Origin of the sequence: Gordonia metallireducens, assembly GCF_021245825.1 — a bacterium.
Taxonomy (GTDB): Bacteria; Actinomycetota; Actinomycetes; order Mycobacteriales; family Mycobacteriaceae; genus Gordonia; species Gordonia namibiensis.
Genome location: NZ_JAJQJP010000038.1, coordinates 1 through 57671, shown reverse-complemented (window position 1 = coordinate 57671; position 57671 = coordinate 1). Strand labels below are relative to the sequence as shown.

Here is a 57671-nt window from a genome sequence, read left to right as displayed (position 1 = left end):
GACTCAGCGAGGTCGCCGACCTCGCCGAGGCCGCGGCCGACCCCAACGCCGAGCTGGCCGAACTGGTCAGCGCCGAACTCGGATCGGACTGGGCGCGCACCGTCGCACCGGCGTTCGACGACGCCAAGGTCGTCCTCATCGACGACCGGTGGGCAACCGCCCGTGAGGATCTCGTCCGTCTCTGGCTGACCGACGAGGACGAGCTCGACGCCGGCTTCGAGAAGCTCGTCGGCGGGTTCGCCGGCGCAGGGGACACCGTCGCCGAGCACGCCACCTGGTGGCAGGGCAAGGCCCTCGCGAACGGGAACGCCGTGCACGGCCGCGTGTTCGGTGCGATCGCGCACGCCGCCGAGAACCCCGAGAAGGGGATCTACAGCCGTGAGATCGCCGTCGTCACCGGCGCTTCCAAGGGCTCGATCGCCGCAGGTGTGGTGGCCGGACTCCTCGCCGGCGGGGCGACCGTCATCGCGACCACCTCGCGCCTGAACTCCGAGCGCCTCGCGTTCTACAAGAAGCTCTACCGCGAGAACGCCCGCGCCGGCGCCGCGCTGTGGATCGCCCCGGCGAACATGGCGTCGTACACCGACGTCGACGACCTGGTCGAGTGGGTGGCCACGGAGCAGACCGAGAACCTCGGCGGCACAACGGCGGTGGTGAAGCCGGCCATGAAACCGACGATGCTGTTCCCGTTCGCCGCGCCGCGGGTGGCCGGTGACCTCACCGACGCCGGCGCTCGCGCCGAGCTGGAGATGAAGGTCCTGCTCTGGTCGGTCGAGAGACTGATCGCCGGTCTGGCGGAGGTCCACTCCGACCACGACATCGCGGCCCGCCTGCACGTCGTCCTGCCGGGTTCCCCCAACCGCGGCATGTTCGGTGGCGACGGCGCCTACGGCGAGAGCAAGGCCGCCCTCGACGCGCTCGTGACCCGCTGGTCGGCCGAGGAGTCGTGGGGTTCGAAGACCACGCTGGCCCACGCCCTCATCGGCTGGGTGCGCGGCACCGGACTGATGGGCCACAACGACGGCATGGTCGATGCGGTCGAGGCCGCGGGTGTCCGCACCTGGAGCACCGAGGAGATGGCCGCCAACCTGCTGACGCTCTGTACCCCCGAGCAGCGTGTGTCCGCGGCGACCGCTCCGGTCCTGGCCGACTTCACCGGCGGGCTCGACGCCTCGACCGACCTCAAGGCGCTCGCGGCCACCGCCGCAGCGGCTGCCGAGGCCGCCGAGGAGGCCGACGAGGCATCGGAGACGACCACCGTGGCCGCACTCCCGGCGCCCGCCCGCGCACCGCGCAGCATGCGTCCGGAATGGCCGTCGATCGACGCGCGTCCCGAGGACCTGGTGGTCATCGTGGGTGCCGGCGAGCTCGGCCCCTACGGTTCGGCGCGTACCCGCTTCGAGATGGAGGTCGACGAGAAGCTCTCGGCGGCAGGCGTTCTCGAGCTGGCCTGGAACACCGGTCTGATCCATTGGGATTCGGCCCCGAAGCCGGGCTGGTACGACACCGAGTCCGGTGATCCGGTGCCGGAGAGCGAGATCGCCGAGCGCTACCACGACGAGGTCGTGTCGCGGTGCGGCATCCGTCGCTACGCCGACGACGGCGCGATGGTCGACAACACCTCGCCGCTGCTCACCTCGGTGTTCCTCGACGAGGACCTGACCTTCACGGTCAACTCCGAGGCCGAGGCCCGTGCCTTCGCAAGTGCCAACCCCGAGAAGACGCGGGTGACGCAGAACCCCGACGGCGACTGGCAGGTCACGCGCCTGGCCGGCACGGAGATCCGTGTGCCGCGCAAGCTCTCGCTGACCCGCACCGTCGGCGGCCAGATCCCGACCGGCTTCGACCCGACCCGCTGGGGTGTCAGCCCCGACATGGTCGAGGCGATCGACCGGGTCGCACTGTGGAACCTGGTCGCGACCGTCGACGCGTTCCTGTCGTCCGGCTTCACGCCGAGCGAACTGATGCGTTGGGTGCATCCGGGCCTCGTCGCCAACACCCAGGGCACCGGTATGGGTGGCATGGCCTCGATGCGAGACCTGTACATCAACACCCTGCTCGGTGAGGCCAACGCCAACGACATCCTGCAGGAGGCCCTGCCGAACATCGTTGCCGCACACGTCGTCCAGTCGTACGTGGGCTCCTACGGTGCGATGATCCACCCGGTCGCGGCCTGCGCCACGGCAGCGGTGTCGGTCGAGGAGGGCGTCGACAAGATCCGTCTCGGCAAGGCGCTCTTCGCGGTGGCCGGCGGCTTCGACGACCTCGGCATCGAGGGCATCGTCGGCTTCGGCGCGATGTCGGCGACCGCGGACTCGGCGAAGATGACCGCACGCGGCATCGACGACCGCCGGTTCTCGCGGGCCAACGACCGTCGACGCGGCGGGTTCGTCGAGTCGGCCGGCGGTGGCACGATCCTCCTCGCCCGCGGCGACGTCGCGGCGGAGATGGGTCTGCCGGTCCTCGGTGTGGTGGCGTGGGCGCAGAGCTTCGGCGACGGCGTGCACACCTCGATCCCGGCTCCGGGTCTCGGCGCCCTGGGCGCAGCCCGCGGTGCGCTGTACTCGCCGCTGGCCAACGCTCTGAACTCGCTCGGTGTCACCGCCGACGACGTCGCGCTGGTGTCCAAGCACGACACGTCGACGAAGGCCAACGACCCCAACGAGTCCGAGCTGCACGAGCGCCTCGCGGAGGCGATCGGACGCAACACGGGCGCCCCGCTGTTCGTGGTGTCGCAGAAGTCGCTCACCGGTCACGCCAAGGGTGGTGCCGCGGCCTTCCAGCTGATCGGCCTGTGCCAGATGCTCCGCGACGGCGTCATCCCGCCGAACCGCAGCCTCGACTGCGTCGACGAAAAGATGAAGGAGTACCCGCACCTGGTGTGGCCGCGCGAGACGCTGCAGCTGGGGGAGCGGTTCCCGCTCAAGGCCGGCCTGCTGACCAGCCTCGGCTTCGGTCACGTCTCCGGTCTCATCGCGGTCGTCCACCCGGAGGCCTTCATCGCCTCCCTGGCGCCCGAGGAGCGAGCGACCTACCGCAAGCGTGCCGACGAGCGTGCGCGTCTGGGCAGCCAGCGCTTCCTGCAGTCGATCTGCGGTGGCGAACCGGCCTACCAGCGTCCGCCGAACCGTCGCTTCGACGAGTCGGTCGACGAGCACGACGCCGAGGCGGGCATGCTCCTCGATCCGTCGGTGCGCCTCGACGAAGCGGACGTGTACGGCTCCGCGCCGGTTCCGGGAACCCGGTGACGGCAGCGGATTCGAGCGGTGAGGCGAAACCGGAAGAGATGAGCGTTCTCGGAGTGGGCATCGACATCGTGTCGATCCCGGAGTTCGCCGAGCAGCTCCGGCAGCCGGGTACGACGTTCGCCGACCGGTTCACGGTCGGCGAACGGCGGGACTCGGCTGCCGGAACCGGCGACGACGCACGGCATCTCGCTGCGCGCTGGGCGGCGAAAGAAGCCGTCGTGAAAGCGTGGTCGGTGAGCCGGTTCTCGCGTTCCCCGCTGCTGCCGCTGATCCGGCACAGCGACATCGAGGTCGTCACCGACAGCTGGGGCAGGCCGGCGATCCGGTTGTCCGGTGAGATCGGTGACCACCTGCGCGACACCGTCGTCCACGTGTCCCTGACGCACGATGGGGACACCGCGGCGGCAGTCGCGATCCTCGAGGGCCGATAACCCCTCAGGGCCCTTGAATCGCCACGACTCTCAGACCGTCGTCGACTCCTCGAGCAGCAGATAGCCCGCGAGCATCCGCTTGAGTTCGGCGACGGTCTCGTCGTGGTCGTGGCCGTCCTGCACCGAGAAACTGAGCAACGAGTACGCGGTGTGCACCAGCACCTGCGACATCATCTCGCGCCGTTCACGTTGAGAAGGCGTGAGTGGCGCGAGAATCCGTGCGACCTGTTCGGCGAGGACACGTTCGTTCTCCGACGCCGTCGCACGCGTGGCGGGCGTCGACTGCACCGCCAGCCACACCGCACGACGTGACGGATCGGTGCGCCACAGAGCCGCGAGATGGTCGAGGAACTTCTCGAGCAGGCTGGGCCATTCGAGGGACGGCACCTCGGTGGCGAACGCGGTCAGCTCCTCGCGGACGTCGACGGTGTCCTGGCGGTCGAGTTCGCAGACGATGACGTACTTGTTCGCGAAGTACTGGTACAGCGTCCCGATCGGGACCTCGGCGCGCGCCGCGATCTCCTCACACGTCAGCGATTCGAAACCGACGTCGATCAACAGCTCGCGGGCCGCCTCGAGCATCGCCTGGAACTTGCGCTTGCTTCGTTCCTGCGTGGGCCGCTTGCGCGGCATCAGCGGTTCGGCGGACTCGGCCATCGGCGGGAGATCTCAGACGGACAGGTCGCGGCGCAGCTTGGCCACGTGACCGGTGGCGCGGACGTTGTACTGCGCGAGCGCGATGGTCCCGTCGGTGTCGACGAGGAACGTGGAGCGGATGACGCCGGTGACGGTCTTGCCGTACATCTTCTTCTCGCCGAAGGCGCCCCACTCGGTGAGCACCTTCTTCTCGGGGTCGCTCAGCAGCGGGAAGGTGAGCCCTTCCTTCTCGACGAACTTGGCCAGTTTGGCCGGCTTGTCGGGTGAGATGCCCAGCACCGTCAGGCCGGCGTCGTTCAGCTCGGCGAGATTGTCGCGAAAATCACACGCCTGCTTGGTGCAGCCGGGCGTCGACGCCGCCGGGTAGAAGTAGACGATGACCTTCTGGCCGGCGTAGTCGGACAATGACACCGGATTCTCGTTCGCGTCGGGCAGGGTGAACGCTGGTGCGCGATCACCGACGGACAAACGCTGTGCCTCCACCGAGGGAGTGACCTCTGCCATGAGAGCAAGGCTAGTGCATGGTCACCTGCCGCGAGGCGAGGATGTCGTAGCATCGAACCGCCGCCGTCTGGCGGTGATCTGACAGTCGATGACTACGCGTGAGCAGTGACGACGCGTAACCAGAGCGAGAAGCGCCGGAAGGATGCAACGTGGCCGGAGACACCGAACGTATCGAGCAGGAGATCGCCAAGGCCCGTGAGGACCTTGCCAGCACGCTCGACGCGCTCGCCGAACGTGCCAACCCGCAGCGCCTCGCCGACGACGCGAAGTCCAAGGCACTGGCGACGCTGCAGAAACCTCCGGTCATGTACTCCATCGCCGGCGTGGGGGCACTCGTGCTGGTCCTCGTGGTTCGCAAGATCACCAGCTGACCCACGCCGCTGCCGGCACCGGCGGGACGCAACGGCTCACAAACCCGCGCAAACCCGCTCCGACCAGGCGATTTCACAACTGGCGATGGTGTCGGGTAATGTTCCTTCTCGCCGCCGGGAGGTACTCCGGAGGCGACAAAGGCAAGCGCCATTAGCTCAATTGGCAGAGCAGCTGACTCTTAATCAGCGGGTTCGGGGTTCGAGTCCCTGATGGCGCACAACAGCTCACAAGACGTCTCGCAAAAAGCGAGGCGTCTTGTGGCATATCAGGGTTTGTGACGAAGAGGCATTCAGGCCGGTGTGCGGGCGGTGCAGCGGACACGCCGCCGAACGGACGACACACAGCGGAACTCACAGACCGAGTTCTCGTACACTGGTGCGAGATTCGGGGAGGCATTCGGCCGACCAGTCATCAGAGTCGGTCGGGACAGGTGGGAGAGAGATGGGGATCGGTCGTTCTTCACGACGGATGTCACTGATCATCAGTGGTGTGTTGCTCGCGATCATCGCGCTCGTGACGTCGTGCTCGCAGGCGCCGTCGTACTCCGACAACGTGACGAGCTCGAGTCTGTTCGACGATCTGCTCAAGCCCGCGGTCGACATCACCGAGCTGAACGATCAGCCGCTGAGCGACAACACGGTCGGCGTGCAGCCGGGTGCCCCCATCAAGGTCACGACGAGCGAGGGCACGCTGAGCCGGGTCCTCATCACCAAGTCGGACGGGACCCCACTCAAGGGCACCTTCTCCGACAACGACACCGTCTGGGTCAGCAACGAGGCGCTCGGCTACAACCGCACCTACACGCTGGAGACCGACGCGGTCGGCATCGGCGGCGCGGTCACCAAGAAGGTCACCTTCACGACCAGCAGCCCCAACAACCTGACGCAGGCCTACCTGACCCCCAACCCGGGTGAGACCGTCGGCGTCGGACAGCCGATCGCGGTGAAGTTCGACGAGCCGATCCCGAACCGTCGGGCCGCGCAGAAGGCCATCCGGGTCGTCACCGATCCGCCGGTCGAGGGCGCGTTCTACTGGATCAGCGACAGCGAGGTCCGGTGGCGTCCCAAGGAGTACTGGAAGCCCGGCACCAAGGTCCGGGTCGCCGTCAACACCTACGGCATCGACCTCGGCGACGGTCTCTTCGGCCAGGAGAATGTCCGCACCAACTTCACGGTCGGCCGCCGGATGGTGATCACCGCCGACGACAACACCAAGCAGGTGGTCTTCGAGCGTGACGGCAAGGTCATCAAGACCATGCCGACGTCGATGGGCAAGCCGGGCGACGAGACCGACAACGGCATCTACCTGATCGCCGACAAGCATGACCACATCATCATGGACTCGTCGACGTACGGCGTCCCGATCAACTCGTCCAACGGTTACCGCACACCTGTCGATTACGCGACGCGGATGTCTTACAGCGGTATCTTCTTCCATTCGGCGCCGTGGTCGGTATGGGCACAGGGCAACACCAACACCAGCCACGGCTGCCTCAACCTCAGCCCGGAGAACGCGCTCTGGGTCATGAATAACACGCTGCGAGGCGACCCGGTGGTCGTCAAGAACACCACGGGCGGCACGCTCTCCGGCACCGACGGCCTCGGTGACTGGAACATCCCGTGGTCGGAGTGGCGCAAGGGCAACGCGGACAACTCCTGATCCATGAACCGTCCGTCCGAGAGTCGAAGATCTGGTTCTCGTACGGACTCGTCCCGGATCGGCGGGCTGCGCTGGTTCGTCCCGGTCTGCGCGATCGTGGTCGCCGGCACCGCACTCGGGGGCTCCGCCGCGGTGGTGCACGCAGCACCGTCGGTCGTGTTGCCGAGTTCGGGGTGTGAGACGGATCTGCCGCCGAAACCGAAGAAGGGTCCGGTCGACCCGCGAGACCTGATCCCCCGGCTGCCCGACCGCTTCAGCATCCCGCTGCCGTATCCGCGGATCCTGCCGGTGCCCGAACCGGCTCCGGAGAAGCCGGTGGTCCGCATCCCGTCGGAGAAGCCGCCGAAGGACCCGTGCTCGGACCCGTGCCCGGACATCACCGACCCGCCCAAGACGAAACCCGACGCCGGCGGTCCCGCGTTGAGCATCGAGTTCCCGAAGATCACCTTCGATCCGGCTCCCAAGAACATCCCTGTTCCGGTGCCAAACCCGAACCCGCCGGAGCTTCCACCGCCACCTGCGGCCGTCGCCCCGGGTGTCGACGCCGGACCGGTGGCATCCAAGCCGACGCGTCCGCGGGTGTCGGGCGTCGACCTCGTCAGCACACTCACCGGCAAGGGGTCGACGAGCCGCACCGACAAGCGCTGGCAGATCCACGGCACCGACCTCGGGATCATGTGGGAGTCCTCGCCCGGGAAGGTCGCGGTCGTCTTCGGCGACACCTTCGGCAAGGGGTTCCGCCCGCCGGGAGCCAACGGTCGGGATTGGCGTTCCAACGTGCTCGGGTTCTCGAGCGATGCGAAGCTGTCCGACGGCATGAGCATCGACACGATGATCCAGGACAGCCGTTGCCACGCCGCGGAGTTGTTGAGCGCACGCCGCGTCGACCACTACGAGATCACCGTCATCCCGACCTCCGGTTTCGCGATCGGGGACCGGCAGTTCATGACGTACATGTCGGTGCGGACCTGGGGCAAGATCCCCGGCGCGTGGCTGACCAACCACGGTGGGCTCGCGTACTCCGACGACGGCGGGTCGACGTGGACCAAGGACCCGTACGCCCGGTGGGACAACATCTTCGGCGTCAGCCAGTTCCAGGTGTCGTCGATGGTGCCGCACGGCGAGTACGTCTACATGTTCGGCACACCCAACTCCCGGATCGGATCGGTGGGCCTCGCCCGCGTCCACCGCGGCCACGTGCTGAACAAGACCGCCTACCAGTACTGGCGCGACGGTCGATGGGTGCCGGCCCGCGACGGCAACGTCGCGTCGGTGCTCTTCGCCGGCCCGGTCGGTGAGGTGTCGGCCCGCTACGACGAGAAGTCGAAACGCTGGCAGCTGACCTACCTCGACGCCCTCCGCGGCGGGATCGTGATCCGCAAGGCCCGCGAACCTCAAGGACTCTGGTCCGAGCCCAGCGAGCTCGTCCACTCGTCGAAGTACAACCAGCTCTACGGCGGCTTCATGCACCCCTGGTCCAGCGGTGAGGACCTGTACTTCACCATGTCGACCTGGACCGACTACAACGTCTCACTGATGCGGGCGCGCGTTCGCTGAGGCTGTACCCCCTGCTGTCTGAGGTGCGTTGAGCTGGGCGGCTTTGCCCCCCCGCTGCCTGAGGTGCGTTGAGCTGGGCGGCTTTGCCCCCTGCTGCCTGAGGTGCGAGGAGCGCAAGCGACGAGCCACGAAGGCCTCGTAACCGTCGGTCGCCAAGCCCTTCGTGGCTCGCTGCGCTCGCACCTCAGGGAGCGAAGGGTGGCTCGCTGCGCTCGCACCTCAGGGAGCGAAGGGTGGCTCGCTGCGCTCGCACCTCGGGGAGCGAAGGGCGGCTCGATGCGCTCGCGCCTCAGGATCAGTGGTGGCGTCATCTCACCTCGAACGTCCTCGACGTCCCGCTGATCGGACGGATGCGTCCGCTGCCGTCGCGGCTGTTCCCGAGGTACCTCACCCGGTATGTTCCCGACGTCCCCGCGCCAGGACGCCAACTGATCGTGACGCGGGAGGTGTCGAGGCTGCCCGGGGGACGCGCCCACCGGAACTCGGTGGACCAGTCGTTGTCGTCGGCGACCGTCCGCCACGTGCCTCCTTCGCGTCGCTGGACCTCCAGATATGTTCCGCCGTGGCGGAAGTCGTTGTTGGGGTGTGCGCCGACGAACTCGACCCTCACGGTCTGCCCGACACCGTAGGAGTCGCGCGGCTGCCGGAGGACGTCTCCGTACGTGTGCCCGGCGACGGGGCGGTCGGCGGGCACCGGCGGGAGCAGATCGGGCTGTAGTCCGGATTTGTCGACCGGAGCCGGACCGCGACCCAGGCTGCGCCCGGAAGCCATCGCGCCGGCGAGCTTCGCGAATTCCTGCATGTACGCGGGCAGTGTGTAACGGCCGTACTGGGTTTCGCCGCCCTCGTACTGCTGCAGGTCGTATTCCTCCGGGGTGGTGACGTACTGGGTGTAGCTGTTCGAATAGCCCTGCACCAGTACGTTGTCGATGTCGACGCGCAATTCGTCGGCGACCACCCGACGCAGTCGGAGTCCCGCGACGACGGTGACCTCGGCCGGTACCGCGACGAGCACGAGCTCGCCGATCCGCATGATCTGCAGCGGGACCACTGACGGAATCCACCCGGACGGCGGCATGAGCCCGAGCGGGAAGAGGATCAGCTTGGGCGCCTGCATGTCCCGCATCCACGGGGCGATCGGCGGCTTCTTGTCGCCGCCGAGGGCGGCGAACAGCGGGTTGCTCATACCCTCGACGAGGAGGGGGAGCGGCTGTTCGTAGTTGTCCTCACTGCTGGTCGCCGCAGCGGCGGCACCCATCATCGCCGGCGTCGTCGACGCGGGTTTCCCATCGGGCGTGAAGGTTCCGGCCACCCGCACCGCGGACATGTCCACGTACCGCGTGACGGAGTCGACTCCACCGCGCGTCATCGGACGGGTGGCGTCGAAGGCGCGTCGCCCGGCGACATACTGACGCTCACCGATGAGTTCACAGTTGCGCTTGTTGTCGGTGGTCGGACCACTCGGCTCGAACCACTTGAGGGAGAGGTTGGGGGTCATGTCGCCGGCGTTGGTCTGCGGGAAGGCGGCGACGAAGCCCGGTTGGGTGCGCTCCCAGAGATAGCTGGCGTACCCCTTGTTGTCGCCGGCGATCAGGACGTTGTGGTCGGCGAGTGACGTCCCGTGGGTCGAGAACCAGGTGATGGCCCCGACATCCCTGCCGCCGGCGTGCCGTAGGCGGAGGACGGTGACCTGCGGATCGATCGCGTTGGGGAACAGCTTCTTCTCCGACGACGGGTTGGCGTCGAAGGCGACCCTGGAGCGGTTCGCGCTGGCGTTGTGCAGTTCCTCGCGGCCGATGGTGATCGTGCCGGGTGCCAGGTTCTCGTGCGCCCGCACGATGGCGGCGAACATGCCGTCGACCTCGGCGTCGTAGGAATTCTTCTTGAAGCCGAACGCGGCGAGCGAATACGCGTAGTCCCAGGCGGTTCCGCCGCAGGACGCGTGCGAGTGCTGCGCGTTGAGGTTGACGTTCGACTCCGTGTACAGCGAGCCGAAACGCCTGCGCAGCTTCTCCATCAGTCCCATGTGGTGCGAGGAGAACAGGCACGCGATGTCGGCCGTCAAGAAGACCACGCGCTTGCCGGTCGCCCGGTCGACGACGATGTAGGCACGCGCCCAGCATCGTTGCAGCAATCCGGCCGCGACCTGCTCGGGGTTGGAGTAGCCCATCATGCCCTGTCCGGCAACGGCTCCCGTGACATCACCGATGCCGCAACCGACGAGGTAGTCCGTCGAGTCGCCGGGCGCGGCCGATGCCCGGCCGGCCTGGCTCGTGCCGAGCGCCAGCCCGGCACCTGCCGCGGTCACCGCCGCACCGGCGATCAGTTGTCTCCGTGTCACGTCCACGTGGTGTGTCCCTTTCAGACTTTCTCTGGGGTGTTCTCGGGGCGATCGGTGTCCTCGGCGTCGACGATGTGCGTCGACAGGGTGGTCACCACGGCGTCGGCTATGAGGTCGCAGACGGCGCGGTCCCCGATGTTGAGGTACGACAGGGTGATTCCGTCGGTGGCCGCGAGGACGAGCGGTGCCAGTTCGGTGGTCGGTCGGTTCCAGCCGGTGCCGGTGGCCGCGGCGACACCGTCGAGTGCTTCGGCGATCGCCGCGTAGTAGCGGAGGTACATCTGGGCGCCGAGGTCGCTGAGTCCGTCTGTCTGCCTTGCGTATTGGTTGAGCGAGATCATCGCCTGCTCGCGGTCGGGGTCGGCCTCGACCCCGTCGATGTAGGCGGAGAGCGCGGTCCGCAGGATCGTCACCACACCGGTTCGTCCGTGCGAGATGTTCTGGGTGCCCTCGCCGAGCGCGGCTCCCACCGCGGTCAGTTCCTTCTCGGTTCCGCGTTCGACGAGTGCGGCGAGGAGTTCGTCGCGGGTGGCGAACACGTAATGGAAGGTCGACAGGGTCACCCCGGCCTCCGCGCAGATCGCGCGCGTGGTCGCGCCGTCGACCCCGTGTCGGGCTATCACCCGAAATGCGGACTCCAACAACAGTTCTCGACGTTCTTCGACGGGCATCCTGGATCTCATGGTCGTGCCGCTCACCTCAGATCGCCGAGGATCTCGCCCGCGGCACGACGCCCCGAGCGCACCGCGCCGTCCATGTAGCCGGTCCAGTGGTCCGAGGTCTCCGTGCCGGCCCAGTGGATGGGGCCGACGGGCTCGCGAAGGGCGGTGCCGTACCTGGTGAGAGTTCCCGGCCTGCTGACGGCGACGGGACCGCCGCGCGACCACGGTTCGAGGTCCCACTTGAACACGCCGTGGTCGATGAAGTCCCGCGCCTCGGGTCCGAAGTACTCGACGAAGTTGGCGATGCACTCCTTGACCAGCGTCGACTCGGGGGCGTGGTCGAGGCGGCGCATGGCGTCGGCCGAGATGAAGCCCATCAGGATGTGGTTGCCCTCGGCGTAGCTCTCGAAGGTGACGTCGATGGGTCGTCCGGCGCCGTACACCTGCCCGGACAGGCCGTTGTCGCGCCAGAACGGCCGCTTGTAGAGCGCTGCGAACTTGCTGACCGCACCCATGCGGTAGCCGCGATGGATGCCGGTGCGCGCGGCGGGAAGCCCTGGCCGGTAGTCGATCTGGCCGGCGATGGCGGGGGACATGGCGACGATGACGCGGCGTGCGCGGTGGGTCCCGGCGTCGCTGGTGACGGTCGCGATGCCGTCGGCGTACGAGATCGCCCGGACGGGCGCGTTGTAGACCATGTCGGCGGAGAGCTCACGCGCCATCCGGAGTGGGATGAGTGCGGCGCCGCCCTCGAAGAGCCGCTCCTGCGCCCCGTCGTCGGTGCTCAGGAGGCGGATGAGGGTTCCGGGGTTCTGTTCGTCGCCCGACGCCGCGATGTAGTTGAGGTAGTAGAGGGCGGACACCTCGTCGGGGCGGACGGACAGCGGCGCCGACATCGCTATCTGGACGAGGTCGCGCGCAGTCGGGGAGTCGGCGATCTGGTGGGTGTACTGCCCCCACGTGATCGAGTCCAGGTAGGCGGCGTTGGGATGCTTCCACGGCTCGCCGACGGGGAAGCCCGCCAGGGCGTCGGCTTGGGCACGTACCAGCGCGGCACCCGCCTGCCCGAGGTCGGCGACGGCGGGTATCGGCAGGGCCGCGGGTACGCGAGTGGTGCCGGTCCGGCCGACGAAGATGCTGTCGCCGGCGTTGTAGGTGCGCAGCGTCCGTACGTCGTACTCGCGGGCGAGCCCGGCGATGTGACCCTGTGTGGGACCGATGAATTCGGCTCCGGCGTCGAGTGTCGCGCCCAGCTTGGGCGAGGTGATGTTGTGGACGCGGCCACCCGCGCGCTCGCGGGCTTCGAGCACCGTCACCGATGCGCCCGCCGCCTTGAGTGCCTTCGCCGCCGCCAGCCCGGACAGTCCTCCTCCGACGATCACGACATCGACGATCCCCGACGGTGCGGCCGACGCCCGTCCTGCACCGATGAGCGAAGCCCCTGCAGCGGCTCCCGCCGCGGCAAGTGTCCCGCCCAGGAAGTGCCTGCGTGAAAGGTGTGTGCCCATGTGATCCGCCGTTCTCGTGGTGATGCGAGGCTATCGACCACATGTTCAGGTCAGATGACCTGAAGTATCGAGAGAGTAACAGGGGAGTGTGAGGCGCAACACCCCCTCCGACGACGCAAATCGCCACTCGGGTACTCAAACGCCGGCTGGAAGTGGCGCTCGAGTGCCCGGGTGGCGATCCTGAGGAAGCTGGGGGCGCGGTAGAGAATCGCGGCTCGCACTCGGTGCGGCCGCGGTGGGTGGGACCGGAGATCAGTCCTTGTTGCCGGGGATACCGACGATGAACCCGATCCCGATGATGATGCACGAGATCAGCGCGACGACGAACATGACCCAATAGGCTGGCATGGGTGTCACGTTACTGCGGGAACCATACGCCCGCAGCCACTTCGGGATCATTGAGGTCCTTGGACCCGCAGGGCTTGAGGCCCAAGGAATTAGGTGCGGTGGGCGGTGGTTCCCGGGCCCACGCGGCGTCGGGAAACAGATCAGTCCGCGGCGTCGGCCTTGGCCATGGCGCCGGCGAATGCGGAGACGTCGATCTCCTCGGACATGACGGTCTTGGTGCCGTTGTAGACGTCGCGGTCGATGTCGTCGTCGGCGTTGGCGACGAGCATGGCGACGAAGGTGTCGCCGTTGACGTTCAGGAATGTGCGGAAGATGCCGGCGAACCAGTCGACGGCGATGAGCAGGCCGACGGCCTCGAGGGGGAGGTCGAGCGAGGTGGCGAGGAAGGTCGCGACCACCGGGAAGCCTCCGGGCACGGTGATGGTGCCCATGTTCAGCAGGATCGCGAGGGCCATGCCGAGTGCGATGTCGCCGAGTGTGAGATCCACTCCGCCCGCCTGGGCCAGGAACATCACGACGATCATGTAGTTGAGGACGGCCCCGTACGACCCCATCGTGAGGCCGATCGACAGCGTGAAGTTCGCGACCTTCTGACTGACGCCCACCTTCTCGACGGTGTTCTTGAGGACGGTCGGGAAGGTGACCGCGGAACTGGTGGTGGTGATCGCGATGGCGGTCTGTTCGACGAGTTTGCCGGGCAGCTTCCACGGGTTCAGGCGGGTACGCGCCGTGACCACGACGACGAACAGCACGAACAGGATCGCGACACCGAGCGCAGTGGTGCCCAGATACTTCAGTGCGGTGGTGATGACGGAGAACCCGACGTCGCCGGCCAGCGGGGCCAGCAGGCAGAAGACCCCGATCGGCGCGATGTACATGACCAGCCGGATCATGGTGAGCACGATCTGCTGGATCTGATCGATGAAGGTGAGGACCCGGTCGTCGCCGGTCTTGTTGATCTGCATCCGCAGTGCGACGCCGAACAGCAGGGCGAAGATGATGATCGGCACCATCGTGGCCGTCGACATCGCTTCGAAGACGTTCTTGGACACGAAGTTCAGGAGTGTGTCCTGCCAGCCGGTCGTCTCGGCGGCCTCCTCCTCGAGAGTGGGGTCGACGGCGCCGTCGAAGACCATTCCGTTGCCCGGTTCGAGCAGCACGCTGAGTCCCCACGCGAGGACCGCGGCCACCACGGAGAACCCGATCATCCACTTGAACGTGCGGAACGCGATCTTGCCTGTCCCGGCTCCCGACATCGACGCCGTCGCCACGATCACCGACGCGAGAACCAAAGGCACGACGGACATCTGGATGAGGCGGATGAACATGTCGCCGATGAACTTCAGGTTCGCCGACCATTCGCCGACGATGAGACCGAAGACCAGTCCGGCGATCGCGCCGATGCCGATCTGCAGTGCGGGATGCTTCAGCGCCTTCAAGGCGTCCTCCTGGGGTCGGATACGCCGCGAACCCTAGGCGGCACGGACTACCCGCAGATGTCACAGATTTGACGTTGAGATTTCGTCGCAGGTGACGCTGTGGATCCGTATGACGTTGTGCCCGGAATCCGGGCACAACGTCATACGCTCTGCTGCGCGTGGATATGCCGCGGCGAGGACCATCGAGGCGGACACCCGAAGGCGGACGTCACCGACCGGCGAGGTCAGACCCCGGTTTCCAGCATCCGTTGACCGGGGTGGGCGCGTTGCCATGCGGCGATCGCGGCGTCCCACTGGTCGCCGTCGAGGGTGGTGACCGACGCCGGGAACAGGGCGTCCTCTTCCTTCGAGATGTGGCGGTGCAGGGCGAACACCTCGCGTCGAAAGCGGTCCTGGTCTTCCGGGGCCGACAGATCCATCGAATCCAGGAAGGCGCCGAGTACGAGATGCTCGTCGACGAGTGGGTCGATGTACTCGGCGAAGAGGTCGTGGTCGCAGTCGAGCAGTTGAGCGAACAGACCGTCCTCCTCGCCATGCCAATGCGACCGTAGTTCGACGGTGAGTCGGCCGGCGAGATCACGGGCTCGGTCCACGTCACCCGCATCGAGTGCGCGGACCGCGTCGCCGCCCAGGTTCACGACCCGTTCGTGCTCGGCGGTGTAATCCCGTAGGAGGGGCATGTCGCGGCAACCGCAGTACTGACACACTCTGTCACCTCTCTGTCCACCCGCCCTCCGTCCCACGGTAGGAGGAATGACGGGGTCCTGCACCCGAGTCCGTCCATGGTGTCTCCTCACGGCCCGGGAAGGTCGGGAACGACGCGTGCGCGGGACGTCGACACACCCTCACCACCCGCACCAGAAACCCGCTGGCCACCGACCCGTATCCTGGATGGGTAAATTCCCGCACCGACCAGGAGAGATCATGCTCGCCCGAATTGACCTGCGCGGTAGCACGCCGACGCTCGCCGAATTGCGTCGTGCGCTGCCCCGCGGGGGCACCGACGTCAATGCCGTACTCGACACGGTGACGCCGGTGGTGCATGCGGTGGCCGAGACCGGCACGCCCGCGGCGCTGGATTTCGGGGAGAAGTTCGACGGTGTGCGGCCGGCCTCGGTGCGGGTCCCCGCGCAGGTCATCGCCGACGCGCTCGCCGGTCTGGACGATCAGGTCGCCGATGCGCTGCGCGAGTCGATCAACCGCGCGCGCAAGGTCCACTCCGATCAGCGTCGCGAGACCACCCGCACCCAGGTCGTCGACGGTGGCGTCGTCAGCGAGAAGTGGATCCCGGTCCGTCGCGTGGGCCTCTATGTGCCGGGCGGCAACGCGGTCTACCCGTCGTCGGTGATCATGAACGTCGTCCCCGCCCAGGAAGCCGGCGTCGGTTCGCTGGTCGTCGCGTCGCCTCCCCAGAAGGACTTCGGCGGCTGGCCGCACCCGACCATCCTCGCCGCCTGCGCGCTACTCGGCGTCGACGAGGTGTGGGCAGTCGGCGGCGCCCAGGGCGTCGCGCTGCTCGCCTACGGCGGCACCGATACGGATGCGGCCGACCAGCCGGGCGCCGTCCTCGACCCCGTCGACCTCATCACCGGTCCGGGCAACATCTACGTCACCGCCGCCAAGCGCCTGTGCCGCAGCGTCGTGGGCATCGACTCCGAGGCCGGCCCCACCGAGATCGCGATCCTCGCCGACGACTCGGCCGACCCGGGCATCATCGCCTCCGACCTCATCAGCCAGGCCGAACACGACGTCCTCGCCGCGTCGGTGCTCGTCACCGACAGCATCGAACTCGCCGACGCCGTCGACGCAGCACTCGAGCAGCAGGTCGCCGCGACCAAGCACCGCGAGCGCGTGACCACCGCGCTGTCGGGGGAGCAGTCCGGCATCGTCCTCGTCGACGACGTCGAAGCCGGACTCGCCGTCGTCGACGCGTATGCCGCCGAACACCTCGAGATCCAGACGCGCGACGCGGCGGCGGTCGCCGACCGCGTGCACAACGCCGGTGCGATCTTCGTCGGCCCGTACGCGCCGGTCAGTCTCGGCGACTACTGTGCGGGCTCGAATCACGTTCTGCCGACCTCGGGTTCGGCGCGCTTCGCATCGGGCCTGTCGGTGCAGACCTTCCTCAAGGGCGTCCACGTCATCGACTACGACGAGGCCGCGTTGCGTGAGGTCGCCGACAAGGTCGTCACCCTCGCCGACGCCGAGGACCTGCCCGGTCACGGCGACGCGGTGAAGCAGCGTTTCGCCGGAAGCGTGCGCCCGTGACCGCATCGGACGCGACTGTGAGGGGCGGGACGGGCAATCCGGTCCCCGGATCACACATCAGCGTCGACGACCTGCCGCTGCGGGAGAATCTGCGCGGCAAATCCGCTTATGGCGCACCGCAACTCAAGGTGCCGGTCATCCTCAACACCAACGAGAACCCGCACCCGCCGTCGCAGGCGCTGATCGACGACGTCGCCGAGTCGGCGCGCGAGGCCGCCGCGGAACTGCACCGCTATCCGGACCGTGATGCGGTCGCGTTGCGCACCGACCTCGCCGCCTACCTGACGCGCGCCACCGGCGTGCAGCTCGGCGTCGAGAACCTATGGGCGGCAAACGGTTCCAACGAGATCCTGCAGCAGTTGCTGCAGGCGTTCGGTGGTCCCGGGCGGTCCGCGCTCGGTTTCGTGCCGTCGTACTCGATGCACCCGATCATCTCCGACGGCACCGACACCACCTGGCTGGTCGCGGCACGGTCGCCCGACTTCGGTCTCGACATCGACTACGCCGTCGCCGAGGTGACCAATCGCGAACCCGACGTGGTCTTCGTGACCTCGCCGAACAACCCGACCGGAGGCTCGCTACCGCTCGCCGATCTCCGACGCATCGTCGAGGCGGCGCCCGGCATCGTGATCGTCGACGAGGCCTACGCCGAGTTCTCCGCAGCGCCGAGCGCGACCGAGCTCATCGACGAGTTCCCGACCAAGGTCGTCGTCAGCCGCACCATGTCCAAGGCCTTCGCCTTCGCCGGTGGCCGCCTCGGCTACCTGGCCGCCGCCCCCGCAGTCGTCGACGCCATCCAGCTCGTCCGCCTGCCGTACCACCTGTCGACGCTGACGCAGGCCGCCGCGCGCGCCGCCCTGCGCCACAGCGACGACACCCTCGCCGGCGTCGCCGCGATCATCGCCGAACGCGAACGCGTGGAGGCCGCGCTCACCGGGTTCGGCTACCGAGTCGTCGACTCCGACGCCAACTTCGTGCTGTTCGGCGGTTTCCGGGATGCCCCGGCGTCGTGGCAGCGTTACCTCGATGCCGGTGTCCTCATCCGGGACGTCGGGATCACCGGCCACCTGCGGGTGACCATCGGACTCGCCCACGAGAACGATGCGTTCCTCGACGTCAGCCGCACGCTCGCAACAACAGATCTGGAGAACTCTCAGTGAGCACCCCCGCGCCTCGCATCGCGAAGGTCGAACGCACCACCAGGGAATCGTCGATCTCGGTCGAACTCAACCTCGACGGGACCGGTATCACCGACATCTCCACCGGTATCGCGTTCTACGACCACATGCTGACGGCGTTCGGTCAGCACGGCAGCTTCGACCTCACCGTCAAGGCCGAGGGCGACATCGAGGTCGAGGGACACCACACCATCGAGGACACCGCCATCGTCCTCGGCCAGGCGCTCGGTCAGGCCCTCGGCGACAAGCGGGGCATCCGCCGCTTCGGCGACGCCTGGATCCCCATGGACGAGACCCTCGCGCAGGCCGTCGTCGACGTCTCCGGTCGCCCGTACTGCGTGCACACCGGCGAACCGGAACACCTGCTCACCGCCGTGATCGGCGGGTATCCGGGGGTGCCGTACTCGACGATCATCAACCGGCACGTGTTCGAGTCGATCGCGCTCAACGCCCGCATCGCCCTACACGTGCGGGTGCTCTACGGCCGCGACCAGCACCACATCACCGAGGCCGAGTTCAAGGCCGTGGCGCGCGCACTGCGCACCGCCACCGAATACGACGCCCGCGTCAGCGGCGTCCCGTCGACGAAGGGAGCCCTGTGAGCGCAACCGACGTCACGATCCTCGACTACGGTTCGGGCAATCTACGCTCGGCGCAGCGGGCGCTCGAACGCACCGGCGCCCAGGTGACGGTGACCTCCGACTTCAACACCGCGCTGGAGGCGACCGGCCTGGTCGTCCCCGGTGTGGGTGCGTTCGCCGCGTGTATGGAAGGCCTCCGTGCGGTGAAGGGCGACCGGATCATCGGCCGTCGTCTCGCCGGCGGGCGTCCGGTCCTGGGCATCTGCGTCGGCATGCAGATCCTCTTCGAACGCGGCGTGGAGTTCGGGGTCGAGGCCGACGGCTGCGGTGAGTGGCCCGGCAGCGTCACCCAGCTGCCCGCGCCGGTCCTGCCGCACATGGGCTGGAACACCGTGGAGGCCCCGGAGGGGTCGTTGCTGTTCGACGGCCTCGACGCCGACACCCGCTTCTACTTCGTGCACTCCTACGCCGCACAGAACTGGGAGATGGACAACGTCGGTTCGCCGCTCACGGCGCCGAAGCTGACCTGGGCCGAGCACGGCGGACGCTTCCTGGCCGCCGTGGAGAACGGACCGCTCTCGGCCACGCAGTTCCACCCGGAGAAATCCGGGGACGCCGGCGCCCAACTCCTGGAGAACTGGGTGAAGGGCCTCTCATGACCGACGGCACACCGGCCGGCGACGCAGACGGGAACCTCTCCGACACCCCGTCTGCGGGCGGCGGTTTCTCGATCGCCAAGCTCGCGTTCTACGCTCTCGGCGCCGGTGTGCTGGTCCTGGCGGTGTGCATACCGCTGATCCTCCTGCTGGCGAACTGGTCACCGGTCGCCGGCCTGATCGCCGCGCTGGCCGCAGTGGTCGCGATGATCGCGGCCATCGGTACCGTGGCAAACCGCATGGTCAACCGCGCGCGGGCGGACCTGATCGCCGCCCGCGACGGACACCCGCCCGCCTGACCCCGCCCGACACACAACAGCCCGACCCGAGAACAGACAGGAACACTCCACCCATGGGTAGCACCCTCGAACTCCTTCCCGCCGTCGACGTCGCCGACGGGCAGGCGGTCCGCCTCGTCCAGGGCGCGGCCGGCACCGAGACCTCCTACGGCTCGCCGCGCGATGCGGCGCTGGCGTGGCAGAACGACGGTGCGGAGTGGATCCATCTCGTCGACCTCGACGCGGCCTTCGGTCGCGGCGACAACCGTGAGCTCCTCGCCGGTGTCGTCGGCGAACTCGACGTGAAGGTCGAGCTGTCAGGCGGTATCCGCGACGACGAATCTCTCGCCGCCGCACTCGCGACCGGTTGCACCCGCGTCAACCTGGGCACCGCCGCCCTCGAGAACCCGGAATGGTGCGCCCGTGCGATAGCCGAGCACGGTGACCGCATCGCCGTCGGCCTCGACGTCATCCGCGACGGCGACTCCTACCGGCTGCGCGGCCGCGGCTGGGTCACCGACGGCGGAGACCTGTGGGAGGTCCTCGAGCGCCTCAACCGCGACGGCTGCTCGCGCTACGTCGTGACCGACGTGTCCAAGGACGGCACCCTCAAGGGCCCGAACCTCGAACTGCTCGCCGAGGTCGCCGCGGCCACCGACGCCCCGATCGTCGCCTCCGGCGGTGTCTCGGCCATCGACGACCTCGTCGCCATCGCCGGTCTCGTCGACCAGGGTGTCGAGGGCGCGATCGTCGGCAAGGCCCTCTACGCCGGCCGCTTCACCCTGCCCGAGGCACTCACGGCCGTCGCCGGGGTCTGATGAGCGCAACCGAGAGTTCGCTCGACCTCCCGCGGTTGCTCGACACCGCGGGATCGGTCCTCGACGCCGCCGTCGACACCTTCGTCGAGGGTCTGGGTGCGCCGAGTGCGGTGCACAAGGGCGGTACGGACTTCGCCACCCAGGTGGACCTCGACCTCGAACGGCGGATCTCGGCCGAGCTCGAGGACCGGACACAGATCCCGGTCCACGGTGAGGAATTCGGCGGCGCCGATCCGGTCGACGGCCCGGTGTGGGTGCTCGACCCGGTCGACGGCACCTTCAACTACTCGGCGGGCATGCCGCTCACCGGCATCCTGCTCGGCCTCGTCGTCGACGGCGAGGCGACACTCGGCCTCACGTGGCTGCCGCTGCTGAACCGGAAGTACGCCGCCCACGCCGACGGTCCGCTGATGATCAACGGCGAGGTCGCCGATCCGCTGCCGGACATGCCGCTGGAGGAGGCCGCGATCGCCTTCGGTCCGTTCAACGCGGCCGGGCGCGGTCGCTATGCGGGCGATCGTCGCGCAGATCTGTTGCGCGCGTTGAGTTCCCGCGTCGCCCGCATCCGGATGACGGGGAGCACGGGCGTCGACATGGCGTTCACCGCCTCGGGCGTCTTCGGCGGGGCCGTCGCGTTCGGCCGGCATCCGTGGGACAACGCGGCGGGTGCCGCGCTCGTCCGGGCGGCCGGCGGGGTCGCCACCGACATCGCGGGCGAGCGCTGGACGGTCGCCTCCCCGTCACTCGTCGCGGGTACGCCGACCGTGCACGCGGGTCTGATGGCAGTGATCGAGGAAACGGTCGGGGAGTGGTCGGAATGAGCACCCCGGCAACCGATGAGACAGGCGCATCCCATGAAGAACGAGCACGCGAAGGAGACACGACGATGACGCTGGCGACCCGGGTCATCCCGTGCCTCGACGTCGACGACGGTCGGGTCGTGAAGGGCGTCAACTTCGAGAACCTCCGCGACGCGGGGGATCCCGTGGAGCTGGCCGAGCGCTATGACCGCGAGGGTGCCGACGAACTGACCTTCCTCGACGTCACCGCGTCGAGTTCGGGACGCTCCACGATGATCGAGGTCGTCAAGCGGACCGCCGACCAGGTGTTCATCCCGCTGACCGTGGGCGGCGGCATCCGCACCGTCGAGGACGTCGACATGATGCTGCGCGCGGGCGCGGACAAGGTCAGCGTCAACACCGCCGCGATCGCACGCCCCGAGGTCCTCGGCGAGATGAGCCGACGATTCGGCTCGCAGTGCATCGTCCTGTCGGTCGACGCGCGGACCGTGCCGGAGGGCTCGGAGCCGACGCCGTCCGGCTGGGAGGTCACCACGCACGGCGGTCGCAAGGGCACCGGCATCGACGCCGTCGAGTGGGCCCGGCGCGGCCAGGATCTCGGAGTGGGCGAGATCCTGCTGAACTCGATGGACGCCGACGGCACCAAGCAGGGCTTCGACCTGCGCATGCTCAAGGCGGTACGCGCGGCCGTGCAGGTCCCCGTCATCGCCAGCGGCGGTGCGGGCAAGGTCGAGGACTTCGCACCCGCCGTCCAGGCAGGTGCCGACGCAGTGCTCGCCGCCTCGGTCTTCCACTTCGGCGAACTCACCATCCACGAGGTGAAGGCGGCCATGGCCGAGGCCGGGATCACCGTCCGATGACACAGGTAGGAGAACGCTGATGGCACTCGATCCGGAGCTCGCCGCACGTCTCAAGCGCAACGCCGACGGACTGTTCAGCGCGGTCGCGCAGGAACGCTCCACCGGCGACGTGCTCATGGTCGCGTGGATGGACGACGCCGCTCTCGAGCGGACCCTCGCCACGCGCAAGGCGACCTACTACTCGCGCTCGCGCCAGGAGTACTGGGTCAAGGGCGAGACGAGCGGCCACACCCAGTACGTGCACGACGCACGCCTCGACTGCGACGGCGACACCGTGTTGCTCGTCGTCGACCAGGTCGGTGCGGCCTGCCACACCGGGAACCACTCGTGCTTTGACACCGAATCGCTGGCCTTCGGTGTCGACGCGCCTCCGGCGCCAAGCGGCGTAGAAGCCCGGCCGGTCGACTCCGCACAGTAGATTTCCATCGTGATCACACCCGAAAGGCGGTGACGCTGCATGCCCCTCATCCAGATCTCGCAGACCCCCGGACTCTCCGACCGCGTCAAGCGCGAGACCATCGCGGCGGTGACCGAGGCGTACGCCAAGGCGACCGGCAAGAACCCGGATTCGGTCTGGGTGACGATCACCGAGGTGCCGCGCACCCAGTGGGGCGTCGGCGGCGAGCCTCTCGGATGAGCGGCGTGAACGCGGCGGCCGGGGCGCACACGACGTCCCTCGCGGAATTCCTCGACCTCGCCTGTGACCATCGCGTGGTGCCGGTGACCCGCAAGGTGCTCGCCGACTCGGAGACCCCGCTGTCGGCGTACCGCAAGCTCGCCGGCGACCGACCCGGGACCTTCCTGCTCGAGTCCGCGGAGAACGGCCGGTCCTGGTCGCGCTGGTCCTTCATCGGGGCCGGGGCCCCCTCGGCACTGACCGTCGTCGACGGCCAGGCGCACTGGTGGGGCTCGGTGCCGGTGGGCGCTCCCGAGGGTGGCGACGCCCTCGAGGTGCTGGCCGAGTCGCTGCGCGTGCTCAAGACCGATCCGCTGCCGGGCATGCCGCCGCTGACCGGCGGATTCGTCGGCTTCATGGCCTACGACATGGTCCGACGCCTCGAACGACTCCCGGAGACCACGGTCGACGACCTCGGCCTGCCGGACCTGATGATGGTGCTGGCCACCGACCTCGCGGCCGTCGACCACCACGAGGGCACGATCACGCTGATCGCCAACGCGGTCAACTGGGACGGTTCCGACGAGCGCGTCGAGGAGGCCTACGCCGACGCCGTGGCCCGTCTGGACCGGATGACCGAGGCGCTCGCCGCACCCGCGTCGTCGACCGTCTCGACCTTCGACCGGCCCAAGCCGGACTTCACCGCGCAGCGCACGCTCGAGGAGTACAGCGAGATCGTCACGAGTCTCGTCGGCGAGATCGAGGCGGGCGAGGCCTTCCAGGTCGTTCCTTCGATGCGATTCGAGATGGACACCGACGCCGATCCGCTCGACGTCTACCGCGTGCTCCGCGCCTCCAATCCCAGCCCGTACATGTACCTGCTGCGGATGCCGGGAACCGAGGCCGACAGCGACACCGCGGCCCCCGACGCGATCGCCCGCAAGCCGTTCACGATCGTTGGCAGCAGCCCGGAGGCCCTGGTCACCGTCGCCGACCGCATCGCCACCACGCACCCCATCGCGGGTACGCGCTGGCGTGGCGCCACTGAGGAAGAGGATCAGCTGCTCGGCAAGGGCCTTCTCGAGGACGAGAAGGAGAACGCCGAACACCTCATGCTCGTCGACCTCGGCCGCAACGATCTCGGCCGCGTGTGCGTCCCCGGCACCGTGAAGGTCAGCGACTACCGCCACATCGAGCGGTACAGCCACGTCATGCACCTGGTGTCGACGGTGTCGGGCACCCTGCGCGAGGACAAGCATGCGCTCGACGCGGTGACCGCCTGCTTCCCGGCCGGCACCCTCACCGGCGCACCCAAGGTGCGCGCGATGGAGCTCATCGACGAACACGAGAAGACACGGCGCGGCCTCTACGGCGGCATCGTCGGCTACCTCGATTTCGCCGGCAACGCCGACACCGCGATCGCCATCCGCACCGCGCTCCTCGCGCGTGGCCAGGCCTACGTGCAGGCCGGTGGCGGCGTGGTCGCCGACAGCGAGCCCGAATACGAGTACAACGAGGCGCGCAACAAGGCGACCGCGGTGCTCAACGCCGTCGCCGCCGCGTCGACGATGAACAGGGTCGGGGAGACCCCGTCAGGAGACAACGCGTGACACCCGCGGAGCACGAGGCATCCCAGACCAAGCCGAAGTCCTCGCGACGGCCGCAGATGATCGCGGCGGTCCTGATGCTGGCCACCGCTGCCGCATTCTGGGGTGCGAGCCGACTGACCTGGGCGACCGTCTCCGCCGAAGACGGCCTCTCACCTCAGCGCGCCTTCGACGTCAAGGGTGCGGACTGGAGTCCGTGGCTCACGCCGCTCGCCCTGGTCTACCTCGCCGGCATCGCCGCGGTGCTGTCGGTGCGCGGTTGGGGGCTGCGCCTGGTCGCGCTGCTTGTCGCCGCCGGTGGCGTGCTCGCCGCTTTCCCGGCGATCTCCCTGATCGCCGGCGGCGCCGACTCCGAGTACGCCGCCGACGCCGGGGACATCCCGGACCGGTACATCGTCCTCTACACCGACACCCAATGGCTGCCCGCCGCACTGGTCCTGCTGGGCACGGTGTGTGCCGTCGCCGCCGCGGTTGTGCTGCTCCGGGTCGCCAAAGGTGCGACGATGTCGTCGAAGTACAAGACTCCCGCAGCCCGGCGCGAGGAGCTCGAGACCGAGATCTTCGCCGACTACGAGCGGCGGAAGAAGGCGGCCGCGGCCGACGCCACGAACGCCGGGGACACCCCGGCCGCCGGCGGCGCCGCGACCGGCGGAAAGGACGGGCGGTCCGCCGACGACCCGGACGCCAACGAGCGCATGATGTGGGACGCGCTCGACACGGGCATCGACCCCACCGATTCGTCCGATCCGGACGACCGCTGACCCTCCGGGCGAGCAGTGACCCGGCCCGACGTCTCGCCGAGACGCGCACGACAGGCTGAGATATGCGCCATAGTCCAGGACCGTTCCCGTTTCGGGGAGAATCGGCCAACCCGGCGACAGGTCGCCGGGACTGTCGGTCTACCCTGAGACCACACGACGAGCGGAAGGGAGCGGAGTCGCTGTGAGCATGCCCAACGTTCTCGAGTCGATCATCGAGGGAGTCAAAGCCGACGTCGCCGCACGTGAAGCGGTGACCGATTTCGCTGCCGTCAAGGCCGCCTCGGCGAAGGCTCCCGCTCCCCGGGACGCCATGGCCGCACTCCGTCAACCCGGTATCGGTGTGATCGCCGAGGTGAAGCGCGCGAGCCCGTCGAAGGGGGAGCTGGCCGCGATCGGCGACCCTGCCGACCTGGCCAAGGCCTACGAAGACGGCGGCGCCCGCATCATCAGCGTGCTGACCGAGGAGCGTCGCTTCCACGGCTCGCTCGCCGACCTCGACGCCGTTCGCGCCGCGGTCGACATCCCGGTCCTGCGCAAGGACTTCATCGTCGGTCCGTACCAGATCCACGAGGCCCGCGCCCACGGCGCCGACGTCATCCTGCTGATCGTCGCAGCCCTCGAACAGAACGTCCTCGCCTCCTTGCTCGACCGCACCGAGAGCCTCGGCATGACCGCCCTCGTGGAGGTCCACACCGAAGAAGAGGCCGACCGTGCCCTCGAGGCCGGCGCCTCGGTCGTCGGCGTGAACGCCCGCAATCTCAAGACCCTCCAGGTCGAGCGGGACACCTTCTCGCGGATCGCCCCCGGCCTGCCGACCGAGATCATCCGCATCGCGGAGTCGGGCGTGCGCGGCACCGCCGACCTGCTGGCCTATGCCGGCGCAGGCGCCGACGCCGTCCTGGTGGGTGAGGGACTCGTGACAAGTGGTGACCCCCGCGCCGCCGTGCGTGAGCTGGTCACCGCGGGTACCCACCCGTCGTGCCCGAAACCAGTTCGCTGACATACGTCTTCGGGCCGTGTTCGGTCCATGTCGTCGTCGGCCCGATCGACTGTGAGATGTAGTGACCGCCCAACCTGATTCGGCCCATCCCGACTCCTCCGCGACCGTGCTCCCGCCGGCCAGCACCGGCCTGACGACGCGTACGTCGATCGAACCCGACGAGGGCGGCCACTTCGGCGTCTACGGCGGACGGCATGTGCCCGAAGCACTGATGGCGGTCATCGACGAGGTCACCACGACCTTCAACAAGATCCGCAACGACGACGACTTCCTGAACGAACTCGACCGTCTGCAGCGTGACTACGCCGGCCGGCCGTCACCGCTGTACGAGGCGAAGCGCCTCGCCGAGCACGCCGGGGGAGCACGGATCTTCCTCAAGCGTGAGGACCTCAACCACACCGGTTCACACAAGATCAACAACGTACTCGGACAGGCGCTTCTGGCCCAGCGCATGGGCAAGAACCGCATCATCGCAGAGACCGGCGCCGGTCAGCACGGCGTGGCCACCGCCACCGCATGTGCGCTCCTGGGCCTCGAGTGCGTGATCTACATGGGTCGCGTCGACACCGACCGCCAGGCGCTCAACGTGGCCCGGATGCGTCTGCTCGGCGCCGAGGTCATCGCCGTCGACAACGGTTCGGCCACCCTGAAGGACGCCATCAACGAGGCCATGCGTGACTGGGTCACCAACGCGCACAACACCTATTACTGCTTCGGCACCGCCGCCGGCCCGCACCCGTTCCCGGTGATGGTCCGCGATCTCCAGCGCGTCGTCGGTCTCGAGGCCCGTGCCCAGATCCTCGACAAGGCCGGACGCCTGCCCGACGCGGTGACCGCCTGTGTCGGTGGCGGTTCCAACGCCATCGGTATCTTCCACCCCTTCATCGACGACGAGGGCGTCCGTCTCGTCGGTTTCGAGGCGGCCGGCGACGGCGTCGAAACCGGCCGTCACGCTGCGACTTTCACCGGCGGGACGCCGGGCGCGTTCCAGGGCGCCTACTCATACCTGCTGCAGGACGAGGACGGGCAGACGACCGAATCCCATTCGATCTCCGCCGGTCTCGACTACCCGGGCGTCGGACCCGAGCACGCCTACCTCAAGGACACCGGCCGGGCCGAGTACCGACCGATCACCGACACCGAGGCGATGGATGCGCTCGCGCTGCTGAGCCGTCGCGAGGGGATCATCCCCGCCATCGAATCCGCGCACGCGGTCGCCGGTGCACTCAAGCTCGGCAAGGAACTCGGCGAGGGTGCGATCATCGTCGTCAGCCTCTCCGGGCGCGGCGACAAGGACGTCGACACCGCTGCGCGTTGGTTCGGTCTCTTCGACCCGCCGCCGTCGCAGGACGAGGCAAAGGCCACCGACGGACAGCCGGGAGAGCAGGCATGAGCGCAGACACGATCTCGTCGAAGACCGGACCGGTTTTCGAGAAGTGCCGCGAGGAGAACCGCAGCGCCCTCATCGGATACCTCCCCGTGGGCTATCCGACGCTGGACGATTCGCTGACCTCGTTCCGGACGATGGTCGACGCCGGTTGCGACATCATCGAGGTGGGCGTGCCCTACTCCGATCCGGTGATGGACGGTCCGACGATCCAGGAGGCCGCCGACCTCGCCCTCACCAACGGCGTGCGGGTGCGCGACGTCTTCACCGCGGTCGAGGCGATCAGCTCGGCCGGCGGCACCGCAGTCGTCATGAGCTACTGGAACCCGGTGCTGCAGTACGGCGTCGAGAACTTCGCGCGGGACCTCGCCAACGCCGGCGGCGCCGGACTCATCACGCCGAACCTGATCCCCGAAGAGGGCGCCCAGTGGCACGCCGCCTCCGATGAGTACGAACTCGACCGCATCTACCTCGTCGCACCGTCGTCGACGACCGAGCGCATCGCGCTGACCGTCGACGCGTCCCGTGGATTCGTCTATGCAGCGTCCACGATGGGTGTCACCGGTGCGCGCGACGCGGTGTCGGACATGGCTCCCGAGCTGTGCGCCCGCGTCCGCGAGTACTCCGACATCCCGATCGGCGTCGGACTCGGTGTCCGCAACCGTGAGCAGGCCGCCCAGATCGCGTCCTACTCCGACGGCGTCATCGTCGGCTCGGCGCTGGTGACCGCCGCCAAGGCCGGTCAGGACCGCCTGGCCTCGCTCGTCGGCGAACTCGCCGAGGGTGTGCGTTCGCGCCACGCTGCTGTCTGACAGAGCTCAGCCGCCCGGCTGCTGGTCGAGTGGGGTCGGACTACCCGAGGTCCGTACGGACGCCAGGCGCGCCCCGGTAACCAGACGGCGCGGGAGTGAGTGCCGTGTCGGTTAGGGTTGCACCGTGAACGCGCCGACCACGACGATGCTCGCCTACATCCCCAGTCCGCCCCAGGGAGTGTGGGAAATCGGACCGTTCCCGCTGCGTGCGTACGCGCTGTGCATCATCGCGGGGATCATCATCGCGGTCTGGTGGGGCAATCGCCGTTGGGTCGCACGCGGGGGGCAGGAAGGCGAGGTCCTCGACGTCGCGATCTGGGCCGTCCCGTTCGGTCTCCTCGGTGGCCGTCTCTACCACCTGATCACCGACTGGAAGACCTACTTCGGCGCCGACGCCCCCAAGGACCCGCTCGACGCGCTGCGGATCTGGGACGGCGGTCTCGGAATCTGGGGCGCGGTGGCGCTCGGTGCGGTCGGTGCCTGGATCGGCGCCCGACGCCGCGGCATCCGACTGCCGGCCTTCGGCGATGCGATCGCCCCGCCGATCCTGTTGGCCCAGGCCATCGGTCGGCTCGGCAACTACTTCAACCAGGAGTTGTACGGCCGTGAGACGACCCTGCCGTGGGGCCTGGAGATCTACGAGCGGGTCAACAAGGCCGGGTATGCCAACGCGGGTCTGATCGACGGTAAGTCGAACGGTGTCGTGGTCGCCGTGGTCCAGCCGACGTTCCTCTACGAACTGCTGTGGAACGTCCTTATCGTGATCCTCCTCGTGGTCATCGACCGCCGGTTCCGCATCGGCCACGGCCGACTGTTCGCGCTGTACATCGCCGGCTACTGCCTCGGCCGGTTCTTCATCGAGATGCTGCGCGACGACCGTGCCGCCGTCGCCAACTACATCGCCGGCATCCGCCCGAACCTCTTCACCGCCGCCCTCGTGTTCGTGTGCGCGATCGTCTACTTCGTGGTCGCGCCCAAGGGTCGGGAACAGGGCCTGGAGATGTACCACCCCGAACGTGCCGCCGAACTCGAGGAACAGGGCGTCGCCGGATACGTTGACGACTGGTACGACGAGGACTTCGACGACCTCGACGCTGTCGAAGGCGAGCAGCCGCCGGCGGAGGTGGACACCTTGGACGCCCTCGACGCCGAGGCCGACAACATCGAGACCACTCGTGTCCCCGCCGCACCCGCGGCCGTGAAGACAGCGGACGACGAGCCCACGGTCGACGAGCCCGCGGACGAAGCCGCCGCCGATGAGTCGAGCCCCGAAGACGACTCGGCGGCCGACGCCGATGCTGTTGAGCCGGTGGTTCCGGTGGTCGACGATGCCGCGGTCGTGGAGACCGAAATTGCGGAACCTGAAGCCGAGGAAGCCGAAGTGGTGCCCGAAGCAGCCGAGTCCGAGGTGGCGGAGCCCGACGAAGCCGGATCCGCTGAGGTTGCTGAGCTCGAGGTCGCCGAACAAGAGATCACCGAATCCGAGACGGGGGACGATGAGCCCGCCGTCGCGGAAGCACCGGCAACCGAGGCCGCAGGCGGAGCGCCGGTTGAAGCAGCGGCGGACGAGGCGGGCAGCGTCGTCGAAACAGAGGACGCGGACGGTGGCGTCGCGGACCCCGGGGCCGCACCTGCCGACGTCGTCGAATCTGAGGACACTGCAAGCAGTGTCGTCGAGTCCGAGGACGAGGCATCCGACGTCGCCGAAACCGAGGACGCGGACGGTGGCGTCGCGGATTCCGAGGCCGCGCCCGCCGAGGTCGTCGAATCCGTGGACACAGCAAGCAGTGTCGCGGAGTCGGAGGACACGGCATCCGTCGTCGTCGAGTCTGAGGATGAGGCAACCGGCTCCCCGGATTCCGAGGATGAGGCATCCGGCGTCGTAGAGTCTGAGGACGAGGGAACCGGCGTCGTAGAGTCTGAGGACACAGCAACCGGCATCGTCGAACCCGAGGACACAGCAACCGACGCCGCGAATTCTGAGGACGCTGCGACAGACGCGGCTGATGCCGACCCGGGACCGTCTGATGCTGCAACCGATGACGCTGCAACCGCTGACGTAGAAGCCGGTGACGTACACGGCGGCGATGCAGATTCGCCAGTTGCGGATCCGGCCGTCACAAGAGCCACCGACGTCGGCGGGACCGGCGCGGCAAGCAGTCTCCGCCGCCGGGTCGCCTCCCGGTTCGGTCGTCGTCGGCGTCGTTCCTGATCTACCCGGCGCTGGTAAACCGAGCCTGAAAACCGCCCCTGATCTGCGCCCTCCATGGGGCGACCGGCGACAATATGTCGTTGGTGCGTCTGTGCAGGGTTGTTTTCGGGGGCGGTTTTCAGTGGTGTGGTCGCGCTGCAGCTGTCCGACCGCTGGGCGCCGATCCTTGAGGCCGAAATCCGCCCCTGATCTGCGCCCTCCAGGGGGCGGCGGGCGACAATATGTCGCCGGCGCAGCTGTACAGGGCGGATTCCAGGGGCGGATTTCATCCGCGCCCCAGGAGACAGCCCGCGCCGAACCACCGCCGGCGCCTGGCTCCCGGTCGCGAGTATCACAGCCGTCGAGCACACGCGTCTGCCGTGGTGTTCGGATACGATCGAATTTCACGACGCGCGATCTCCGACCGCCCGGTACCGATCGCCTCGACCCTCGGGTCGCGACGGTTTCGACTCAGCCCGGTACCGATCTCGGCACGGTCATTCGCTCGCCGCGCAATACTCCTCGGGCCAGTGCTGTCCCAGTGGACACTCAGCAGCGATCCGTTCCGGATCGAGTGGAGGTAGTGATGCTGTTTTCTGCGCTCCCGGCCAAGCAGGGCCTGTACGACCCGGAGGCCGAGGTCGACTCGTGTGGCGTCGCGATGGTGACGGACATCCACGGCCGTCGTTCGCATTCGATCGTCGCCGACGGCCTGCTGGCGCTGGAGAATCTGGAACACCGCGGGGCTGCCGGCGCCGAGACCAACAGCGGTGACGGCGCAGGCATCTTGATCCAGCTGCCCGACGAATTGCTGCGTGCGACCGTCGACTTCGAACTCCCGGAGCCGGCCGCCGACGGTTCCCACACCTACGCCGCGGGTACCTGCTTCCTGCCGATGGACGAGGAACTGCGGCGGCAGGCGATTGCGCGGGTGGAGGCGCTCGCCGCCGACGAGGGCATCACGATCCTCGGCTGGCGCGACGTCCCGGTCGACCACGAGCACGCCGACATCGGTGGTACCGCCGTCGCCTGTATGCCGTACATGATGCAGCTGTTCGTCACCGTCGACCCCGAGCCGGGTGCCGAGCGCATCGGTGGCGTCGCCCTTGACCGCTTCATCTACCCGTTCCGCAAGCAGGCCGAGCGCGTCACCCCGGAGATCGAGGAGGCGGGCACCGGCGTCTACTTCCCGTCGCTGTCGAGCCGCACCATTGTCTACAAGGGCATGCTCACCACGATGCAGCTGCCGCTGTACTACGCGGACCTGCGCGACGACCGGTGTGAGAGCGCAATAGCGATCGTCCACTCGCGGTTCTCGACCAACACGTTCCCGTCGTGGCCGCTCGCGCACCCGTTCCGGTTCGTCGCCCACAACGGCGAGATCAACACGGTGCGCGGCAACCGCAACCGCATGCGCGCCCGCGAGGCCCTGCTCGAGACCGATCTCATCCCCGGCGACCTCAAGCGCGCCTTCCCGATCTGCACTCCCGAGGCGTCGGACTCGGCGTCGCTCGACGAGGTACTCGAGTTGCTGCACCTCGGCGGTCGGAGCGTGCCGCATGCGGTGATGATGATGGTCCCCGAGGCGTGGGAGAACGTCCCCGACATGGACCCGAAGCGCCGCGCGTTCCTGCAGTTCAACGCGTCGCTGATGGAGGCGTGGGACGGTCCGGCGTGCGTCACCTTCACCGACGGCACCGTCGTCGGCGCGGTCCTCGACCGCAACGGCCTGCGTCCCGGCCGCTGGTGGCAGACCCGCGACGGCCGCATCATCCTCGCCTCCGAGGCGGGGGTCCTCGACGTCCCGGTCGACGACGTCATCAGCAAGGGCCGCCTCGAACCGGGCCGCATGTTCCTCATCGACACCGCCCAGGGCCGGATCATCCCCGACGAGGAGATCAAGGGCGAGCTGATGAACGCCGAGGCGTACGACGAGTGGCTGCACGCCGGCCTCCTCGACATCGCCACGCTGCCCGAACGCCCAGTCTTCCAACCCAACCACGACACCGTGGTCCGCCGCCAGCTTTCGTTCGGGTACACCGAAGAGGATCTCCGAGTGTTGCTCACGCCGATGGCGGCGTCGGGATACGAGCCCCTCGGCTCGATGGGTACCGACACCCCCATCGCCGTGCTGTCGCGGCGTTCCCGGCTGCTGTACGACTACTTCGTCGAGCTGTTCGCACAGGTCACCAACCCGCCGCTGGATGCGATCCGCGAGGAGATCGTCACCTCGATGGGGCGTGTGATGGGTCCTGAGCAGAACCTGCTCGACCCCACCGCCGCGTCGTGCCGTCAGATCATGCTGCACTGGCCGGTTCTCGACAACGCCGACCTCGCCAAGCTGGTCCACATCAACGACGACGGTGACCACCCGGGCCTGTCGGCCAAGGTGCTGCGCGCGCTGTACGAGGTCGACGAAGGGGGAGAAGGCCTTCGGGCCGCCCTCGAGGACCTGCGCCGGCGGGCGAGCCAGGCGATCGCCGAGGGACACACCACCCTCGTCATCTCCGACCGTCTGACCGACAAGGATCACGCACCGATCCCGTCGTTGCTGGCCATCTCGGCCGTCCACCATCATCTGGTGCGCACCAAGGAACGCACCCGTGTCGCGCTGGTCGTCGAATCCGGCGACGCCCGCGAGGTCCACCACATCGCCACGCTCATCGGTTTCGGTGCGGCCGCGGTCAATCCGTACCTGGCGCTCGAGACGATCGAGGACCTCATCGCGGAGGGCGAGCTGATCGGCGTCACCCCGTCGAAGGCCATCCGCAACTATCTCGAGGCACTCGGCAAGGGGGTGCTGAAGGTGATGAGCAAGATGGGGATCTCGACCATCAGCTCCTACACCGCCGCACAGGCTTTCGAGGCCGTGGGTCTGTCGTCGGAGGTCGTGCGCGAATACTTCACCCGCACGGTGTCGCGCATCGAGGGCGTCGGTCTCGACGAGCTCGCCGAGGAAGTACGCATCCGGCATCATCGGGCGTTCCCGGAGAACCCGACCGAGCAGGTCTACCGGCGTCTGGACTCGGGTGGCGAATACCAGTACCGCCGGGAAGGCGAGCTGCATCTCTTCACCCCGGAGACCGTGTTCCTGCTGCAGCACGCCACCAAGACCGGGCAGGCCGAGATCTTCCAGAAGTACTCCGACGAGGTCAACCGGCTGTCGCGCAAGGGTGGCACGCTCCGCGGCCTGTTCGAGTTCGATCTCGATGCGCGCGAACCGATCCCGATCGAGGAGGTGGAACCGGTCGAGGAGATCATGAAGCGCTTCAACACCGGCGCCATGAGCTACGGCTCGATCTCCGCCGAGGCGCACGAGACGATCGCGATGGCGATGAACAAGATCGGCGGGCGGTCGAACTCGGGGGAGGGCGGCGAGGACGTCGACCGCCTCTACGACCCGGAACGACGCAGCGCGGTCAAGCAGGTCGCGTCCGGACGGTTCGGTGTCACCAGCGACTACCTGATCAACGCCACCGACATCCAGATCAAGATGGCGCAGGGTGCGAAACCCGGTGAGGGCGGCCAGCTTCCGGCGTACAAGGTGTACCCGTGGATCGCCAAGACCCGGCACTCGACGCCCGGTGTCGCGCTGATCTCGCCGCCTCCGCACCACGACATCTACTCGATCGAGGACCTCGCGCAGCTGATCCACGACCTGAAGAACGCCAACTCGCAGGCGCGCATCCACGTCAAGCTGGTCAGCGCGGTCGGCGTGGGCACAGTCGCGACCGGCGTCTCCAAGGCGCATGCCGACGTCGTGCTGATCTCCGGCCACGACGGCGGAACCGGTGCGTCGCCGTTGACCTCGCTGAAGCACGCGGGCACGCCGTGGGAGATCGGCCTGGCCGACGCCCAGCAGACGCTCATGCTCAACGGTCTGCGCGACCGCATCACCGTGCAGTGCGACGGTGCGCTGCGCACCGGCCGCGACGTCATCATGGCCGCCCTCCTCGGCGCCGAGGAGTACGGCTTCTCCACCGCACCGCTCATCGTGGCGGGTTGCATCATGATGCGCGTGTGTCACCTCGACACCTGCCCGGTCGGTGTGGCGACCCAGAACCCGCTGCTGCGTTCGCGTTTCACCGGCCAGGTCGACCACCTGGTCAACTTCTTCCGGTTCATCGCCGAGGACGTGCGGAAGTATCTGGCGCAGCTGGGCTACCGCACCCTCGACGAGGCGATCGGGCAGTCGCAGCGACTCCACACCGATTCCGCTGTCGCGCATTGGAAGTCGAAGGGCCTGGATCTGACGCCGATCTTCCGGAAAGTTGAGGGAAAGGGTCCTTCCCGGCGGGTGCGGGAGCAGTATCACGCCCTCGATCGTGCGCTCGACCAGACGCTCATCCAACTCGCCGAGGGGGCCTTGGAGGACGCCCACCCGGTGACGCTCGAACTGCCGGTGCGCAACGTCAACCGGACCGTCGGGACGTTGCTCGGCGCCGAGGTCACCCGTCGCTATGGTGCCGAGGGCCTGGCCGAGGACACGATCGTGGTGAAGCTGGAGGGTTCGGCCGGGCAGTCGCTCGGCGCGTTCCTCCCGCCGGGGGTGACGATCGAACTCAGCGGCGACACGAACGACTACGTCGGCAAGGGGCTGTGCGGCGGCAAGATCGTCGTCGCCCCGCATCCCGACTCGTGGTTCGTCGCCGAGGACCAGGTCATCGCGGGCAACACCATCCTCTACGGCGCGACGTCGGGTGAGGTGTTCCTCCGCGGACGCGTCGGCGAGCGCTTCTCGGTGCGCAATTCGGGCGCGACCGCGGTCGTCGAGGGTGTCGGCGACCATGCCTGCGAATACATGACAGGCGGGCGTGTGGTGGTCCTCGGTCCGACGGGGCGCAATCTCGCGGCCGGGATGTCGGGTGGCATCGCCTTCGTGCACGACCTGGACCCCGACAAGGTCAACATGGCGATGGTCAAGCTCATGCGCCCCGACCCCGACGACCTCGCCTGGCTCAAGGAGACCATCACCAAGCACACCGAACTGACCGGCTCGGCGATCGGTGCGTCGATCCTCGCGGACTGGCCCCGACGCTGCCTGGCGTTCACGAAGGTGATGCCGACCGATTACAAGCGTGTCCTGGACGCGGCCCGGATGGCCGAGGCCGAGGGACGCGACGTCGATTCAGCGATCATGGAGGCGGCACGTGGCTGATCCGCGCGGGTTCCTGGAGGTCCCGAAGAAAGAAGCGAAGTACCGGCCGGTCGTCGAGCGCGTCCAGGACTGGGACGACGTCTACGTGCATGCCGACGACCCGACGAAGGTGCTCGCGGAGGTCAGCACCCAGGCGCGCCGGTGTATGGATTGCGGTATCCCGTTCTGTCACTCCGGAACCGCGGGCTGCCCGCTGGGCAACCTGATCCCGGAATGGAACGACCTGGTCCGCCGCGGCCGGTGGGACGCGGCGAGCAGCAGGCTGCACGCGACCAACAACTTCCCCGAGTTCACCGGGATGGTGTGCCCGGCGCCGTGCGAGGCCGCCTGCGTCCTGTCGATCTCCGAGCGCGCGACCGGTGGCAGCGTCACCATCAAGCGCATCGAGAAGACGATCGCCTACGAGTCGTGGGCCGAGGGCGTCATCGGCCCCGAGCCGCCGGAGTCCAAGACCGGCAAGTCGGTGGGCGTGGTCGGTTCCGGTCCGGCGGGACTCGCTGCGGCGCAACAGCTCACGCGCGCAGGCCATGACGTGACCGTCTACGAGCGGGACGACCGGCTCGGCGGGCTGCTGCGCTACGGCATCCCGGAGTACAAGCTGCAGAAGTCCGACATCGACCGACGCATCGCCCAGATGCGCGCCGAGGGAACGGAATTCGTCACCAACTGCGACGTCGGAACCGAACTGTCGGTCGAGGACCTCAAGGCCCGCCACGACGCCGTCGTCCTGGCCATCGGCGCGATGGAGGCCCGCGACAACCCGGTGCCCGGCCGCGAGCTCAACGGTGTCCACCTGGCGATGGAACATCTCGTACCCGCGAACCGCGAATGCGAGGGCGACGGCCCGTCGCCGATCACCGCGGCAGGCAAGCATGTCGTGATCATCGGCGGCGGCGACACCGGCGCGGACTGCCTGGGCACCGCCCACCGGCAGGGTGCGGCGTCGGTGGTGCAGCTCGACTACAACCCGGAACTGCCCGGTGAACGCGACGACGAACGGTCCCCGTGGCCGACCTGGCCGCTGGTCATGCGGACCTCGAGCGCCCATGCCGAGGGCGGCGAGCGCATGCATCAGGTCGCGGTACAGCGTTTCGTCGGAGACGACGATGGCAACGTCACCACCATGGTGCTCGCCGAGGTCGAGGTGCAGCGCGACGCCGACGGCCGACGCGAGATCAAACCCATCGGGGAGGAATTCGAGATCCCCTGTGAGCTGGCACTTTTCGCGATCGGCTTCGCCGGTGTCGAGCGTGGCGAGCTGCTGTCGGGTCTGGAGATCGAACCCAACAGGCGTGGGGCCATCTCCTGCGGAAGTGATTGGCAGACCGACGCTCCCGGCGTTTTCGTGTGCGGTGACGCCCACCGTGGCGCGTCGCTGGTGGTGTGGGCGATCGCCGAGGGCAGGTCGGCGGCCCGGGCCGTCGACGAGTTCCTCGTCGGCGAATCCGACCTCCCGTCACCGGTTCGTCCGGCAGCACTGCCACTGTCCGTGCGCTGACGGTCGCGCGGGTCGCGGATCCCCGGGCCGGCGAGCACGGGGAACACGCGCGGGCTGCCCGTGTGACGCGAAATCCGTACCGGAAAGTAGCGGGCTGTCACCAGCGACAACACCACATGGCCCCTGGGTGACGACTTCGGCGGCGCGTGGAGATGCTTCTCCGACGGGACTAAGGTGAGGTTGTGACTCGGCGAACCAAGATTGTCTGCACCATGGGTCCGGCCACTTCCAGCGACGAAAAGCTCAAGGAACTCGTCGCCAGCGGTATGGATGTGGCCCGGATGAACTTCAGCCACGGCAAGCATGAGGACCATGCTGCCGTCTACGCGCGCGTCCGCAAGGCCTCCGATGCTGCGGAGAAGGCCGTCGGCATCCTCGCCGACCTGCAGGGCCCCAAGATCCGGCTGGGCCGATTCGACGGCTGCGACGGCGCCACCGTCTGGGAGACGGGGGAGGAGGTCCGGATCACCGTCGACGATGTCGAGGGCACCCACGACCGCGTCTCCACCACGTACAAGCACCTGTCCGAGGACGCGAGCCCCGGCGACCGACTCCTCGTTGACGACGGCAAGGTCGGGCTCACGGTCGCCTCGATCGACGGCAACGACGTGGTCTGCACCGTCACCGAGGGCGGTCCGGTCAGCAACAACAAGGGTCTGTCGCTGCCGGGTATGAGCGTCTCGGTGCCGGCGATGTCGGAGAAGGACGTCGCCGACCTCGAATTCGCACTCGGCCTGGGCGTCGACCTGGTGGCCCTGTCGTTCGTGCGCAGCCCGTCCGACATCGAACTCGTCCACGAGGTCATGGACCGCGTGGGTCGCCGGGTGCCGGTCATCGCGAAGCTGGAGAAGCCGGAGGCCATCGAAAACCTCGAGGCGATCGTCCTGGCGTTCGACGCGATCATGGTCGCCCGCGGCGATCTGGGTGTCGAGCTGCCGCTCGAGGAGGTGCCGCTGGTCCAGAAGCGGGCCATCCAGATGGCCCGCGAGAACGCCAAGCCGGTGATCGTCGCGACCCAGATGCTCGACTCGATGATCGAGAACTCGCGCCCCACCCGCGCCGAGGCCTCCGACGTCGCGAACGCGGTGCTCGACGGCGCGGACGCGGTCATGCTGTCCGGCGAGACGTCGGTGGGCAAGTACCCGCTCGAGACCGTCCGCACGATGGACCGCATCTGTCGGGCCGTCGAGACCGGCCCGCGCGACGTGCCGCCGCTCTCGCATGTGCCCCGCACCAAGCGCGGCGTCATCTCCTACGCCGCCCGCGACATCGGTGAGCGTCTCGAGGTGAAGGCTCTCGTCGCGTTCACCCAGTCCGGCGACACCGTCCGACGCCTCGCCCGCCTGCACTCGCGCCTGCCGTTGCTGGCCTTCACACCGACGCAGGAGGTGCGTAGTCAGCTGGCCCTGAGCTGGGGCACGGAGACCTTCATCGTCGACCACGTCGACACCACCGATCACATGATCGATCAGGTCGACCATCAGCTGCTGCGCATCGGCCGTCTGTCCGAGGGCGACGTGGTGGTCATCGTGGCCGGTGCCCCGCCCGGCACCGTCGGCTCGACCAACATGATCCACGTGCACCGCATCGGCGAGCAGGACCACTGACGCCGGGGCGTTGAAGGAGACCACTGAGGCGGTGGGCCCCGGTCTGTCACTAGGGTGAAGGCCATGACCGTGGAACAGACCGGGGATCTCGGCAAGCTGCTGGCACTGCTCGACGTCGAACGTCGCGACGAGGACGTGTTCATCGGGCACCACCCGGAGCAGGTCACCGCTCGCACCTTCGGCGGGCAGCTCCTCGGGCAGGGCGTGGTGGCCGCTTCACGCAGCCTCACCCGCGGCAACCCGCCGATCCACGCTCTGCACGCGCACTTCATCCGCGGCGGCGACGTCACCAAGCCGATGGAGTACCACGTCGACCGGTTCCGCGACGGCAAGTCGTTCGCCAACCGGCAGGTCACCGCCAAGCAGGACGGCGAAGAGATCTTCACGATGCTGGTGGCCTTCCAGGACAACACCGCCGGGCTCGAGCACGCCGTCGAGATCCCACAGGTGCCCTACCCGGAGGAGTTGCCCCCTCTCGGTGAGCATTTCAAGGGTTACGAGGACCGCATCGCGACCTTCGTCAATGCTCTTCACCCGGTCGACATCCGCTTCGCCAACGATCCGAGCTGGAAGGCGAAGGAGGCAGGGCGCAAGCTCACCGATAACCGGGTGTGGATGAAGGCCGACGGCGTGATGCCCGACGATCCCGTGATGCACGTCGCCGCAATGTGTTACGCCTCGGACACCACGGTGCTCGACTCCATCATCACGACCCATGGATTGTCGTGGGGCATCGACCGGTTGTTCGCGGCGACCGTCAACCACTCGATGTGGTTCCACCGCGAGTTCCGCTTCGACGACTGGCTGCTGTACGCGACGCGTTCGCCGGTGGCGACCGGTTCGCGCGGCATGGGATCGGGACGATTCTGGAAGCGCGACGGCACGCTCGCGACCTCGGTGGTCCAAGAGGCACTGATCAAGTATTTCCCGCCGAAGAAGTGAAGCACCGGAAATGACCACCGGCCAGGAGATGTGGCTCGACCCGGGCCCTCCGCTGCCGCGCCGCACCTGGCAGCGCAAGACCCGGGTGCCGGTCATCGTGGGTACGGCGATCGCGATGGTGCTCTTCGCGGCCGTCGCGATCGGCGCACTGCTGCTGGGTGTACTCCGCACCCCCACCTTCACCGCGAAGGGCGGCGTCGTCGCCGACTGCGCGACGGAGCTCGCCTCACAGCCCGGCGGCGGACAGATCGCCCGTGGGGCACCGGTGTTCATCTACGACGCCGCGGGCGGCGAGGTGGCGAAGACCTCGCTGACCGGGTTCCTTCGCAGTGACACGGGCTGCCGGCTGACGTTCGAGGCCGACGGGGTGGAATACACCGACGCCGGCTACATCGTCCGTGTGGGCGCGAACTTCTCGCAACCGGTGTCGACGGCTGCCCTCCAAGAGGGTGCGGTGCTCCGGCCGCTCGGCTGAACTCCGTCGATCTCGGCTCGACATGGGCGGCGGTTGTCCGGACAGGCGGTGAACCCCGGGTTACACTTCGCCGGATCAGTGTTGGGCCCGGACCCGTTGTGTCGATGTCGTTTTCGACGAGCCGTAGTCGGCCGGGCGCGATGTCGCCCGGTTTCCGGCTGCGACATCCGAGGCGTAGGGAGCGTGCGTGGAGTACAGCATCGACTGGGGCAACGAGGTCTGGGCCAGCCTGAAGTGGCTGGCCATCGCATTCGGGATCTCCGCGGTCGCGATGCTCGTCATCGGGTTCCTGCTCGCACGCTTCAGCCGATGGGGCCGGCCCCTGTGGCGCGTGATCGGTGGGTTCTTCACCGAACCGGGCACCCGGCTCAAGGCCTGGGGACTGGCCGCCCTGCTCACGGTGCTCGCCCTGCTCGGTGTGCGGATCACCGTGCTGTTCTCCTACTTCAGCAACGATCTGTTCACCGGTCTCCAGACCGCGGCCGAGGGACTGGGAGCCGGCGGCCCCCAGGGCGCCGAGATGCTGCAGCTGGGCAAGGACGCCTTCTGGCATTCGATGGCCGTCTTCGGGATCCTCGCGACGCTCCACGTCGTGCGCACGATGATCGAGATATACGTAGGCGCCGCGTTCGAGATCAACCTCCGCCGTTGGATGACCGGCGGTGCCGCCGCGGACTGGATGAACGGGCGGGCCTTCTACCGAAATCGTTTCGTCGACCTCAGCTCGGGTCTCATGCGCCGGAAGTGGTTCCGCCGAACGTCGGAGCCGTCGCAGAAACCGACCGACATCCATCCCGGTGTGGACAACCCCGACCAGCGCATCCAGGCCGACATCACCAACGTCGCCTCGGTCGGATCGTCGCTGCTCTGGGGTGGCGGTGGTTCGTCGACCAACGGCGTGCTGACCGCGGTCGCCTCGATCGTGTCGTTCTCGAAGATCCTGTGGGACCTGTCCGGGCCGGTGACGCTCCTCGGCGTCGAGATCCCGCGGATGATGATGTGGCTGGTCCTGGTGTACGTGCTCGTGACCAGCGTCGTGGCGTTCGCCATCGGGCGCCCGCTCATCCGACTCAACTTCTGGCAGGAACGCCTCACCGCGAACTTCCGCTACGCCCTCGTCCGAGTCCGCGACGGGGCCGAGAACATCGCGTTCTACCGGGGCGAACGCGTCGAGCACAACGGCCTGATGTCACGCTTCGCCGCGGTGATCAAGAACTACTGGCAGATCATCCACGTCCAGATGGCCTTCGTCGGCTGGAACTTCAGCGTCAGCCAGCTCGCGGTGGTGTTTCCGTACCTGGTTCAGATCCCACGGTTCTTCGACGGCCAGATCAAACTCGGCGACATGCAGCAGACGGCGTCGGCCTTCGGTGAGATGCACGACGCGTTGTCGTTCTTCCGGACCGCGTACGACGACTTCACCGGTCTGCGCGCCTCGATCATCCGTCTCGACGGACTCGCCGATGCCGACGTCAAGTCGCGCGCCATGGCCGAGATCACCACCGTCGATCGCGACCGGGCCGTTCGTCTCGCCGACATCAACGTCAAGACCCCGACCGGCGACGAGCTGATCCGCGCGCTCAACATCTCCCTCGATCCGGGCGACGCACTCGTCGTCAAGGGCCGGTCCGGTTCGGGCAAGACCACCCTGCTCCGGGGGCTCGCCGGCCTGTGGCCGTTCATCGACGGCGAGTTCTCCCGTCCGCCGGACGCGCACACCTTGTTCCTGTCCCAGATGCCCTACATTCCGCTCGGTGACCTCCGCACGGCAGTCGCCTACCCGGCGCTGCCCGACGACGTCGGCGACGAGGCCATCAAACAGGCTCTGGAGAAGGTCTTCCTGCCGCATCTGGTCGGACGCCTCTACGACGAGGAGGACTGGGCCAAGGTCCTGTCACCGGGCGAGCAGCAGCGCGTGGCCTTTGCCCGCATCCTGCTGACGAAGCCGCAGGCGGTGTTCATGGACGAGGCGACCTCGGCGGTCGACGAGGGCCTCGAGTACGCGCTGTACCAACTGGTCCGCACCGAACTCCCGGACACGATCCTGGTGTCGGTCAGCCACCGCAGCACCACCGATCAGCACCACACCGAAGTGCTCGAACTGACCGGTGGCGGGGCATGGACACTGTCGCCTATCGACTCGAGTCCTTCGCTTGACAAACGGTCTTGACCTGCAGGTTGTCGATCACGGACACGTTTTCCTGATCTGATCCTCGCCCCTGCAACCACTGGCTAGTGTGATGCGCACCACAACCATTGCACTGGCAGGTAGGGGCCCAGATGACCACAGCAGATCTGATCACCTTTCCCCATGAAACCGGGGTCGACGTGTCGACGCTCCCGGCTGCGTTCCAGCAGACCGTCACCGTCCGTCCGGACGCCGTCGCGATCCGGACCGTCGGGGGCGTCCAGAAGATCACCTGGTCGCAGTACGCCACCCGCGTGGAGGCGATCGCCGGCGGACTCGCCGCCCTCGGCGTGGGGCGCGGGGACACCGTCGGCATCATGCTCACCAATCGGCCGGAGTTCCACCTCGTCGACACCGCGGCGCTCCACCTCGGTGCGGTCCCGTTCTCGATCTACAACACCAGCGCCCCGGACCAGATCGAGTACCTGTTCGGCAACGCCGAGAACAAGATCGTGATCACCGAGCAGGTGTTCCTGCCGGTGATCACCGCCGCGAACACCGCCGTCGAACGCATCGTGGTCGTCGATGGCGCGGCCGACGGCACCATCTCACTCGACGAGGTCGAACACACCCGTCCGCCGGCCGGTTTCGACTTCGCCGCGTCGTGGCAAGCGGTGGAACCCGAGGACCTCGCGACACTGATCTACACGTCGGGCACAACCGGTCCGCCCAAGGGCGTCGAGATCACCCACCGCAACATCGTCGCGGAGATGGCCGCGCTGGCCGAGAAGCTCGAGGTCGGTTTCGACGATCGCGCCATCTCCTACCTCCCGGCCGCGCACATCGCCGATCGCGTGTCGTCGCACGCGGCGAACATGATGCGCGGCATCCAGATCACCACCGTGCCCGATCCCCGTGAGATCGCCGCGGCGCTGCCAGACGTGCACCCGACGTTCTTCTTCGGGGTACCGCGCGTGTGGCAGAAGATCCGCGCCGGCATCGAGGCCAAACTCGCCGAGGAGTCGAGTCCGGTCAAGAAGGCCCTCGCCGGTTGGGCTTTCGGGGTCGGCGCGGCCAACGCGCAGGCGCGCATCGACGGCAAGGGGACGGGCCTCCTCGGCGGCGTACAACACGGACTGGCCGACAAGCTGGTCTTGCACAAGGTGCGCGCCGCCCTGGGGCTCGACGAGGTGTCGTTCGCCGGTTCGGGCGCTGCCGCCATCCCGCCGGAAGTGCTGAAGTTCTTCCTGGGCCTGGGGATTCCCGTGCTCGAGGTGTGGGGGATGTCGGAGACCACCGGTGTCTCGACGATGACCACCCCGGACAATCTGCGGGTCGGCACCGTGGGGTCCCCGGTGCGTGGCATGGAGGTCAAGCTCGCCGCCGACGGGGAGCTGCTCGTCCGCGGTCCGGTGGTCATGCGCGGATATCGCAAACAACCGGAGAAGACGGCCGAGACGATTGACGCCGAGGGCTGGCTGTCCACCGGCGACATCGCGACCATCGACGACGACGGCAACGTCACGATCGTCGACCGCAAGAAGGAACTCATCATCAACGAGTCCGGAAAGAACATGTCGCCCACCAACATCGAGAACGCGATGAAGGCGGCGTCGTCGCTGATCAGCCAGGTCGTGGCCATCGGCGACGCGAAGCCGTATGTGTCGGCGCTGGTGGTCCTCGACCCGGAAGCGGTTGCGACGCGGGCGAAGAAGCTGGGCATGCCCGGCGCCGATCTCGCCGAACTGTCGGCGCATCCCGAGATCGTCGAGGAGGTCTCCGCCGCGATCCGGACCGGCAACGGGAAGTTGTCCCGGGTCGAGCAGGTGAAACGGTTCACCATCGTCCCGGCCGCGTGGGACCCGGGTGGCGACGAGCTGACCCCGACGATGAAGCTGCGCCGCAACCCGATCGCGACCAAGTACGCAGCCGAGATCGGCGCGCTGTACGAGTCCGCGCCGAGCGGGTCTGTCGTGGATCTGCGGTCATGACCGCCGGAGACGAGCCGGCCGATCGCGAACTCGGCCCCGTCGACTACGTCGTCGTCGAGTGGGCGGGGACCCAGCCGACGGGTGAGGCGTTGCCCTACCTGATGGACCTGATAGACCGCGGCATCGTGCGACTCATCGACATCGTCTTCCTGACCAAGGCGGACGACGGCACCATCGCCGAACTCGGGATCGGGGAGCTGGGCGCCGAATTCGCGATCTTCGACGGGGCGGCGACGTCGATCCTCGACGACACGGACATCGGCGAGGCCGCCGCTGCGCTGGAACCCGGCTCCAGTGCAGCGATTCTCGTGTGGGAGAACCTGTGGGCGGCTCCGTTCGCCACCGCCCTGCGCAACAACGGCGGACGAGTGGTCGCGTCGGGCCGAATTCCGGTCGACGCGCTGCTCGAGACGCTCGACGCAATCGAAGGATGAAGGGACAGATGTCATGCCAGGTCTGATCCGTGGGGTCGCCCGCACGGCCGTCATCTCCGGAACCGCCACGGCCGTGAGCAATCGGGTGTCTCGACGCCAGGCGAGTCGCTGGGCACAACAGGGGACCGTCACCCAGCAGGACCCGACCGCTCAGCGGTACCCCGACCCGCAATACGCGCCGACGCCGTACCCGGAATCGCCGCCTCCGCCACAGCCGCCGCAGCCGCCGGCGCAGTCGAGCGGCATGGACACGATCACGGCCCTGAAAGAACTCGGTGCGCTGTACCAGCAGGGCATTCTCACCGAAGCCGAGTTCGCCGCGCAGAAGGCCAAGATCCTCGGGATGTGATGGTGCCGACCGGGTGTCCGGTCAGGATGGCTCGACGGTGAGTTCGTTTGCGTCGTCGTTGTTCTCGAGGGCCGCCTGACGCGAGGTGTCCTTCAGGGCAACTCCCGACCGGCCGAGTTTGCGGGCGCCGTCGACCAGCGCTACGGTGACCCGTGCGGCGACCTCATAGTGCAGCCCGTCCGGCGGGTGGATGTTGGAGATGCAGTTGCGATCGGCGTCGGTGCGGCCGGGCCGGGGCAGATGGGTCAGGTAGATGCCGAGGCTGTCGGCGACCGAGAGTCCCGGTCGCTCACCGATGATCACGATGAGGGTCGTCACGCCGAGTGCCTCGCCGATGTGGTCGCCGAGCGCCACACGCGCCTGGGTGGCGATCACCGGCGGGGCGATGGTGTAGCGGCCCTCGAAGGCGTCGAGGAGGGCGGCCACCAAGCCGTGAGCATGGTCGACGACCGCGCGTGGCGACAGCCCGTCGGCGATGACGATGCCGATCTCCGCGCCGGTTCCGGAGAGGGCGGACAGATCCTCGGGCATGCGGCCCAGGTCCGGTCGACGCAGATACTCGCCTCGATCGGACGCCCGGCTCGTCACGACGGCCGGATCGCCGAGGTCGAGGTCGGCGAGTGACTCGGCGAAGGACTCCGCGTCGAGGGGGTCGTGGACGGCATCTCGCGCTGCTGCGTGCGCTGCCTGGAACTCCAGCACCCGACGCGACGGCAGTGAGTTCCCGGCGCGACCCAAACCGATGCGCGCCCGGGTGGTCCGCCGCATCGCGGCCCAGACGTCGTCACCGTCGTCGGAGGCCGGGGCCCGCTGGGACTCGTCGGGCGTGGTCATCGGCCGGCCGCCAGGGGCAGCAGCGGAGAGGAGGCCGGATCGACCGGCAGGATTCGGCCGTCGGCGTCGGTCATGCCGAGTCGGGCGAGCCACGCCTCGAACTCCGGTGCGGGACGCAACCCCAGTGCCTGTCGGACGTACAGCGCGTCGTGGAAGGCCAGGCTCTGGTAGCCGAGCATGACGTCGTCGGCGCCGGGTACTGCGATGACGAAGGCCGCGCCCGCGACGCCGAGGAGCGTGAGCAGGGTGTCCATGTCGTCCTGGTCGGCCTCGGCATGGTTGGTGTAGCAGACGTCGACGCCCATCGGGAGGCCGAGGAGCTTGCCGCAGAAGTGATCCTCCAGTCCCGCGCGGATGATCTGCTTGCCGTCGTAGAGGTATTCGGGGCCGATGAACCCGACGACGGTGTTGATCAGCAACGGGTCCAGGGCGCGTGCCACCGCGTACGCCCTCGTCTCGAGAGTCTGCTGGTCGACGGGTTTGCCGCCGGTGCCGAGGTGGGCGCCCGCCGACAACGCGGACCCCTGGCCGGTCTCCAGATACATGACGTTGTCGCCGACCGTGCCGCGCCGCAGCGATCGTCCGGCCTCGTTGGCCTCCTGCAGGATCGACAGGTTCACCCCGAATCCCGTGTTGGCTCCCTCGGTTCCGGCAATGGACTGGAACACGAGGTCCACCGGGACTCCCTGACCGATCAGGTCGACGGTGGTGGTGACGTGCGAGAGGACGCACGATTGCATCGGGATCTCGAACCGCTGACGGATCTCGTCGAGCATGTGCAGGAGGTCGGCGGTCGCCTGTGGGGAGTCCGAGGCCGGATTGATCCCGATCACCGCGTCGCCGCAACCCATCAGCAGGCCGTCGAGGGTGGCTGCGGCGATCCCGCGTGGATCGTCGGTCGGGTGGTTGGGCTGAAGTCGGGTGGCGATGCGGCCGGGGAGGCCGATCGTGGTCCGGAAAGCCGAGATGACCCGGATGGCCGAGGCAACCAGGATCAGGTCCTGGTTGCGCATGATCTTCGATGTCGCGGCGGCCATCTCGGGGGTTACGGCAGGGGAGACGCGGGCGATGCGTTCGGCCGCGTCGGAGCGGGTGGAGATCTCGAGTAGCCAGTCGCGGAACCCGCCGACCGTCAGGTGCGAGATCTCCGCGAAAGCCGCGCGGTCGTGGGTGTCGACGATGAGGCGGGTCACCTCGTCCGACTCGTACGGGACGAGGAGGTCGTCGAGAAACACCGACAGTGGAACATCGGCCAATTGCCATGCCGCAGCTGCACGTTCGGCATCCGAGGTGGCGGCGCAACCGGCCAGCTCGTCGCCGGAGCGCCGCGGCGTGGCCTTTGCCATCAGTTCGACGAGGCCGTCGAACTCGTAGGTCGTCCCGGAGATGGTCTGGGTGAATCTCATGGTCCCCGAAGTCTAGGTTCGCCCGGCCCCCTGCGCATGACGAATAGCGGCTCGTCGAGTGTCCTCCCGCGTGCGGGTTTCCTTCCCGCCGGGGCAACTCCCTCCCGCGGGTCAGGCCTGACACGCGGGAAGGAAACCGGCCCGCGGGAAGGGCATGGACCAGCGGGCCGGCACCGCCACGACAGTGACCCTTGACACACTTCGAGCAATGAATATACGTTCACTCAGGAAGTACTGCGATGGCGAAACCTGCCACGGCGAGGTCGTCGGCCGACCTGGCCGTCGAGGAGGCGGTGCGCGCGGTGCGTGTCTCCACGCGCCGCCGTCAGTTGCTCGACGCCGCGGTGAAGGTCATGGAGCGCACCGGCTTCCATCAGATGTCGATGCAGGCGCTCGCCGAGGAGGCGCAGGTCAGCGTCGGCCTGTTCTACAAGTACTTCGGCGGTAAGGAAGAAATCCTGCTCGCCGCGATCGTCGACATCCTCGAGGCCTTCCGGGATCAGCTCCAACCCGCCATGGACCGTGCCGGCGACGACCCCGTCGAACAGTTGATCGCGGGATTCCGCCAGTACGCGACCATCGTCGACGAGAACCGCGACGCCGTCGTGCTCACCTATCGGGAGAGCCGCACGCTCGACGCCGCGGGACGTGAGCGGATCAAGGAACTCGAGGTCGAGACCTCCGCACCGATGCGGGCCGCGGTCACCGCCGGCATCGAGGCGGGGCTCATCCTCGATGTCGACGCCGACCTCGTGGTATTCGACCTGATGATGCTGGCGCACGGATGGGCACTCAAACACTGGCACTTCGCGCCGGGATACGACCTCGACCGGTACGTCTCGGCCCAGCTCCGCTTCGCGTTGCAGTCCCTCGTCGTCGAGGACGCCCTACCGACGTACCTCGCCCACCTCTGAGATCGCTTCCGCCCGAGCCGGTGTGGCGAGCGCTCGCGCGTAGCAGCCCATCGCCCGTCCCGCCGCGAGGATCGCGTCGGTGGAGCGCTGGGTGCGGGCGACGATGAACGCTCCCTCGAGCGCCGACACCGCCGCGGTCATCAGTGAGCGGGCGTCCGCCTCGGGGAGTCCGCGCGCCGTGAACAGGGCCGCGCCGGTGTCGATCCACGACGACATGACCTCGGCGGCGATCTCTCGGAGGTCCGGTTCGGCGTCGGCGATCTCGCCGGCGACGGTCCCGACGGGACACATGTTCAGCCACCCGCTCTGTTCGATGGTCTCCGCGGCGGCGACGAACGCCGCCTCGATCCCGTCGGCGGGGTCGTCGTAGGGAGCCAGGAGCATACCGACCAGCTCGCCGTAGGCCGTGCCGGACTGCCGAAGTGCGGCGGCCGCGATGTCCCGCTTACCGCCTTTGAAGTGGTGGTAGATCGATCCGATCGGGGCATCGGACGTCTCGACGACCTGCTTGATCCCGGTCGCGGCGTACCCCTGCCGGCGCAGGAGCTCGGTCATCGCCACCACGATGCGCTCATCGGTCTTCACCCTGGCCATTCTAGAACAATGATTCTAGAATGTTCATTCTAGAGGCCGGGTCGGCCTCGTCCGTCCGAGGAGAGGAGCGTGCACCATGTCCGAGCTCAACCAGACGACGAGCGCCGCGTCGGGTGTTCTCAAGCGGGTCGAAACACCGGCCGGCACGGTCGAGTACGCGGAGGACGGGGAGGGGCCGCCGGTCGTGTTCCTGCACGGCCTACTCATGGACCACGGCGTGTGGGACGACGTGATCCCGTTGCTGCCGAGTGGGTTTCGCTACATCCGCCCGATCCTTCCTCTCGGGTCGCACCGTATCCCCCTCAGCGATGACGCGGACCTGTCGATGGACGGGATGGTCGGGCTGGTCGCGGACGTCCTCGACGCCCTCGACCTGCGCGACGTGACCCTCGTTCATTCCGATTGGGGCGGTTCGCTGTTTCTCACCGCGCTCGGGCGGGACGAGCGTGTCGCGAGGATGGTGGTCCTCCCGTGCGAGGCCTTCGAGAACTTCCCGCCCGGATTGCCCGGCAAGATGGCCACCCTGGCGGTGCGCCTGCCCGGTGGCATCACCCTGGCGGCACGCCAGCTGCGGGTCGGGTGGCTCCGGCGATTGCCGATCCTGTGGGGATGGATGGTCAGCAAGCCCGTCGACGACGAACGAATTCGCCGATGGACGGACCCGGTCCTGCGTGACCCGCGTATCCGGCGCGACGTCACCAAGTACGCGACGACGTCCTTCGATCCCGCCGAGCTCGTTCGGAAAACCGAGGCATTGCAGGGGTTCGGCGGCGACGTGCTCGTGCTGTGGTCGCCCGACAACCGGGTGATGCCACCTGCGCACGGACCGCGTCTCGCCGAACTCGCGCTGCGAGGCTGCTATGCCGAGATCTCAGGCGCGGCGGTGCTGTCCATGCTCGACGAACCGCAGGCCGTCGCGCGCGAGATCGGCGCGTTCCTCACCGCCGCCCACCGCGGCTAGTACGTCTCCGGCCTCGGCGTCAGGCGCCTTCGATCTTGAAACCGACTTTCAGGGTGACCTGAAAGTGCGCGATCTGGCCGTCCTCGATGTGACCTCGGGTCTCGGTCACCTCGAACCAGTCCAGATGGTTGACCGTCTGCGATGCACGGGCGATGGCGTTCCGGATCGCGTCATCGGTGCCGGTCGCGGCCGAACCGACCACTTCGATGACCCGATAGACATTGTCGGACAAGGATTCTCCCTCCGTTGGGGCCGGCCCGGGCACCTCATGGACAACCGGACCGCCTCTTGGGTGATCTCGTTTCTGTCTACCCCTAAGATGCGGGGAATGAACACCGAATCGGCAAACCGTGATCCCGGCGCGCGGTGCCCGTGTCTGTCCGGCTTCCCCTTCGGCGAATGCTGTGGACCGGTGCTCGCCGGTGAGCGCGCCGCGCCGACCGCCGAGGCGCTGATGCGCTCGCGCTTCACCGCTTTCGCCCTCGGTGATCGCAACCATCTGTTGGTCAGTTGGCATCCCGACACCCGCCCGGACGACCTCGAACTCGACGACGCGATGCGCTGGTACCGCCTGGACGTCGAGTCGACGGACGGCGGATCGCCGTTCGACACCGAGGGGGAGGTCACCTTCACCGCGTACTACAAGTCCGGCTCCGAGCGAGGGTCACTCCACGAACGCAGCCGTTTCACCCGGTACGACGGGCGGTGGGTCTATCTCGACGGAGTGCTCGGCTGAGTCAGCCGTCCACGTAATCCCAGAACTGGAGCCAGGTGACGTTGGCGAAGATCGCCAGGCACACGATGTAGAGCAGCAGAATCGTCACGGCCCCGGCCAGGTTGCTGCGCAGGCCGTTGCCGTCCACCGGATCCAGCCAGCGGTGGAACGGTTTCGCCGCCCACGGCATGAGCCACCACTGCATCAGCCCGATGCTCACGACCTGACTCAGCCACAGCGCCAGCCATGGTTGCGCCCCGATCCGGTCGAGGACCGGGCCGAGGAACCGGGACAGGATCATCACCGTGGGGTACAGCACCAGCAGGACCATCATCGCCGACTTCCAGTTCGGCGTCTGACGGAAGCGGCCGTTGTCGGTGCGCACGGTGGTTCCGAACGCCGTGGTGGCCGACACCGCCTCGAAGTCGTGCGTGAGGCTCGATCGCAAGATGTCGAGCGCATCGCCGCGTTCCCGGGATGACACCCAGGCCGACAGCTGCCGGTCGGTGCGGAAGCGCAGCACCGACAGCGCGGACCCCGCGGCGTCGTCGATGAACAGGGAGGTTCCTTCGTATCCGCTGAACTCCGATGCGGCGCCGGTCAGTTCACGCTGCGCGCGGAGGAACTCGTCGGCCTTGCCCGGGAGGATCTCGTGACGGAAGGCGCCGACTCCGGGCGGGGGAGCCTCGCCGTCGACGAGTTCGAGCGTCGGCGCCGACGGCAGCCAGCCCAGATCGCGTCCCCGGCGCAATATCTCCGCCCGCCGGGTGCTGTCGATCCAGCGGTCGCAGGCCTCGGGGTCGACGAACGTCGCCGCCACCGCCGGTTCGAAAATGCCGTCGGTCACCGTCGAGATGTCAGTACCGAGGCAACCCTCGGTGTCGGCCGCCGACTCGGCGAGTGATGCCGCCCAGTCGGCGAACCCCGCCTGTGAGGCGGGATGGAAGACCGACAGGGTGACGACCATAGCTCTGCTACAGGACCACTTGTCGGCCCTGGACGTAGACCTCGGCGATCGAGGATTCGCGAATTCCCATGAGCAGCCCGAAGAGGGTCTGATCGCGGGCGAGTGCCGGGTCGTCGGAGCGGACAGCGTTGTCCAGCATGGCTTTCAGTCCGTCGGCCGGCTCGATGACGAGGAAGTCTGCTTCCTTTCCCTCGTCGAAGTTCCCGAAGCGGTTCTCCATGTCGAGTGCGCGGGCCCCGCCGAGGGTCCCGATGAACAGCATCTCCGCCGGGTGCATAGACACCCCGGCCTTGCCGGGTTCGGTGATGTGCTGCTTGAACGCGTCACCGAGGACACGTGGGATCAACCACTCGTCGCCACCACCGAAATCGGTTCCCGCGGAGATGTTGACCCCGGAGGCGACCGTGCGCTTCCACGGCATCGTCCCGGACCCGAGGAACAACTGCGACACCGGACAGTGGGAGATCGAGGTCCCGGTCTCGGCCATACGTGCCAGTTCGGAATCCTGGCAGTGCACGCTGTGGGCGAGGATGGTGCGCGGCCCGAGCAGGCTCTTGCCGCCGACCTGCGACCCGGGAAGGAACTTGCCGTCGTAGGTGTCGAGATACGTGTCGACTCGATAGACGTCCTTGGTCGTGTCGATCTCGCCGGTACCCGGTCGGTTGTTCTCGTTGAGGTGAGTGTGCACGTAGACACCGCGGTCGCGGTATTCGTCGTAGAGTTCGCCGAGGTTCCGCAGGGTTTCGGTCGTCACCGACAACGAGAACCTCGGCACGATCGCGACGTGCAGGAGCGCCGTTCGGTGGTCGCCGGTGTCGGCGGCGTGCCACTTCTCGATCTCGTTCCTCGTCAGGCGGATCGCGTCCTCCTCCGACGTGAGGAGTGGCTTCGCGGTGTCGCCGCCTACGGTCTGGATTCCGCGCCCGGAGACAAGGCGCAGCCCCGCCTTGCGGGTCTCTTCGAACAGCGCGTCCTGCGCGTGGGGAAACGCCGACCCGAACGCCATCATCGCGGTCGTCCCGGCCGCGACCCGTCGCTTGGTGAACTCGACTGCCGCGGCTCGCGCGAACTCGGGATCGACGAACTTCGATTCGGACGGGAAGATGCAGAGGTTCAGCCACTCCAGAAGCTGTCCGCCACCGTAGGAGTCACCCGCATAGGTCTGCGGGAAGTGGATGTGCGTGTCGACGAACCCGGGGATCAGATAACCGCCGGGGTGCTCGTGCCGCTGGGCGGACGCGAACTCTGCTGGTAGGCGGGACCTCTCACCGCAGTACTTGATCATGCCGTCGGCCGCGACCACCAGCGCCCCGTCGGGGATCTCGACGAGCGCGTCCGACGCTTCGGTGATCAACGGGCTGCCGGCCAGATGGAAGATGTGACCGTGGTGAACATGATCGGTCATCTACAGGCTCCTCCGCTCGCAGGCGGACATCACGTAAACGGGCATCACCGAGCAAGAGTCGCACGCCCGAGGTGCTTACGCAGATCGGCATGACGGTGGCGCAGCGGACAGCGTCATCGTTTCAGGCTCGCAGCCAGTATGAACACGTCGACCCGAGCGGGAAGGGCGAGATCGCGAACCGCTACCGATTCGTGTCCCTCGGGCCTCGCAGCCGATACGCCGTGGCGTGACCCGAAAGTCGTTCAGAAAGCTCGGTGTTTCAGGTGGCGGCGTGGCGGACGATCCAGTCGACGAGCGTATTGGTCTCGCGCCAGTCCTTGCGGACACGGTCGACGAGCGCCGACGTGTGGATGACCTCGTCGAAGCCGTAGTCGCGGCCGGCGAAGAGCGACTTGTGGCGCAGCAGTTCGATGCGCGGATGATCGATGTCGTAGCCGCGGGGAGCGGTCTTCAGACGGTCGCCGCCGATCTCCCATCCGGCTTTGGCGAGTTTGCCGACGATCCGCTCGAGCTCGGCGCCGTGGCGGTCGTGGTCGATGGCCTTCCGCACTTCGGCGAGGCGCGCCGGCGCAGCCTCGTAGAAACCCGCGCCGACCCGGACACCGGGTGCGCCGATCTGGATGTAGTACCCGGTGGCCGGTGCCACCGCGACGAATGCACCCTGGTGCGTCTTGTACGGAGACTTGTCCTTGGAGAAGCGCACATCGCGGTACGGGCGGAACAGCTTGGCGGTGCCGAACTCGTCGGCGAGTTCTTCGGCAAGGGCCGTCATCGGTTCCGCGACCGCGGTGCGATAGATCTCTTTGTGCTGCTCCCAGAAGAACTTCGAGTTGTCGATCTCGAGATCGTCGTAGAAGTCGAGAGCGGCTTCGGGGAATCCGTCGAAGCTCATGGCATTCCTGTCGTCGCTGTGCCGGCTCCGTTCCGGCGGCGGTGGGGTCGTTCGTCGATGTGCTCGGAGTATCCCCGCGTGGTGAACTCCTCGCCGTCGACCCGCACCCGTGCCTCGTAACCGGAGATGTAACCCCGTCCGATCGCGAATCGCGGTGGACAGTCGTAGGTTCCGACGACCGAGACGCCGTTGCAACCGAACTCGAAGACGCGGGGGAGGAGTCGCTCGTTCCCGTGTGAGTCGACGGTGGGGGTCTCGTCCGTCTCAAGGATGCGGTGGTAACCCTCATGGACCTTGCGATCGACTGTGCCGTCGAGTGATCGACGGATGACGTTGGTCTCGACGATACTTCCGGAGACCCCCAGCTGGGTGAACAGGATCTGGCGTTCACCGGGTAGGTCGACGACGTGATAACTGAACCACTCCAGCGGGATCTGGCGGATCGTGGCCCGGCGGAGTACGACGTAGGGACTGATGGATCGCGCGTACTCGAGGTTTCCCACTCCCGAGATCTCGGTCGTCGCACCGCGGTGCGTCACCTGACCCCGGTAGCGTCCCATGTGGCCGATGTGCTGCCAGACAGGCGATTTGACGAACCAGGTGGGGTTGGGCCGACACGTCATCGTCAGCTCTGCGTCGAGGTCGCCCGCATGGATACGGATGTCGAACTCCGGATGCGTCCCGGTGATCGACGCCAGGGTGCCGAACTCCGCGCGGTCCGGGGCGAACCGCCCGTCGCGTCGGATGGAGAGCACCTCACGCGCGTAGGCGCTGTCGGCGCCGCTCGACGCGGAGGCGACGATGATGTCCTGCGGGTCGTCGGGGGTGGCCTCCTGCGGGAAGTCGAAGGCGCGGAGGCCCGTCATGCCGGCCATCACCATCAGGCTCAGGTATCGGTCTGGGCCGGGCAAGGACGGCAACATGAGGCCGTAGTGGCTCCACCCGAAGCGGCCCGGCAGCTCGGTGTGCGGTAGGAGATCGAGCGATCCGTCGAACGGTGTCTGTGACGCGCGGTGCGCGGCGTCGGTGAAGTGCCGGGCCACCGCCAGCGCGGGCCGCACAGCGGCCGGAGGGCGCGAGCGGTACACATGCCGACTGTCGGTGTTCATCACCGGCCGTCCTGTCCCGGGTCGAGGCGTCCGAACCCGACGACGCCGCCGTCGGACCGCCAGTCCAGTTCGTGTACCCGGATCTTGCGCATCTCGTTGCCCCCGACCGTCGTGGCCTCGTCGCCGTCGACCCCGACCACGATGTTGGTGTGCTGGCCCAGGGCCGACGACCGGTCGTAGAGGACAACGTCGCCCACGCGGGGCGTGTAGTCACCGACCGGTTCGAAACGGCGGTTGTCCTCGAAATACTCCTGCAGGGTGAACACTCCCGGAATCCGCCAGTGCCCCGAGTGGGGGTTGGCGAACGGTGTCCCGGCCTCGCGCATGATCCAGCTGACGAAGTTCGCGCACCACGGTTCGTCGACGCCTTCGGAGTAGAACGGCCCCGGACGCTGCGCGGCGTGCTCGGCGCGGAGCAACTCGACGATCCGGTTCTGCGTCGGCGTCAGTTGGGTGGCGTCGACCTGGGGAAACTCCGCGGTGTCCCACGGCAGCCACCGCTCGGGGACGGTGCGCCAGGCGATCACACCGGCACCCAGCATCAGGACCACGACGACCGCGGCGGCGACGACGTATGACCGGCCGCGTCGACGGGGCGGGCGTTCGTCGAGGTCCCTCCGTTCTCCGAGGTTCCCCTGTTTCTCAAGGTCCCTCTGTTCCCCGAGGTCACTGGCCGAGTCGGATCTCACCTCGACGAGTGTAAGGAATGCCACGCGGTGCGGTGCCGCGCTGCGCCGGGGGTGTTGGCAGAATGACGGGCTGGCGGGGGCTGCGAATCACGACCGTGAGAAGAACGGGGCGGAACACGACATGACGGACGAACCGGGGCACGACCCGATACTGCGTGCGGGGGACACCTGTAGGGAGATCGCCACCGCCGACCGCGTCGCCTGCATCGTCGATGCGGCGGACTACTTTCTGCACGCCAAGTCGGCGCTCCTGCAGGCGCGACGCCGCGTCATCCTGATCGGCTGGGATGTCGACACGAGGATCAGTCTGGACCCGCGGTCGCCGGAGGGAGACGTTCCCGACCGACTCGGTGAGTTCCTCAAATGGCTCGGCGCGAACCGGCCGGGCCTCGAGATCTATGTGCTGCGCTGGAGCACGGGTGCCTTCACCGGGATGCTGCGCGGTGTCGCGCCGCCGTTCGTCCAGGATCTGTTGACGGGGCGTCGACTGCATTTTCGGATCGATGCCGCACATCCGGTGTCGGCCGCGCATCACCAGAAGATCGCCGTCATCGACGATCAGTTCGCGTTCTGCGGCGGCATCGACATGACCGTCGACCGCTGGGATACTTCGGAGCACCTCTCGCACAACGACTTCCGTCGTGATCCCGACGGTGAATCACATGGTCCCTGGCATGACGTGACGGTCGCGCTCGACGGGGATGCGGCACGTGTCGTCGCGGGTGTCGCCGTCGACCGGTGGGAAGCGGCGACCGGTGAACGTCTGGCGCCCCTCGTCGACACCGACGGTCCCGACATCTGGCCCGAGGACCTCGGGGTCACGTTCACCGAGTGCGAGGTCGGGGTCGCCCGAACCATCCCGCACTACAACGATCGCGAGGAAGTCGGCGAGATCCGGCGGCTCTACAAGGCGGCCTTCGCGGCTGCCCGGCGCACGATCTACATCGAGAGCCAGTACCTGGCCGCCCGCGAGATCGCGGATGCACTGGCCGAACGGCTCGCCGAACCCGACGGTCCGGAGATCGTCGTCGTTCTCCCGCGGCATGCCGACAGCCCGGTCGAACGGCTGGCCATGGACGGCGCACGCCACAAACTGCTCCGGATGCTGTGGCGTGCCGACGTCCACGACCGGTTCCGCGCCTACTATCCGGTGACCTCGGAAGGCGACGAGATCTACGTGCACGCCAAGGTGCTCGTCATCGACGACATCCTGCTGCGCATCGGTTCGTCCAATCTCAACAACCGATCGCTGGGTTTCGACAGTGAATGCGACGTGGCGATCGAGGCCCGCCGCGACGACCCCGACGATGTGCGCATCCGCGACAACATCACGTCGATGCGGACCCGGCTGCTGTCGGAACACCTCGGCGTCGATGCCGAGGTCTTCGACGACGCTGTGCGAGAGACGGATTCGCTGGTCGGCGCGATCGAGGCGCTGGCCACCCCGGGCCGCACACTCGAACTTTTCGACCGTGAGGTCATCGATGACGAGGCCTCGATCATCGCCGAGAACGAGCTCGTCGACCCGGAGGACGCGAGCACCCCGCTGGTCGAACGGGTCTACCGCAGTGTGCTCCGGCGGGGATCCGGAAAACGTCTGGCGCGCTTGACTTCCACGCGCTGAAATCCGCCCCTGAGACGAGCCACCACCGCTCCCTGAGGTGTGAGGAGCGCCAGCGACCGGTCACCACCGCTCCCTGAGGTGTGAGGAGCGCCAGCGACCGGTCACCACCGCTCCCTGAGGTGTGAGGAGCGCCAGCGACGAGCCACGAAGGGCTGGTGACGCGTTGCAGGCCCAGCTCAGTCCCGGATTCGCGCAGCTTCGATGGCCGGGGCGATGATCTCGGCGAGGTCGGCCGCGACGTCGCGATCGCCCTCCGGAGGCATCGCGACGAAGCTCAGCGCCATGCGGGTGATCGCGTGCGAGATGCGCTCGATGTCGGATTCCGGCATCGACAACCAGGTCGCCTCGCGGAACGCCTGCGACAAGCGGTCGCTCGCGGTGGCGATGATCGGCGCCACGTCGGTCGTGATGAGCTTCAACAGATCCGGTTTGGCCYCGCC

At 67.9% G+C, this 57671-nt stretch carries 50 protein-coding genes, 1 tRNA gene and 1 pseudogene (1 of these 52 running past the window's edge); 35 read left to right on the top strand and 17 right to left on the bottom strand.

Annotation, left to right across the window (positions count from 1 at the left end; translation table 11 throughout):
* Window positions 1–3248, top strand: partial view of a polyketide synthase gene (locus tag LQD00_RS15965; RefSeq protein WP_308195984.1) — the 3' portion only. It extends 4900 nt beyond the left edge of the window; the window shows 3248 of its 8148 coding nt (coding positions 4901–8148); its start codon lies off the left edge, out of view; its stop codon occupies window positions 3246–3248.
* 38 nt (window positions 3249–3286) lie between these two features.
* On the top strand, window positions 3287–3679 hold the full coding sequence (gene acpS / locus LQD00_RS15960) for a holo-ACP synthase AcpS (RefSeq protein ID WP_232718147.1): 393 nt from the start codon (window positions 3287–3289) through the stop codon (window positions 3677–3679).
* Between the two features lie 30 nt (window positions 3680–3709).
* Here acpS and LQD00_RS15955 read toward each other — a convergent pair whose 3' ends face one another.
* Entirely contained in the window at window positions 3710–4336 is a 627-nt protein-coding gene (locus LQD00_RS15955) for a TetR family transcriptional regulator (protein ID WP_232718146.1), read from the bottom strand.
* Between the two features lie 12 nt (window positions 4337–4348).
* Window positions 4349–4840, bottom strand: coding sequence for a thioredoxin-dependent thiol peroxidase (bcp, locus tag LQD00_RS15950; protein WP_232718145.1), 492 nt, complete (start codon window positions 4838–4840; stop codon window positions 4349–4351).
* Between the two features lie 149 nt (window positions 4841–4989).
* Between bcp and LQD00_RS15945 the strand changes: the two genes are divergently transcribed.
* The 4 genes from LQD00_RS15945 to LQD00_RS15930 all read left to right on the top strand — a co-directional run bounded on the left by LQD00_RS15945 (window position 4990) and on the right by LQD00_RS15930 (window position 8428).
* Window positions 4990–5211, top strand: a complete 222-nt coding sequence (locus LQD00_RS15945; protein WP_232718144.1) for a DUF3618 domain-containing protein — start codon at window positions 4990–4992, stop codon at window positions 5209–5211.
* Window positions 5212–5356: 145 nt separating this feature from the next.
* Window positions 5357–5429, top strand: a tRNA-Lys gene (locus LQD00_RS15940).
* 251 nt (window positions 5430–5680) lie between these two features.
* Window positions 5681–6871, top strand: coding sequence for a L,D-transpeptidase (locus LQD00_RS15935; protein WP_119031951.1), 1191 nt, complete (start codon window positions 5681–5683; stop codon window positions 6869–6871).
* A gap of 3 nt (window positions 6872–6874) precedes the next feature.
* Window positions 6875–8428 (top strand): DUF4185 domain-containing protein, encoded by a 1554-nt coding sequence (locus tag LQD00_RS15930; RefSeq protein WP_232718143.1) that lies wholly within the window; start codon window positions 6875–6877, stop codon window positions 8426–8428.
* A 307-nt stretch (window positions 8429–8735) separates the two neighbouring features.
* On the opposite strand, the gene LQD00_RS15925 is transcribed toward LQD00_RS15930, so the two are convergent.
* The 5 genes from LQD00_RS15925 to LQD00_RS15905 form a co-directional block, all read right to left on the bottom strand.
* Entirely contained in the window at window positions 8736–10775 is a 2040-nt protein-coding gene (locus LQD00_RS15925) for a neutral/alkaline ceramidase (RefSeq protein WP_232718142.1), read from the bottom strand.
* 14 nt (window positions 10776–10789) lie between these two features.
* Entirely contained in the window at window positions 10790–11440 is a 651-nt protein-coding gene (locus tag LQD00_RS15920) for a TetR/AcrR family transcriptional regulator (RefSeq protein ID WP_232718141.1), read from the bottom strand.
* Window positions 11441–11463: 23 nt separating this feature from the next.
* Window positions 11464–12939 (bottom strand): flavin monoamine oxidase family protein, encoded by a 1476-nt coding sequence (locus tag LQD00_RS15915; RefSeq protein WP_232718140.1) that lies wholly within the window; start codon window positions 12937–12939, stop codon window positions 11464–11466.
* Between the two features lie 488 nt (window positions 12940–13427).
* On the bottom strand, window positions 13428–14726 hold the full coding sequence (locus LQD00_RS15910) for a dicarboxylate/amino acid:cation symporter (RefSeq protein ID WP_232718139.1): 1299 nt from the start codon (window positions 14724–14726) through the stop codon (window positions 13428–13430).
* Window positions 14727–14950: 224 nt separating this feature from the next.
* Window positions 14951–15406, bottom strand: a complete 456-nt coding sequence (locus tag LQD00_RS15905) for a hemerythrin domain-containing protein (RefSeq protein ID WP_232718138.1) — start codon at window positions 15404–15406, stop codon at window positions 14951–14953.
* A 244-nt stretch (window positions 15407–15650) separates the two neighbouring features.
* Between LQD00_RS15905 and hisD the strand changes: the two genes are divergently transcribed.
* From hisD to LQD00_RS15780, 25 genes are all read left to right on the top strand, one after another.
* Window positions 15651–16994 (top strand): histidinol dehydrogenase, encoded by a 1344-nt coding sequence (gene hisD / locus LQD00_RS15900; protein WP_232718137.1) that lies wholly within the window; start codon window positions 15651–15653, stop codon window positions 16992–16994.
* Entirely contained in the window at window positions 16991–18154 is a 1164-nt protein-coding gene (locus tag LQD00_RS15895) for a histidinol-phosphate transaminase (RefSeq protein WP_232718136.1), read from the top strand. The genes hisD and LQD00_RS15895 overlap by 4 nt, the downstream gene beginning before the upstream one ends.
* Window positions 18151–18774: an imidazoleglycerol-phosphate dehydratase HisB gene (gene hisB, locus LQD00_RS15890; RefSeq protein ID WP_232718135.1), complete on the top strand. Its 624-nt coding sequence runs from the start codon at window positions 18151–18153 to the stop codon at window positions 18772–18774. Before LQD00_RS15895 ends, hisB begins: the two co-directional genes overlap by 4 nt.
* Complete coding sequence (gene hisH / locus LQD00_RS15885; protein ID WP_232718134.1) at window positions 18771–19412, top strand: imidazole glycerol phosphate synthase subunit HisH; 642 nt, start codon at window positions 18771–18773, stop codon at window positions 19410–19412. The genes hisB and hisH overlap by 4 nt, the downstream gene beginning before the upstream one ends.
* Window positions 19409–19708, top strand: a complete 300-nt coding sequence (locus LQD00_RS15880; protein WP_232718133.1) for a hypothetical protein — start codon at window positions 19409–19411, stop codon at window positions 19706–19708. The genes hisH and LQD00_RS15880 overlap by 4 nt, the downstream gene beginning before the upstream one ends.
* 53 nt (window positions 19709–19761) lie before the next feature.
* Window positions 19762–20505, top strand: coding sequence for a bifunctional 1-(5-phosphoribosyl)-5-((5-phosphoribosylamino)methylideneamino)imidazole-4-carboxamide isomerase/phosphoribosylanthranilate isomerase PriA (gene priA, locus LQD00_RS15875; protein ID WP_232718132.1), 744 nt, complete (start codon window positions 19762–19764; stop codon window positions 20503–20505).
* Window positions 20505–21326, top strand: coding sequence for an inositol monophosphatase family protein (locus tag LQD00_RS15870; protein WP_232718131.1), 822 nt, complete (start codon window positions 20505–20507; stop codon window positions 21324–21326). Before priA ends, LQD00_RS15870 begins: the two co-directional genes overlap by 1 nt.
* Before the next feature lie 65 nt (window positions 21327–21391).
* Complete coding sequence (gene hisF / locus LQD00_RS15865) at window positions 21392–22165, top strand: imidazole glycerol phosphate synthase subunit HisF (protein WP_232718130.1); 774 nt, start codon at window positions 21392–21394, stop codon at window positions 22163–22165.
* 19 nt (window positions 22166–22184) lie between these two features.
* Complete coding sequence (gene hisI, locus LQD00_RS15860) at window positions 22185–22583, top strand: phosphoribosyl-AMP cyclohydrolase (protein ID WP_006867635.1); 399 nt, start codon at window positions 22185–22187, stop codon at window positions 22581–22583.
* Window positions 22584–22622: 39 nt separating this feature from the next.
* Window positions 22623–22802, top strand: coding sequence for a tautomerase family protein (locus LQD00_RS15855; RefSeq protein ID WP_005196179.1), 180 nt, complete (start codon window positions 22623–22625; stop codon window positions 22800–22802).
* Window positions 22799–24391 (top strand): anthranilate synthase component I, encoded by a 1593-nt coding sequence (locus LQD00_RS15850; protein ID WP_232718129.1) that lies wholly within the window; start codon window positions 22799–22801, stop codon window positions 24389–24391. Before LQD00_RS15855 ends, LQD00_RS15850 begins: the two co-directional genes overlap by 4 nt.
* Window positions 24388–25149: a Trp biosynthesis-associated membrane protein gene (locus LQD00_RS15845; protein ID WP_406567039.1), complete on the top strand. Its 762-nt coding sequence runs from the start codon at window positions 24388–24390 to the stop codon at window positions 25147–25149. The genes LQD00_RS15850 and LQD00_RS15845 overlap by 4 nt, the downstream gene beginning before the upstream one ends.
* Before the next feature lie 181 nt (window positions 25150–25330).
* On the top strand, window positions 25331–26149 hold the full coding sequence (gene trpC, locus LQD00_RS15840) for an indole-3-glycerol phosphate synthase TrpC (protein ID WP_232718128.1): 819 nt from the start codon (window positions 25331–25333) through the stop codon (window positions 26147–26149).
* Between the two features lie 61 nt (window positions 26150–26210).
* Window positions 26211–27542, top strand: coding sequence for a tryptophan synthase subunit beta (gene trpB / locus LQD00_RS15835; protein WP_232718127.1), 1332 nt, complete (start codon window positions 26211–26213; stop codon window positions 27540–27542).
* Entirely contained in the window at window positions 27539–28348 is an 810-nt protein-coding gene (gene trpA, locus LQD00_RS15830) for a tryptophan synthase subunit alpha (RefSeq protein WP_232718126.1), read from the top strand. Before trpB ends, trpA begins: the two co-directional genes overlap by 4 nt.
* Window positions 28349–28493: 145 nt before the next feature.
* Window positions 28494–30560: a prolipoprotein diacylglyceryl transferase gene (lgt, locus tag LQD00_RS15825; RefSeq protein ID WP_269785084.1), complete on the top strand. Its 2067-nt coding sequence runs from the start codon at window positions 28494–28496 to the stop codon at window positions 30558–30560.
* A gap of 565 nt (window positions 30561–31125) precedes the next feature.
* Window positions 31126–35697: a glutamate synthase large subunit gene (gene gltB / locus LQD00_RS15820; RefSeq protein WP_232718124.1), complete on the top strand. Its 4572-nt coding sequence runs from the start codon at window positions 31126–31128 to the stop codon at window positions 35695–35697.
* The gene (locus LQD00_RS15815; protein WP_232718123.1) at window positions 35690–37195 is read left to right on the top strand and encodes a glutamate synthase subunit beta; all 1506 of its coding nucleotides are present in this window, start codon (window positions 35690–35692) and stop codon (window positions 37193–37195) included. Before gltB ends, LQD00_RS15815 begins: the two co-directional genes overlap by 8 nt.
* 182 nt (window positions 37196–37377) lie before the next feature.
* A complete protein-coding gene (gene pyk / locus LQD00_RS15810) occupies window positions 37378–38802 on the top strand; it encodes a pyruvate kinase (RefSeq protein WP_232718122.1) in 1425 nt (474 codons plus the stop codon).
* Window positions 38803–38865: 63 nt separating this feature from the next.
* Window positions 38866–39744 (top strand): acyl-CoA thioesterase, encoded by an 879-nt coding sequence (locus LQD00_RS15805; protein WP_232718121.1) that lies wholly within the window; start codon window positions 38866–38868, stop codon window positions 39742–39744.
* 10 nt (window positions 39745–39754) lie between these two features.
* Window positions 39755–40219, top strand: coding sequence for a hypothetical protein (locus LQD00_RS15800; protein WP_232718120.1), 465 nt, complete (start codon window positions 39755–39757; stop codon window positions 40217–40219).
* A gap of 187 nt (window positions 40220–40406) precedes the next feature.
* Window positions 40407–42389 (top strand): ABC transporter ATP-binding protein/permease, encoded by a 1983-nt coding sequence (locus LQD00_RS15795; protein ID WP_232718119.1) that lies wholly within the window; start codon window positions 40407–40409, stop codon window positions 42387–42389.
* Between the two features lie 110 nt (window positions 42390–42499).
* Window positions 42500–44338 (top strand): AMP-dependent synthetase/ligase, encoded by a 1839-nt coding sequence (locus LQD00_RS15790; protein WP_232718118.1) that lies wholly within the window; start codon window positions 42500–42502, stop codon window positions 44336–44338.
* Window positions 44335–44772 carry a DUF6325 family protein gene (locus LQD00_RS15785; protein WP_232718117.1) on the top strand — a complete coding sequence of 146 codons (438 nt, stop codon included), beginning with the start codon at window positions 44335–44337 and terminating at the stop codon, window positions 44770–44772. Before LQD00_RS15790 ends, LQD00_RS15785 begins: the two co-directional genes overlap by 4 nt.
* Window positions 44773–44785: 13 nt before the next feature.
* Entirely contained in the window at window positions 44786–45121 is a 336-nt protein-coding gene (locus LQD00_RS15780; RefSeq protein WP_005196155.1) for an SHOCT domain-containing protein, read from the top strand.
* 21 nt (window positions 45122–45142) lie between these two features.
* On the opposite strand, the gene eutC is transcribed toward LQD00_RS15780, so the two are convergent.
* Both eutC and LQD00_RS15770 read right to left on the bottom strand, forming a co-directional pair.
* Complete coding sequence (eutC, locus tag LQD00_RS15775; protein WP_232718116.1) at window positions 45143–45955, bottom strand: ethanolamine ammonia-lyase subunit EutC; 813 nt, start codon at window positions 45953–45955, stop codon at window positions 45143–45145.
* The gene (locus LQD00_RS15770; RefSeq protein ID WP_232718115.1) at window positions 45952–47361 is read right to left on the bottom strand and encodes an ethanolamine ammonia-lyase subunit EutB; all 1410 of its coding nucleotides are present in this window, start codon (window positions 47359–47361) and stop codon (window positions 45952–45954) included. Before LQD00_RS15770 ends, eutC begins: the two co-directional genes overlap by 4 nt.
* Window positions 47362–47600: 239 nt before the next feature.
* Here LQD00_RS15770 and LQD00_RS15765 point away from each other — a divergent pair, with 239 nt between their 5' ends.
* The gene (locus tag LQD00_RS15765) at window positions 47601–48275 is read left to right on the top strand and encodes a TetR/AcrR family transcriptional regulator (protein WP_232718114.1); all 675 of its coding nucleotides are present in this window, start codon (window positions 47601–47603) and stop codon (window positions 48273–48275) included.
* Here the strand turns inward: LQD00_RS15765 and LQD00_RS15760 are convergent.
* On the bottom strand, window positions 48249–48869 hold the full coding sequence (locus LQD00_RS15760) for a TetR/AcrR family transcriptional regulator (RefSeq protein ID WP_232718113.1): 621 nt from the start codon (window positions 48867–48869) through the stop codon (window positions 48249–48251). The two genes, LQD00_RS15765 and LQD00_RS15760, sit on opposite strands and share 27 nt — an antisense overlap.
* A 76-nt stretch (window positions 48870–48945) precedes the next feature.
* Here LQD00_RS15760 and LQD00_RS15755 point away from each other — a divergent pair, with 76 nt between their 5' ends.
* A complete protein-coding gene (locus LQD00_RS15755) occupies window positions 48946–49830 on the top strand; it encodes an alpha/beta fold hydrolase (RefSeq protein WP_232718112.1) in 885 nt (294 codons plus the stop codon).
* A 19-nt stretch (window positions 49831–49849) separates the two neighbouring features.
* Here LQD00_RS15755 and LQD00_RS15750 read toward each other — a convergent pair whose 3' ends face one another.
* A complete protein-coding gene (locus tag LQD00_RS15750) occupies window positions 49850–50062 on the bottom strand; it encodes a dodecin (RefSeq protein ID WP_006360595.1) in 213 nt (70 codons plus the stop codon).
* A 96-nt stretch (window positions 50063–50158) separates the two neighbouring features.
* Here LQD00_RS15750 and LQD00_RS15745 point away from each other — a divergent pair, with 96 nt between their 5' ends.
* Complete coding sequence (locus LQD00_RS15745; RefSeq protein ID WP_127963271.1) at window positions 50159–50566, top strand: YchJ family protein; 408 nt, start codon at window positions 50159–50161, stop codon at window positions 50564–50566.
* Between the two features lies 1 nt (window position 50567).
* Here the strand turns inward: LQD00_RS15745 and LQD00_RS15740 are convergent, their stop codons facing one another.
* The 5 genes from LQD00_RS15740 to LQD00_RS15720 form a co-directional block, all read right to left on the bottom strand.
* Window positions 50568–51512: an antibiotic biosynthesis monooxygenase gene (locus LQD00_RS15740; protein ID WP_232718111.1), complete on the bottom strand. Its 945-nt coding sequence runs from the start codon at window positions 51510–51512 to the stop codon at window positions 50568–50570.
* Between the two features lie 7 nt (window positions 51513–51519).
* Window positions 51520–52917 carry an amidohydrolase family protein gene (locus tag LQD00_RS15735; protein ID WP_232718110.1) on the bottom strand — a complete coding sequence of 466 codons (1398 nt, stop codon included), beginning with the start codon at window positions 52915–52917 and terminating at the stop codon, window positions 51520–51522.
* Window positions 52918–53176: 259 nt separating this feature from the next.
* A complete protein-coding gene (locus LQD00_RS15730) occupies window positions 53177–53809 on the bottom strand; it encodes a DUF2461 domain-containing protein (RefSeq protein WP_232718109.1) in 633 nt (210 codons plus the stop codon).
* The gene (locus tag LQD00_RS15725; protein WP_232718108.1) at window positions 53806–54918 is read right to left on the bottom strand and encodes a DUF6670 family protein; all 1113 of its coding nucleotides are present in this window, start codon (window positions 54916–54918) and stop codon (window positions 53806–53808) included. Before LQD00_RS15725 ends, LQD00_RS15730 begins: the two co-directional genes overlap by 4 nt.
* Complete coding sequence (locus LQD00_RS15720; protein ID WP_232718148.1) at window positions 54918–55460, bottom strand: CHAP domain-containing protein; 543 nt, start codon at window positions 55458–55460, stop codon at window positions 54918–54920. The genes LQD00_RS15725 and LQD00_RS15720 overlap by 1 nt, the downstream gene beginning before the upstream one ends.
* Before the next feature lie 268 nt (window positions 55461–55728).
* On the opposite strand from LQD00_RS15720, the gene LQD00_RS15715 reads away from it, so the two are divergent.
* Window positions 55729–57231 carry a phospholipase D-like domain-containing protein gene (locus tag LQD00_RS15715; protein ID WP_232718107.1) on the top strand — a complete coding sequence of 501 codons (1503 nt, stop codon included), beginning with the start codon at window positions 55729–55731 and terminating at the stop codon, window positions 57229–57231.
* Window positions 57232–57407: 176 nt separating this feature from the next.
* On the opposite strand, the pseudogene LQD00_RS15710 reads toward LQD00_RS15715, so the two are convergent.
* Window positions 57408–57671, bottom strand: a pseudogene (locus LQD00_RS15710) (TetR/AcrR family transcriptional regulator); the annotation flags it as partial.

Bases quoted from the DNA above. Each gene is read 5' to 3' on its own strand.
- lgt (WP_269785084.1), top strand. From the start codon at position 28,494: ATGCTCGCCTACATCCCCAGTCCGCCCCAGGGAGTGTGGGAAATCGGA.
- hisF (WP_232718130.1), top strand. From the start codon at position 21,392: ATGACGCTGGCGACCCGGGTCATCCCGTGCCTCGACGTCGACGACGGT.
- LQD00_RS15880 (WP_232718133.1), top strand. From the start codon at position 19,409: ATGACCGACGGCACACCGGCCGGCGACGCAGACGGGAACCTCTCCGAC.
- LQD00_RS15755 (WP_232718112.1), top strand. From the start codon at position 48,946: ATGTCCGAGCTCAACCAGACGACGAGCGCCGCGTCGGGTGTTCTCAAG.
- LQD00_RS15765 (WP_232718114.1), top strand. From the start codon at position 47,601: ATGGCGAAACCTGCCACGGCGAGGTCGTCGGCCGACCTGGCCGTCGAG.
- LQD00_RS15780 (WP_005196155.1), top strand. From the start codon at position 44,786: ATGCCAGGTCTGATCCGTGGGGTCGCCCGCACGGCCGTCATCTCCGGA.
- trpA (WP_232718126.1), top strand. From the start codon at position 27,539: ATGAGCGCAGACACGATCTCGTCGAAGACCGGACCGGTTTTCGAGAAG.
- LQD00_RS15785 (WP_232718117.1), top strand. From the start codon at position 44,335: ATGACCGCCGGAGACGAGCCGGCCGATCGCGAACTCGGCCCCGTCGAC.
- LQD00_RS15715 (WP_232718107.1), top strand. From the start codon at position 55,729: ATGACGGACGAACCGGGGCACGACCCGATACTGCGTGCGGGGGACACC.
- bcp (WP_232718145.1), bottom strand. From the start codon at position 4,840: ATGGCAGAGGTCACTCCCTCGGTGGAGGCACAGCGTTTGTCCGTCGGT.
- LQD00_RS15915 (WP_232718140.1), bottom strand. From the start codon at position 12,939: ATGGGCACACACCTTTCACGCAGGCACTTCCTGGGCGGGACACTTGCC.
- gltB (WP_232718124.1), top strand. From the start codon at position 31,126: ATGCTGTTTTCTGCGCTCCCGGCCAAGCAGGGCCTGTACGACCCGGAG.
- LQD00_RS15770 (WP_232718115.1), bottom strand. From the start codon at position 47,361: ATGAGATTCACCCAGACCATCTCCGGGACGACCTACGAGTTCGACGGC.
- LQD00_RS15850 (WP_232718129.1), top strand. From the start codon at position 22,799: ATGAGCGGCGTGAACGCGGCGGCCGGGGCGCACACGACGTCCCTCGCG.
- LQD00_RS15935 (WP_119031951.1), top strand. From the start codon at position 5,681: ATGTCACTGATCATCAGTGGTGTGTTGCTCGCGATCATCGCGCTCGTG.
- LQD00_RS15905 (WP_232718138.1), bottom strand. From the start codon at position 15,406: ATGCCCCTCCTACGGGATTACACCGCCGAGCACGAACGGGTCGTGAAC.
- LQD00_RS15730 (WP_232718109.1), bottom strand. From the start codon at position 53,809: ATGAGCTTCGACGGATTCCCCGAAGCCGCTCTCGACTTCTACGACGAT.
- LQD00_RS15800 (WP_232718120.1), top strand. From the start codon at position 39,755: ATGACCACCGGCCAGGAGATGTGGCTCGACCCGGGCCCTCCGCTGCCG.
- hisD (WP_232718137.1), top strand. From the start codon at position 15,651: ATGCTCGCCCGAATTGACCTGCGCGGTAGCACGCCGACGCTCGCCGAA.
- eutC (WP_232718116.1), bottom strand. From the start codon at position 45,955: ATGACCACGCCCGACGAGTCCCAGCGGGCCCCGGCCTCCGACGACGGT.
- LQD00_RS15745 (WP_127963271.1), top strand. From the start codon at position 50,159: ATGAACACCGAATCGGCAAACCGTGATCCCGGCGCGCGGTGCCCGTGT.
- hisI (WP_006867635.1), top strand. From the start codon at position 22,185: ATGGCACTCGATCCGGAGCTCGCCGCACGTCTCAAGCGCAACGCCGAC.
- LQD00_RS15790 (WP_232718118.1), top strand. From the start codon at position 42,500: ATGACCACAGCAGATCTGATCACCTTTCCCCATGAAACCGGGGTCGAC.
- LQD00_RS15725 (WP_232718108.1), bottom strand. From the start codon at position 54,918: ATGAACACCGACAGTCGGCATGTGTACCGCTCGCGCCCTCCGGCCGCT.
- LQD00_RS15930 (WP_232718143.1), top strand. From the start codon at position 6,875: ATGAACCGTCCGTCCGAGAGTCGAAGATCTGGTTCTCGTACGGACTCG.
- LQD00_RS15720 (WP_232718148.1), bottom strand. From the start codon at position 55,460: ATGCTGGGTGCCGGTGTGATCGCCTGGCGCACCGTCCCCGAGCGGTGG.
- LQD00_RS15735 (WP_232718110.1), bottom strand. From the start codon at position 52,917: ATGACCGATCATGTTCACCACGGTCACATCTTCCATCTGGCCGGCAGC.
- LQD00_RS15920 (WP_232718141.1), bottom strand. From the start codon at position 11,440: ATGCCCGTCGAAGAACGTCGAGAACTGTTGTTGGAGTCCGCATTTCGG.
- LQD00_RS15805 (WP_232718121.1), top strand. From the start codon at position 38,866: ATGACCGTGGAACAGACCGGGGATCTCGGCAAGCTGCTGGCACTGCTC.
- priA (WP_232718132.1), top strand. From the start codon at position 19,762: ATGGGTAGCACCCTCGAACTCCTTCCCGCCGTCGACGTCGCCGACGGG.
- LQD00_RS15760 (WP_232718113.1), bottom strand. From the start codon at position 48,869: ATGGCCAGGGTGAAGACCGATGAGCGCATCGTGGTGGCGATGACCGAG.
- LQD00_RS15855 (WP_005196179.1), top strand. From the start codon at position 22,623: ATGCCCCTCATCCAGATCTCGCAGACCCCCGGACTCTCCGACCGCGTC.
- acpS (WP_232718147.1), top strand. From the start codon at position 3,287: ATGAGCGTTCTCGGAGTGGGCATCGACATCGTGTCGATCCCGGAGTTC.
- LQD00_RS15955 (WP_232718146.1), bottom strand. From the start codon at position 4,336: ATGGCCGAGTCCGCCGAACCGCTGATGCCGCGCAAGCGGCCCACGCAG.
- LQD00_RS15870 (WP_232718131.1), top strand. From the start codon at position 20,505: ATGAGCGCAACCGAGAGTTCGCTCGACCTCCCGCGGTTGCTCGACACC.
- LQD00_RS15740 (WP_232718111.1), bottom strand. From the start codon at position 51,512: ATGGTCGTCACCCTGTCGGTCTTCCATCCCGCCTCACAGGCGGGGTTC.